General features: G+C 67.9%; 53 protein-coding genes and 1 riboswitch (2 of these 54 cut by a window edge). Of the genes, 15 read left to right on the top strand and 38 right to left on the bottom strand.

The window, feature by feature from the left end; genetic code table 11:
• Positions 1-62, bottom strand: partial view of a DUF1345 domain-containing protein gene (locus tag BTE28158_RS07085; RefSeq protein WP_059601672.1) — the beginning only. The gene continues 592 nt to the left of window position 1, outside the view; the window shows 62 of its 654 coding nt (coding positions 1-62); its start codon is at positions 60-62; its stop codon lies off the left edge, out of view.
• Positions 63-198: 136 nt separating this feature from the next.
• Between BTE28158_RS07085 and BTE28158_RS07080 the strand changes: the two genes are divergently transcribed.
• Positions 199-924 carry a metallophosphoesterase gene (locus BTE28158_RS07080; protein WP_151051380.1) on the top strand — a complete coding sequence of 242 codons (726 nt, stop codon included), beginning with the start codon at positions 199-201 and terminating at the stop codon, positions 922-924.
• A 64-nt stretch (positions 925-988) separates the two neighbouring features.
• On the opposite strand, the gene BTE28158_RS07075 is transcribed toward BTE28158_RS07080, so the two are convergent.
• A complete protein-coding gene (locus BTE28158_RS07075) occupies positions 989-1,687 on the bottom strand; it encodes an RES family NAD+ phosphorylase (protein WP_151051382.1) in 699 nt (232 codons plus the stop codon).
• A 2-nt stretch (positions 1,688-1,689) separates the two neighbouring features.
• Positions 1,690-2,109 (bottom strand): MbcA/ParS/Xre antitoxin family protein, encoded by a 420-nt coding sequence (locus BTE28158_RS07070; protein WP_059601665.1) that lies wholly within the window; start codon positions 2,107-2,109, stop codon positions 1,690-1,692.
• Between the two features lie 234 nt (positions 2,110-2,343).
• Here BTE28158_RS07070 and BTE28158_RS07065 point away from each other — a divergent pair, with 234 nt between their 5' ends.
• Positions 2,344-3,126, top strand: coding sequence for an ABC transporter substrate-binding protein (locus tag BTE28158_RS07065; RefSeq protein WP_059466532.1), 783 nt, complete (start codon positions 2,344-2,346; stop codon positions 3,124-3,126).
• A 444-nt stretch (positions 3,127-3,570) separates the two neighbouring features.
• Here BTE28158_RS07065 and BTE28158_RS07060 read toward each other — a convergent pair whose 3' ends face one another.
• The 3 genes from BTE28158_RS07060 to BTE28158_RS07050 all read right to left on the bottom strand — a co-directional run bounded on the left by BTE28158_RS07060 (position 3,571) and on the right by BTE28158_RS07050 (position 6,925).
• Complete coding sequence (locus BTE28158_RS07060; protein ID WP_151051384.1) at positions 3,571-4,044, bottom strand: hypothetical protein; 474 nt, start codon at positions 4,042-4,044, stop codon at positions 3,571-3,573.
• Positions 4,045-4,105: 61 nt separating this feature from the next.
• Complete coding sequence (locus tag BTE28158_RS07055) at positions 4,106-5,569, bottom strand: sigma-54 dependent transcriptional regulator (protein WP_124901314.1); 1,464 nt, start codon at positions 5,567-5,569, stop codon at positions 4,106-4,108.
• 438 nt (positions 5,570-6,007) lie between these two features.
• Complete coding sequence (locus BTE28158_RS07050) at positions 6,008-6,925, bottom strand: metal-dependent hydrolase (RefSeq protein ID WP_151052612.1); 918 nt, start codon at positions 6,923-6,925, stop codon at positions 6,008-6,010.
• Positions 6,926-7,506: 581 nt separating this feature from the next.
• Here BTE28158_RS07050 and BTE28158_RS07045 point away from each other — a divergent pair.
• The 3 genes from BTE28158_RS07045 to BTE28158_RS07035 all read left to right on the top strand — a co-directional run bounded on the left by BTE28158_RS07045 (position 7,507) and on the right by BTE28158_RS07035 (position 10,271).
• Positions 7,507-7,848 (top strand): FKBP-type peptidyl-prolyl cis-trans isomerase, encoded by a 342-nt coding sequence (locus BTE28158_RS07045; protein WP_059601657.1) that lies wholly within the window; start codon positions 7,507-7,509, stop codon positions 7,846-7,848.
• Positions 7,849-7,874: 26 nt separating this feature from the next.
• On the top strand, positions 7,875-8,642 hold the full coding sequence (locus BTE28158_RS07040; protein ID WP_059601655.1) for an AraC family transcriptional regulator: 768 nt from the start codon (positions 7,875-7,877) through the stop codon (positions 8,640-8,642).
• Between the two features lie 171 nt (positions 8,643-8,813).
• Positions 8,814-10,271, top strand: a complete 1,458-nt coding sequence (locus tag BTE28158_RS07035) for an MFS transporter (protein WP_151048589.1) — start codon at positions 8,814-8,816, stop codon at positions 10,269-10,271.
• A gap of 93 nt (positions 10,272-10,364) precedes the next feature.
• Here BTE28158_RS07035 and BTE28158_RS07030 read toward each other — a convergent pair whose 3' ends face one another.
• Positions 10,365-10,835, bottom strand: coding sequence for a winged helix-turn-helix transcriptional regulator (locus BTE28158_RS07030; protein WP_059532386.1), 471 nt, complete (start codon positions 10,833-10,835; stop codon positions 10,365-10,367).
• Between the two features lie 156 nt (positions 10,836-10,991).
• Between BTE28158_RS07030 and BTE28158_RS07025 the strand changes: the two genes are divergently transcribed.
• The gene (locus BTE28158_RS07025) at positions 10,992-12,224 is read left to right on the top strand and encodes an MFS transporter (protein WP_151048590.1); all 1,233 of its coding nucleotides are present in this window, start codon (positions 10,992-10,994) and stop codon (positions 12,222-12,224) included.
• Between the two features lie 152 nt (positions 12,225-12,376).
• Here BTE28158_RS07025 and BTE28158_RS07020 read toward each other — a convergent pair whose 3' ends face one another.
• From BTE28158_RS07020 to BTE28158_RS06975, 10 genes are all read right to left on the bottom strand, one after another.
• Positions 12,377-13,543, bottom strand: a complete 1,167-nt coding sequence (locus BTE28158_RS07020; protein ID WP_124621117.1) for a glycosyltransferase family 4 protein — start codon at positions 13,541-13,543, stop codon at positions 12,377-12,379.
• Positions 13,543-14,727, bottom strand: a complete 1,185-nt coding sequence (locus BTE28158_RS07015; protein WP_151048591.1) for a glycosyltransferase family 4 protein — start codon at positions 14,725-14,727, stop codon at positions 13,543-13,545. The genes BTE28158_RS07020 and BTE28158_RS07015 overlap by 1 nt, the downstream gene beginning before the upstream one ends.
• The gene (locus BTE28158_RS07010; protein WP_059531583.1) at positions 14,724-16,190 is read right to left on the bottom strand and encodes an O-antigen ligase family protein; all 1,467 of its coding nucleotides are present in this window, start codon (positions 16,188-16,190) and stop codon (positions 14,724-14,726) included. Before BTE28158_RS07010 ends, BTE28158_RS07015 begins: the two co-directional genes overlap by 4 nt.
• A gap of 10 nt (positions 16,191-16,200) precedes the next feature.
• A complete protein-coding gene (locus BTE28158_RS07005) occupies positions 16,201-17,337 on the bottom strand; it encodes a glycosyltransferase family 4 protein (protein WP_059601642.1) in 1,137 nt (378 codons plus the stop codon).
• A gap of 43 nt (positions 17,338-17,380) precedes the next feature.
• Positions 17,381-18,340, bottom strand: coding sequence for a glycosyltransferase family 2 protein (locus BTE28158_RS07000; protein ID WP_151048592.1), 960 nt, complete (start codon positions 18,338-18,340; stop codon positions 17,381-17,383).
• 62 nt (positions 18,341-18,402) lie between these two features.
• Positions 18,403-20,628 carry a polysaccharide biosynthesis tyrosine autokinase gene (locus BTE28158_RS06995; RefSeq protein ID WP_151048593.1) on the bottom strand — a complete coding sequence of 742 codons (2,226 nt, stop codon included), beginning with the start codon at positions 20,626-20,628 and terminating at the stop codon, positions 18,403-18,405.
• Positions 20,629-20,678: 50 nt separating this feature from the next.
• Positions 20,679-21,857, bottom strand: coding sequence for a polysaccharide biosynthesis/export family protein (locus BTE28158_RS06990; RefSeq protein ID WP_124621109.1), 1,179 nt, complete (start codon positions 21,855-21,857; stop codon positions 20,679-20,681).
• Positions 21,851-22,294 carry a low molecular weight protein-tyrosine-phosphatase gene (locus BTE28158_RS06985; RefSeq protein WP_059531598.1) on the bottom strand — a complete coding sequence of 148 codons (444 nt, stop codon included), beginning with the start codon at positions 22,292-22,294 and terminating at the stop codon, positions 21,851-21,853. Before BTE28158_RS06985 ends, BTE28158_RS06990 begins: the two co-directional genes overlap by 7 nt.
• A 40-nt stretch (positions 22,295-22,334) precedes the next feature.
• A complete protein-coding gene (locus BTE28158_RS06980) occupies positions 22,335-23,750 on the bottom strand; it encodes a UDP-glucose dehydrogenase family protein (RefSeq protein WP_059531601.1) in 1,416 nt (471 codons plus the stop codon).
• Positions 23,751-23,821: 71 nt separating this feature from the next.
• Positions 23,822-25,195: an undecaprenyl-phosphate glucose phosphotransferase gene (locus tag BTE28158_RS06975; protein ID WP_124621107.1), complete on the bottom strand. Its 1,374-nt coding sequence runs from the start codon at positions 25,193-25,195 to the stop codon at positions 23,822-23,824.
• Positions 25,196-25,622: 427 nt separating this feature from the next.
• Here BTE28158_RS06975 and BTE28158_RS06970 point away from each other — a divergent pair, with 427 nt between their 5' ends.
• Complete coding sequence (locus BTE28158_RS06970) at positions 25,623-27,149, top strand: mannose-1-phosphate guanylyltransferase/mannose-6-phosphate isomerase (RefSeq protein WP_151048594.1); 1,527 nt, start codon at positions 25,623-25,625, stop codon at positions 27,147-27,149.
• 121 nt (positions 27,150-27,270) lie between these two features.
• Here the strand turns inward: BTE28158_RS06970 and BTE28158_RS06965 are convergent, their stop codons facing one another.
• The 8 genes from BTE28158_RS06965 to BTE28158_RS06930 all read right to left on the bottom strand — a co-directional run bounded on the left by BTE28158_RS06965 (position 27,271) and on the right by BTE28158_RS06930 (position 34,352).
• A complete protein-coding gene (locus tag BTE28158_RS06965) occupies positions 27,271-28,212 on the bottom strand; it encodes a DUF6566 family protein (protein ID WP_151048595.1) in 942 nt (313 codons plus the stop codon).
• A 732-nt stretch (positions 28,213-28,944) separates the two neighbouring features.
• On the bottom strand, positions 28,945-29,526 hold the full coding sequence (locus BTE28158_RS06960) for a DUF3501 family protein (RefSeq protein ID WP_151048597.1): 582 nt from the start codon (positions 29,524-29,526) through the stop codon (positions 28,945-28,947).
• Positions 29,527-29,570: 44 nt separating this feature from the next.
• The gene (locus BTE28158_RS06955) at positions 29,571-30,908 is read right to left on the bottom strand and encodes a heterodisulfide reductase-related iron-sulfur binding cluster (RefSeq protein ID WP_151048598.1); all 1,338 of its coding nucleotides are present in this window, start codon (positions 30,906-30,908) and stop codon (positions 29,571-29,573) included.
• Positions 30,909-31,031: 123 nt separating this feature from the next.
• Positions 31,032-31,454 (bottom strand): rubrerythrin family protein, encoded by a 423-nt coding sequence (locus tag BTE28158_RS06950; RefSeq protein ID WP_059466550.1) that lies wholly within the window; start codon positions 31,452-31,454, stop codon positions 31,032-31,034.
• A gap of 283 nt (positions 31,455-31,737) precedes the next feature.
• Positions 31,738-33,006, bottom strand: coding sequence for an RNA polymerase sigma factor (locus BTE28158_RS06945; RefSeq protein ID WP_151048599.1), 1,269 nt, complete (start codon positions 33,004-33,006; stop codon positions 31,738-31,740).
• Positions 33,003-33,419: a VOC family protein gene (locus tag BTE28158_RS06940; RefSeq protein WP_059601629.1), complete on the bottom strand. Its 417-nt coding sequence runs from the start codon at positions 33,417-33,419 to the stop codon at positions 33,003-33,005. The genes BTE28158_RS06945 and BTE28158_RS06940 overlap by 4 nt, the downstream gene beginning before the upstream one ends.
• A gap of 35 nt (positions 33,420-33,454) precedes the next feature.
• Complete coding sequence (locus tag BTE28158_RS06935) at positions 33,455-33,874, bottom strand: YciI family protein (RefSeq protein ID WP_059466553.1); 420 nt, start codon at positions 33,872-33,874, stop codon at positions 33,455-33,457.
• Positions 33,875-33,998: 124 nt separating this feature from the next.
• Positions 33,999-34,352: a YciI family protein gene (locus BTE28158_RS06930; RefSeq protein WP_059466554.1), complete on the bottom strand. Its 354-nt coding sequence runs from the start codon at positions 34,350-34,352 to the stop codon at positions 33,999-34,001.
• A 359-nt stretch (positions 34,353-34,711) separates the two neighbouring features.
• Here BTE28158_RS06930 and BTE28158_RS06925 point away from each other — a divergent pair, with 359 nt between their 5' ends.
• From BTE28158_RS06925 to BTE28158_RS06910, 4 genes are all read left to right on the top strand, one after another.
• On the top strand, positions 34,712-35,029 hold the full coding sequence (locus BTE28158_RS06925) for a hypothetical protein (RefSeq protein WP_151048600.1): 318 nt from the start codon (positions 34,712-34,714) through the stop codon (positions 35,027-35,029).
• Positions 35,016-35,402: an ElaB/YgaM/YqjD family protein gene (locus BTE28158_RS06920; protein ID WP_059531622.1), complete on the top strand. Its 387-nt coding sequence runs from the start codon at positions 35,016-35,018 to the stop codon at positions 35,400-35,402. The genes BTE28158_RS06925 and BTE28158_RS06920 overlap by 14 nt, the downstream gene beginning before the upstream one ends.
• A 51-nt stretch (positions 35,403-35,453) precedes the next feature.
• On the top strand, positions 35,454-36,038 hold the full coding sequence (locus BTE28158_RS06915) for a BPSL1445 family SYLF domain-containing lipoprotein (protein WP_059601628.1): 585 nt from the start codon (positions 35,454-35,456) through the stop codon (positions 36,036-36,038).
• Between the two features lie 231 nt (positions 36,039-36,269).
• Positions 36,270-37,322: an AI-2E family transporter gene (locus tag BTE28158_RS06910; RefSeq protein WP_059678859.1), complete on the top strand. Its 1,053-nt coding sequence runs from the start codon at positions 36,270-36,272 to the stop codon at positions 37,320-37,322.
• 9 nt (positions 37,323-37,331) lie between these two features.
• Here BTE28158_RS06910 and BTE28158_RS06905 read toward each other — a convergent pair whose 3' ends face one another.
• From BTE28158_RS06905 to BTE28158_RS06880, 6 genes are all read right to left on the bottom strand, one after another.
• Complete coding sequence (locus BTE28158_RS06905; RefSeq protein ID WP_059601624.1) at positions 37,332-37,835, bottom strand: hypothetical protein; 504 nt, start codon at positions 37,833-37,835, stop codon at positions 37,332-37,334.
• Between the two features lie 166 nt (positions 37,836-38,001).
• A complete protein-coding gene (locus BTE28158_RS06900; protein WP_151048601.1) occupies positions 38,002-39,018 on the bottom strand; it encodes an NADP-dependent oxidoreductase in 1,017 nt (338 codons plus the stop codon).
• Positions 39,019-39,052: 34 nt separating this feature from the next.
• Positions 39,053-39,841 carry an SDR family oxidoreductase gene (locus BTE28158_RS06895; RefSeq protein ID WP_151048602.1) on the bottom strand — a complete coding sequence of 263 codons (789 nt, stop codon included), beginning with the start codon at positions 39,839-39,841 and terminating at the stop codon, positions 39,053-39,055.
• Positions 39,842-40,273: 432 nt separating this feature from the next.
• Positions 40,274-40,861, bottom strand: coding sequence for a phosphatase PAP2 family protein (locus BTE28158_RS06890; RefSeq protein WP_151048603.1), 588 nt, complete (start codon positions 40,859-40,861; stop codon positions 40,274-40,276).
• A 79-nt stretch (positions 40,862-40,940) separates the two neighbouring features.
• Positions 40,941-42,257 (bottom strand): Nramp family divalent metal transporter, encoded by a 1,317-nt coding sequence (locus BTE28158_RS06885; RefSeq protein ID WP_059601616.1) that lies wholly within the window; start codon positions 42,255-42,257, stop codon positions 40,941-40,943.
• Entirely contained in the window at positions 42,206-43,267 is a 1,062-nt protein-coding gene (locus tag BTE28158_RS06880) for a helix-turn-helix domain-containing protein (protein ID WP_124901329.1), read from the bottom strand. Before BTE28158_RS06880 ends, BTE28158_RS06885 begins: the two co-directional genes overlap by 52 nt.
• Before the next feature lie 467 nt (positions 43,268-43,734).
• On the opposite strand from BTE28158_RS06880, the gene BTE28158_RS06875 reads away from it, so the two are divergent.
• On the top strand, positions 43,735-44,655 hold the full coding sequence (locus tag BTE28158_RS06875; RefSeq protein WP_151048604.1) for a LysR family transcriptional regulator: 921 nt from the start codon (positions 43,735-43,737) through the stop codon (positions 44,653-44,655).
• Between the two features lie 118 nt (positions 44,656-44,773).
• Positions 44,774-45,175, top strand: a complete 402-nt coding sequence (locus BTE28158_RS06870) for an OsmC family protein (RefSeq protein WP_059466564.1) — start codon at positions 44,774-44,776, stop codon at positions 45,173-45,175.
• Between the two features lie 101 nt (positions 45,176-45,276).
• On the opposite strand, the gene BTE28158_RS06865 is transcribed toward BTE28158_RS06870, so the two are convergent.
• Complete coding sequence (locus tag BTE28158_RS06865; protein ID WP_151048605.1) at positions 45,277-46,158, bottom strand: Dyp-type peroxidase; 882 nt, start codon at positions 46,156-46,158, stop codon at positions 45,277-45,279.
• Positions 46,159-46,642: 484 nt separating this feature from the next.
• Between BTE28158_RS06865 and BTE28158_RS06860 the strand changes: the two genes are divergently transcribed.
• Together BTE28158_RS06860 and BTE28158_RS06855 are read left to right on the top strand one after the other, a co-directional pair.
• Complete coding sequence (locus BTE28158_RS06860; protein ID WP_151048606.1) at positions 46,643-48,505, top strand: ABC transporter ATP-binding protein; 1,863 nt, start codon at positions 46,643-46,645, stop codon at positions 48,503-48,505.
• Positions 48,506-48,621: 116 nt separating this feature from the next.
• Positions 48,622-49,335, top strand: a complete 714-nt coding sequence (locus BTE28158_RS06855; RefSeq protein WP_059601605.1) for a riboflavin synthase — start codon at positions 48,622-48,624, stop codon at positions 49,333-49,335.
• 87 nt (positions 49,336-49,422) lie between these two features.
• Here the strand turns inward: BTE28158_RS06855 and BTE28158_RS06850 are convergent, their stop codons facing one another.
• From BTE28158_RS06850 to BTE28158_RS06825, 6 genes are all read right to left on the bottom strand, one after another.
• On the bottom strand, positions 49,423-50,664 hold the full coding sequence (locus BTE28158_RS06850; RefSeq protein ID WP_151048607.1) for a voltage-gated chloride channel family protein: 1,242 nt from the start codon (positions 50,662-50,664) through the stop codon (positions 49,423-49,425).
• A 79-nt stretch (positions 50,665-50,743) separates the two neighbouring features.
• A riboswitch (Fluoride riboswitch) is annotated at positions 50,744-50,846 on the bottom strand.
• Between the two features lie 60 nt (positions 50,847-50,906).
• Positions 50,907-51,926 carry a chemotaxis response regulator protein-glutamate methylesterase gene (locus tag BTE28158_RS06845; protein WP_059601601.1) on the bottom strand — a complete coding sequence of 340 codons (1,020 nt, stop codon included), beginning with the start codon at positions 51,924-51,926 and terminating at the stop codon, positions 50,907-50,909.
• Positions 51,923-54,244, bottom strand: a complete 2,322-nt coding sequence (locus BTE28158_RS06840) for a hybrid sensor histidine kinase/response regulator (protein ID WP_174919757.1) — start codon at positions 54,242-54,244, stop codon at positions 51,923-51,925. The genes BTE28158_RS06845 and BTE28158_RS06840 overlap by 4 nt, the downstream gene beginning before the upstream one ends.
• Positions 54,241-54,945, bottom strand: coding sequence for a chemotaxis protein CheW (locus tag BTE28158_RS06835; protein WP_151052697.1), 705 nt, complete (start codon positions 54,943-54,945; stop codon positions 54,241-54,243). The genes BTE28158_RS06840 and BTE28158_RS06835 overlap by 4 nt, the downstream gene beginning before the upstream one ends.
• Positions 54,946-54,990: 45 nt before the next feature.
• Positions 54,991-56,406, bottom strand: a complete 1,416-nt coding sequence (locus tag BTE28158_RS06830) for a CheR family methyltransferase (protein ID WP_174919755.1) — start codon at positions 56,404-56,406, stop codon at positions 54,991-54,993.
• Positions 56,403-56,544 carry the end of a chemotaxis protein CheW gene (locus tag BTE28158_RS06825; protein WP_239007130.1) on the bottom strand. Its footprint extends 368 nt past the window's final position, so only the last 142 of its 510 coding nucleotides appear in the window; its start codon lies beyond the right edge, outside the window — the gene reads right to left on this strand; its stop codon occupies positions 56,403-56,405. The genes BTE28158_RS06830 and BTE28158_RS06825 overlap by 4 nt, the downstream gene beginning before the upstream one ends.

Below are 56,544 nucleotides of genomic sequence, written 5' to 3'. Positions count from 1 at the left end.
CCGGCGGCGAAGGCCGCGACCATGCGCGGCCGATTGCGTAACACCTGCGGATAAAGCGTCATCGTACGATTCCGAAAGCGGATGGAAAGGGTTCAGCCGGCGTGCGAACGGCCCGCTGCGCCGTGCCGGGCGGTACCGCCCCGATTATCGCGATTCCTGCATGACGTCGCGATGGGCGTGAGCGCCTAAGATATCGGGATGACTCCCGTCCTCTGCCATCATCCCGCGAACGCGGCCGGCCGCGACTTCGTCGTCGGCGATCTGCACGGTTGCGTGGATGTGCTGCGCGCGCTGCTGCACGACATCGGCTTCGACCCGGCTCGCGACCGGCTGTTCTCGGTCGGCGATCTCGTCGATCGCGGCCCCGCGTCCGAAACCGCGCTCGAGCTGCTGGACCGCCCGTGGTGCCACGTGGTGCGCGGCAATCACGAAGAAGTGCTGAGCCTCGTGTCGCGCGGCAAGCTGTCGCCCGACGCGTGGCGCGGAATCGGCGGCGACTGGGGCGCCGATCTTCCGCCGGAACGGCTGCACGCGCATGCGGCACGCGTCGACGCGCTACCGCTCGTGCGCGTGATCGGCGACGGCCCCGCGCGCTTCAACGTGCTGCATGCGGAATTCTTCGGTTCGGATGCCGAACTCGACACGGGCAGCTATTCGCCGGACGTGCGCGAGCGGCTGATCTGGGGGCGCGACCTCGTGCAGGGGCTCGCCGACCCGGCCCGGCAGGCCGGCCTGTCGCTGACCTGCACCGGCCACACGCCCGTGCGCGCGCCGCAGCGCATCGGCGCGCAATGGTTCATCGACACCGGCGCGTTCGCACCGTCCGGACGCCTGACGATCGTCGAGCCGCGCACGGGCGACACGTGGTCGCTCACCCAGGCCGACGCGCGCGCACGTCATGCGGGCGACCTGCCGCTGCCTTAAAGCCTGATCACGCCAATGACGGGGCTTGGGGCCGGCAGCGTTCATGGCATGCCCAACGCGCTGGCTAGCCGACCTGGTTCAGTTCGAACACCGCATCGATCGCGGAACCGTTCCAGTTGTATTCGAGATACGCCGCGTGATGGCAGTCGCGCAGCAACGTCGTGCGGAACGCCGCGAGACACTCGCCGCGCGGGTCGCGCACCGACGGATAGACGATCCCCGCGCCGCCCGCATTGCGCACCGCGCGGCCGAGCGCCTGCCCGGCGCTGTAGTCGAGCGGATCGAGCAGCCCCGGGCTGCGCTGCGGCCACGTGCGCACGTCGGCGACGTCGCCCTGCGCGTACACCGTGTACAGCCGCATCTGCTGGCGCATCGGCGCCTCCTTCGTCGCGGCCAGGAACAGCCCGCTGTGATAGCGCGTCTCGGCGATCGCCGTATCGCGCGACCGTCCGCAGTAGAACACGCCGTAGCTGCCGTCGGAAAAGCGGCTGCCCTGCGGATTCAGGTGCGTGAACGCGGCCATGATCGGCCCCCAACCCGGGCCGTAGCGACGCTCGGCCGGCGGCACGAGGTCGAGCGTGCCGACTTCGTTGCGAATGCGGTCGTTGGTCAGCGATTCGAGCGCATAGAGCGCGTCGAAATCCTCGGCGGCCGCCACGCGGTCGAACAGGTTGATGGCCGGAAAACGGGTGGGAATCACGCGATAGGCAGGTGCCCAGTCGACGACGGTCGTGGGCCAGTGTTGTACTTCTTCAATCGGCATCGTCACGCCCAGCCACCCCGCATCGCGTCGAGATATTGACGGACGGCAACCAGGTCGCCGACGTTGCCGGCGAGCATGCGGTCGAGCGCGCGCTTGCCGCCGAACGGTGCGGCGTCGTTGGGCCGCTTGACCCAGGTGTCGGCCGCGGCCGGCTGCGGCAGCAGGATCTGCAGCGCCTTGTAGATGCCGAGCAGCAGCGATAGCCGCTCGAGCGTATCGCGCGGCAGGCGGGCCGATTCAGGCGCGGCCTTCCACTTGAAGAACGTCGAGCGGCCGGGCGACCCGAGTAGCACGATCTGTTCGTCGATCGTCAGCTCCCAGTCGCGCGCGATGTTGAAGAACGCACGCAGGCCGGCCGCCGACATCCGCGCGACCGAGGCCTGCCGCGGGGCGGAATGCGAATCGAAAGCGGGCTGTGACATGATCGTTAGTCTCGAAACGAATTTACTAACAAGATTAGTCCATTTTCGCATTTTTGCAAGGGTCGCCCCCCAAGGCGTCGGCATTCCGTCCGAAGGATCGATATTTTTTGTCCATTCTGGACTGTTATTTTATTTTCTGCGTTAATGACCGTGCGGACAGCGCACCGGGACGCGGCGCGTCCCCCGCAGCAACCGTGTCGCCCAGAACCGGATAGACCACGCCAAGGAACCACCATGAAGAGACTGATTGCCGCCGTTTCGATCGCCCTGCTCGCGGTATCGGCAGGCCCCGCCGTCGCGAAGGACTGGACCACGCTGCGCTTCGGCACCGATGCCAGCTACGCGCCGTTCGAATCGAAGGCGCCCGACGGCAAGCTCGTCGGCTTCGACATCGACCTCGGCAACGAGATCTGCGCACGGCTGAAGGCGAAGTGCGTGTGGCTCGAGAACGATTTCGACGGGATGATCCCGGCGCTGAAGGCGAAGAAGTTCGACGCGGTGCTGTCGTCGATGTCGATCACGCCGCAGCGCGCGGAACAGATCGGCTTCACGACGAAGATCTACAACCAGCCGACGCGGCTCGTCGTGAAGAAGGGTTCGCCGCTGCTGCCGACGGCCGAATCGCTGAAGGGCAAGTCGATCGGCGTCGAACAGGGCACGACGCAGGAAGCGTATGCGAAGGCGTACTGGGCGAAGCAGGGTGCGAACGTCGTGTCGTACCAGAACCAGGACGGCGTGTATGCGGACCTGACGTCGGGCCGCCTCGACGCCGCGCTGCAGGACGAGGTGCAGGCCGCGATCGGGTTCCTGAAGTCGCCGCGCGGCGCGGGCTACCAGTTCGTCGGGCCCGAACTCGTCGACGAGAAGGTGCTCGGCATCGGCGCCGGCATCGGGCTGCGCAAGGAAGACACCGACCTGAAGGCGAAGATCGATCGCGCGATCCTCGACATGGTCAAGGACGGCACGTACAAGCGGCTCGCGTCGAAGTACTTCGACTTCGACATCTACGGCGGCTGAAGCGGCGCCGCGCGCGGACGGGTGCGATACCCGTCGCGCGCGGTCTGACCGCCCCTCCCCTGCTCGCCGGACGGCGACGCCTCCCTGACGTTCGCCGTCGTGCCGGTTCATCGTCCGTATCGCGCATCCGGACGCCGCACGTCATTCGCATTGCAAACGGATCACCTGCTCTGGCGACAACAGGCGCTCGACGTCGTCAATAAGCGAAGATCGGGCGCCGGGGAACCGGTGCCCGCGTGCACATCCCCATGCGGATCGGGTTGGCGAGCGAGAAAGCGCCGGCCCGGCGCGGATGACCGGGTATCAGCCGGATCCGCCTCGCACCGGGCGCGGAGAGGTGGCCTGTCGACGCATGCCGGCCGGCAGCAAGATGCGCGGTCGACCGGCGATGGGTCGAATCACTGCGGTCGCGGCCTGCCGGCCGCTGCGTGTGGCGATCGTTCGTCATTTTTCTACCCCGTATTCGATCCGTAGCTTGTACCGGCAACCGGACACAGCCGGCGCCCCGACGATCCGTCGATAACGGCCCATGCCGTTCGGAGCAGGGCTATGCTGCCCGTCCGTCCGGTCATCCCCGTGGACTGCGTCCTTGCCGGTCCTCGCATGGTTCGCTGCCGGACCGGCCGGACGCCACGTCATCGACTTTCGCACCTCAAACTCCGCAAGGAGCGGGCCAGCTTCGTTCCGGGCCGGCCGCACAAGGCTTTCATCGGACAAGCCCGCAGCCGCAACGGGCGGGACAGGCAGGACGTTGCGAAACTGAAACATGCAGGGCGCGGGCGGGCGCGCCCGTGTGGCGGCGATGCCTTGCCGGACAAGGCGCACGGACGATCCGGAATATTTTCCCGGCACGGGCGGCACGCCGCCGCGCACGTTTGCCGGGTCGATCCGGGTGGCCGCCGGCAGGAAACGTTTCACGCTCTTTACATGGCGCCGGACGCCCGCGCACGGGACGGCCGCGGACGCTTCCCGCCGTCGTTCAGCCGACTCGCTGATGGTCGGCGTCGTCGGGCGGCACGCCGTCCTTTCCGCCGTTGTTGTCGTGGTCGTTGAGCCCGTGCTCGATCATCATCCGGTAAAGCGTGACGCGCGAGATGCCGAGTTCGGCGGCGGCCTTGTTGATCCGGTGATCGTTGCGCAGCAGCGCGTTTTCGATCGCGGTGCGCTCGGCGAGCGAACGCGCCTGCTCGAGCGTCACGGGCTCCGTTTCGCCCGGGACCTCGAGCCCGAGGTCGTGCGGTGTCAGCAGCCGGCTCTCGGCCATCACGATCGCGCGGCGCACCCGGTTGATCAACTCGCGCACGTTGCCGGGCCACTCGTAGCGGCGCATCGCGTCGAGCGCGGCCGAGGTGAAGCCGCTGATCTTGCGGCCGCTGTCGGCCTTGTATTTCTGCAGCACGTAATGCGCGAGGATGTCGATGTCCTTGCCGCGCGCACGCAGCGGCGGCTCGTGAATGCGCAGCACGCAGAGCCGGTGATAGAGGTCCGCGCGAAAGCGTCCGGCTTCGACCGCGCCGTCGAGATCCACGTGCGTCGCCGAGATGATCCGTACGTCGACCGGAATCGACTCCTGGCCGCCGAGCCGCTCGATCTTCCCTTCCTGCAGGAAGCGCAGCAGGCTCGCCTGGCTTTCGATCGGCATGTCGCCGATTTCGTCGAGAAACAGCGTGCCGCCGTTCGCGGATTCGATCCGGCCTGCGCGCCGCTGGTTCGCCCCGGTGAATGCGCCGCGCTCGTAGCCGAACAGTTCCGACTGCAGCAGGTGATGCGGAATCGCGCCGCAGTTGATCGCGACGAACGGCCCCTTGCCACGCACCGAGCGCTCGTGGATCGCGAGCGCCGTCAGCTCCTTGCCGGTACCCGACTCGCCGGAGATGAACACGCTCGCGTCGGTCTTCGCGACCTTGCGGATCGTGCTGAACAGCTGCTGCATCGCTTCGCAGTTGCCGATCATCCCGTGCTCGCCGATCGACGCCGCGTACGCCGCGCCGTCGACGCGATCGAGCGCGGCCATCCCGCGCGCGTGGCCGAGCACGTGCGAAATCCATTCGTACGGCAACGGCAGCGTCACGTAATCGAAACAATAGCTGCGGATGAGTTCGCGCACGGCAACGCCGATCGTGACACCGGCCTGCGCGACGGAAATCCAGCCGATCGCCGGCTGGCTCAGGCACGCTTTCAGCGCGGGATAGTCGCGCGACGTGAAGCCCGAGAAATCGACGAGCCCGGCTGCGACATTCACGCCGGACGTCATGTTCTGCGCTGCGCCGGCCGTCTTCGCGACCGAGATGTCCCAGCCGAGCTCCCGCAGTTGCGCCAGCAACGGCTCGTCCGGCGAACGCATGATGACGAACAGCTTGCGCCCAGCCTCGGGAGCGGTAACGGACACGGGCGGCATCTCGGACGCCGCCGTCCCGCTTGCGTCGGGTGACCTTGCAACCATCGTTGTTCCCCGCTTGGCGTTGGTATCGTGCGCCGGCTCGCCGCCGCATCCGAAGGACCTCGATCGAACCGACATATTGGCCGCATTTCCGTCCGAATAAAATCCCCCCGGGCAATAATCGCGCGCCGGGCGGATCCTTTCATGAACGGTATATCGGTGCCGCCGGTGCGCGGCTAGATGGGTGATATCCCGGTGGCGAGGCGGCTGCGAAAACATGGCCGTACGGATATCGGGCGCGCGAAGCCGCGCCGGTGCGCGCGCGCGGGTGCGGCGCGCGGCGCCGGGCGCGTGGAATCGGCCCGGCGGCAGGCGCCGGCGCGGCCCCGGCGGCCGCGCCGGCACGCGCTCGCGCAACCGTTTTCCGCTTGACACCGGTCAATCGTCAGAAGAAGTGGGGATGATGCACGAACGCAACACGTGCCGCGCGGCGTGGCGGCGTCAGCGCCCCGATGCGAGCGGCGCGAGTGCGTGAGCGCGGCCGCGTCCGGCCGACGCGCCGTCGTGTTCTCCGTAGGCGGCGGCGAGCGTGTCGACGCGCGCGAGGTGGTGGCGATTGTCGTGGTCCCACGGATGGAAGCCGGGCCGGAAAAAGCTCAGCCATTCACCCGCGATGCGCGGGAACAGCCCGCGGCGCGGCCCGTACAGGAATGCAATCATGCGCAGCATGCCGCGCACACGATGCCTGATGTCGCGATCGCGCGACAGCAGCGTCACGTGCATCAGGAACACGGTCGGCCAGAACGTCAGCGTCGTCACCAGGTACACGCCGACGCGGATCAGGTAGCGGCGCAGGCCCGGTTTCATCACGGCGTTCCACACGTCGTAGGACACGGCCTTGTGCTCGGTTTCCTCGAGCGCATGCCACAGCCACATCTGCCGGTAGCCTTCGACCGAGCCGTCCAGGCGCGTCGGGTCGCGCAGGAGCCAGTCCGCGAGCATCGCCGTGTAGTGTTCGGCGGCGACCGTGTGCGCGAGCTGCACCGAATGCGGCAGCGTGCGCTTCATGAAGCCGAGCACCGTCCATACTCGCTTGTCGAGCTTGCGCGCGGGCAGGCGGTTGGCCTGCATCAGCTCGTTGTATTCGACATGCTCGCGCGTATGCATCGCCTCCTGGCCGATGAAGCCGAGCACCTGCCGCTTGAGCACCGGGTCGTCGATCCGGTCGCGATAATTGCGCACCGAATCCATGAAAAAGCGTTCGCCGGCCGGAAACAGCAGCGACAGCGCGTTGAAGAAGTGGGTCACGTGCGGGCCGAGCCCATGCCAGTCCTTCGCGCGCTCGACCGGCAGGTCGAAGCGCAAGTCGCGGCGCACTGGCATCACCTCGGCTGCAATGGCTGAAGCGGCTGACTTCATGTTCGTCGTTCTCCTGGTTTTCGGGCGGCCCGCCAGCCGTCGCGGCCTTGTCGGCGCGGGCCCGGGCAGCGCATCGCGCAACGCCGAAATCTTGACATCGATAACTGTAAAGATAGGCGCCGGCCGGCGCTGCGCGCAAGCCGCGCGGTAGACGCGCGCTTCCAAACAGCGCACGGTCGGCAGCGCGGAAAAAACGAGGTTCGAGCGGCATTCGGGCGCGCCGGGATTCGAACGCGCACGCCGGTACGCGACCGGCAGCCAGACGGCGCACGCACGCGCCGAAATCGGCACACACACCCCGCGCGACGGGCGTTTCGCGGGATCACGCGGTGCCGCCCGACGTGACGCCGAGCAGCCAGGTGGCACCGATTCATACGCGCGCCCCGTTCGCGCGGCGCAACCCCGTCGATCCGGTTCGCGAAAAATTCAAACGCGCGTTCCATTCGCGTTTCAGGCGGAATGCATGACCACCACCGCGGCCGGCGCGCGATCGGCATGCCGCGGGGCGCTTGTCGCGTAAGGCGGCCCCCTGCCCGCTCGCCTACAATAGCGGTTTTACCCAACCCCTTTCAGGAGAAGTCATGTCTGTCACCACGACCGCATCGGGCCTCAAAATCGAAGACCTGACCGAAGGCAGCGGCGCGGAAGCGCAAGCCGGCCAGACCGTCAGCGTCCACTACACGGGCTGGCTGACCGACGGTCAGAAATTCGATTCGAGCAAGGACCGCAACGACCCGTTCGCGTTCGTGCTCGGCGGCGGCATGGTCATCAAGGGCTGGGACGAAGGCGTGCAGGGCATGAAGGTCGGCGGCGTGCGTCGCCTGACGATCCCGCCGCAACTCGGCTACGGTCCGCGCGGCGCAGGCGGCGTGATCCCCCCGAACGCGACGCTCGTGTTCGAAGTCGAACTGCTCGCCGTCTGACGACGCCGTCGGCCGACGTCCTTCCGATGGAACGCATCCCGTCTCCCGCCATCGCGCTGCGCCGTTACGACACGTGCGAAGCATCCGACGTGCACGACTTTCATCAGGTCGTGATCGGCGTCGACGGCGCGATGGTGATGGCGGTGGACGGCGTCGGCCAGCGCATCGACCGGCACGCGGCGTGGCTGATTCCGGCCGGCGCGCGCCACGATTACTCGGGCCTCGGCGAGAATCGCCAGCTCGTGCTCGACTTGCCCGCCGCGTCGCTCGCGGTGCCCCAGCGGCTGTTCGGCAGCGCGCGTGCCGTGTCGATCGACCCGGCGCTCACGTCGCTCGTCGCGCAGGTCGCGGCGGCGGCCGCGCAGTTCGACGGGACGGCCGGCGACACGCAGCGCGCGCATCGCTTCCAGTGGCAGGCCGCCGCGCGTCTGTGCGACGCGCTGCTCGACGATGCCGGCCTCGCCGCGCCCGCGGCGGGCCTGGATTTCGCGCGCATCGACCGCTGGCTGCGCGCGCGGCTCGCGGAACCGCTGCGCATCGCCGATCTCGCCGCGCACTGTGGTTACGGAATGCGCCGCTTTCATCAACTGTTCGTCGACGCGTTCGGCGAAACCCCGCATCGCTACCTGCAGCGGCTGCGGCTCGACGCCGCCGTCGTGCTGCTGGCGGACGGCCGCCATCCGCTCGTCGACATCGCCGGCATGGTCGGCTTCGCCGACCAGAGCACCTTCACGCACGCTTTCAAGAAGCGCTTCGGCGTCGCGCCGGGGCGCTGGCGCGGCGAGCGGCACTGAGCGCTCACGCGCGTCGCCCGGCGTGCCGGAAAGCCGTGTCACGGCTCGCTTAGCCTCACGGCCTCCGTTCCCCTGTCGCGCTGCGGCCGGCAAGCCGGCCACATCGCGACGGTATCGACGCTTCACGCCTCCCTGAAACGTCGCCCGCCCGTCGCGTCCTACGATGGGCGCATGGATACGACCACGCGCTCCCCCGCCTTTCCGCCCGGGCTCGCCCGCATCGTCGCGACCGTCAGCATCGGCTTCGTCGTCACGCAACTCGACGTAACGATCGTCAACATCGCGCTCGCGCATCTGGCCGGCGATCTGCATCTGCCGGTCGCCGGCCTGCAGTGGGTCGTCGATGCGTATACGCTCGCGTTCGCGGTGCTGATGCTGTCGGGCGGCGCACTTGGTGACCGCTTCGGCGCGCGCCGCATGTACGTCGTCGGCCTCGTGCTGTTCGCACTCGCGTCGCTTGCGTGCGGCGCCGCCATCGCGCCCGCGATGCTGATCGCGGCCCGCGCGCTGCAAGGCGTCGGCGCCGCGGCGATGCTGCCGAATTCGCTCGCACTGCTCAACGATGCGTGCCGGCATGATCCGCCTCTGCGCGCCCGTGCCGTCGGCTGGTGGACTGCCGCGGGCTCGATCTCGATCGCGGCCGGCCCGGTCGTGGGCGGCCTGCTGATCTCAGCATGGGGCTGGCGCGGCATCTTTCTCGTGAACCTGCCGCTGTGTGCGGCGGGGCTGGCGGCCACGCTCGCATGGGTGCCCGCGCGTCACATCGGCGCTACATCGAAGCAACCGACGACGCCCGTGCGCGCCGTGCGGGCACTCGACCTGCGCGGTCAGCTCATCGCGATCGCGATGCTGACCGCGCTGACCGCCGCCGTGATCGAATGGCAACCGCTCGGCTTCACGCATCCGGTCGTCGCCGGCGGCTTCGCGCTCGCGGCGCTGGCCGGGCTCGCGTTCGTCGCGGTCGAGTCGCACACCGCGATGCCGATGCTGCCGCTGTCGCTGTTCCGCCGCCGCACGTTCAGCGCGGCTGTCCTGTTCGGCATCTGCGTGAACCTCACGTACTACGGCACCGTGTTCGTGCTTGCGCTGTACCTGCAGCGCGTGCGCGGCGAATCGGCGTGGCAGGCGGGGCTCGCGTTCCTGCCGCTCACGGGCGGCTTCCTGCTGGCGAACCTCGCGAGCGGCCGCGCGGTCGCGCGTCACGGCCCGCGCGCGCCGATGCTCGCGGGCGCGCTGGTTGCCGCGCTCGGCTACGGCGCGCTGCATTTCATCGATGCGTCGACGCCGCTGCCGCTGCTGCTCGTGCCGTTCCTGCTGATTCCGACCGGCATGGGCTTCGCGGTGCCGGCGATGACGACGGCCGTGCTCGCGTCGGTCGAGCATGAGTGCGCGGGTATCGCATCTGCGGTGCTGAACACCGCGCGACAGACCGGCGGCGCGATGGGCGTCGCCGCGTTCGGCGCGGTCGCGGGCAGCGGCGCCGCGTGGCAGACCGTCGAGGGCCTGCATGTCGAAACCGGCGTGTCGGCCGGGCTGCTGGTCGCGGCCGCGCTGCTCGCCACGCTGGTCAGGCCGGATGCGCATCGCGGTGCATCCGGTGCGCGTCGCGCGGCGTCGGCAGCCGATTGAACGGTGCGGTCGGCCGTCATCGGGCGCGTGACCGGTGCGTCGACGCCGCGAAGCGGAAACGATTGGTTCTTGCGTGCCGTGGCGAACGAACACTCACGCCCGCGTCCCGCCCCCCTCGTCGCCCACCTTCCGCACGACCGTCTCCGCCGCCTTCAGCGGCCGGCCGTCGTCGTGCCGAAGCGCGAGCTTGCGGATCGCCCGGCCCGTCTTGCGCTCGACCAGCACCGAATGCGGCTCGCCGCGCTCGAACAGGTTTGCCTCGCCCCACTGCCGCAACATCACGATCACCGGAAACAGTCCCTCGCCCTTCTTCGTCAACGCGTACTCCTGATATGCGCTGCCGTCCGACGCGGGCACGACTTCGAATACGCCAGCGTCCACCAGCATCCTGAGCCGGTCCGACAGGATGTTGCTCGCGACGCCGAGGCTCGCGCGGAAATCGCCGAACCGGCGCACGCCGTCGAACGCATCGCGCACAATCAGCAATGCCCAGCGATCGCCGACGATATCGGTCGCACGCGCCACCGGGCACGGCGAATCCGCGAGACTTTTCTGCCTGGCCATATTGCTCTCCGCTGTCGCGCCGGCGCCTTCGCGGGCCGCCGGCCGCCCGTGCGCGGGCCCATCGCCCGCCGTCACACAGGTTGCATTTTAAAACCACTTTTCCTACACTCACACTAGTTTCAAATTGCAACCACTTGAGTGAGCGTGAGACACCCCATGGAATCACCCAGTTCAGGAACGGTCGCGTCGAACGCGACGTCGCGCACCGCTCGTCCGATCGCCGTCTCGCGGGTGTCGACGGCGCGCGTCGTGCTGCTCGCCGTCTGCTGCGCGGCGAGCGTCGCGAACGTGTACTACGCACAGCCGCTGCTCGACTCGATCGCACATGACTTCGGCGTATCGCAGGCAGCGGTCGGCGGCGTCATCACCGCGACGCAACTCGGCTGCGCGCTCGCGCTGCTGTTCGTCGTGCCGCTCGGCGACCTGCTGAACCGCAAACGCCTGATCACCGTTCAACTTTTGCTGCTGACGGCGGCATGCATCGGCGTGGCCGCCTCGCCGACGCGCATCGCATTGCTGGCGGGCATGGTCGCGGTCGGGCTGCTCGGCACCGCGATGACGCAAGGGCTGATCGCCTGCTCGGCCGCGCTTGCAGGCGCCGGCGAGCGCGGCCGCGTGGTCGGCGCGGCGCAGGGCGGCGTCGTGATCGGCCTGCTTGCCGCGCGTGCGCTCGCGGGTGTCGTCACGGATGTCGCCGGCTGGCGTGCGGTTTATCTGGTGTCGGGCGCGCTCGCGATCGCGATGCTGGTCGCGCTGGCGCGGCTGTTGCCCGATGCGGACGCGCCGCGCGCGCGCATCGGCTACGCGGCGCTGCTCGGTTCGATGGTCACGCTGCTGCGCGACGAGCGCGTGCTGCGTGTGCGCGGGGCGATCGCACTGCTGCTGTTCGCGGCGTTCAGCATCTTCTGGAGCGCGCTCGTGCTGCCGCTGAGCGCGCCGCCGCATGCGATGTCGCATACGCAGATCGGCGCATTCGGTCTGGTCGGCGCGCTGGGTGCGGCAGCCGCCGCGCGCGCCGGCCGGCTCGCGGATCGCGGCCTCGGTGAAGCCGCGACCGGCACCGCGCTCGCACTGCTCGCGCTCTCGTGGCTGCCGCTCGCGTTCGCCGGTACGTCGATCGCGCTGCTGGTCGTCGGCATCGTGCTGCTCGACGTCGGTGGGCAGGCCGTCCACGTCGTGAACCAGAGCATGATCCTCGGCGCGCGGCCCGATGCGCATGCACGCCTTGTCGGGTGCTACATGCTGTTCTATTCAGTCGGCAGCGGGCTCGGCGCGATTGCGTCGACGATGATGTATGCGCACGCCGGATGGGTCGGCGTCTGCGGGCTCGGGGCGGCGGTCAGCGTGGGTGCATTCGCCGTATGGGCCGTGACGCTCCGGCGTGCATGACGCGTGTCGAAGTGTCGAACACCGAGCGCGAACCGCGGCCTGCCTCGCACGGAACGAAAAAAAACCGGCTCGCCCGGATCGAGCGGCCGGCATGCGGACCGGACGCGTGCGCGTGCGCCGGCCCGACCGTCGCGGCGGCGTGCCGCATTCGCTTACCCCGCCGCCTGGATCGCCTCTTCGTACACGCCGGCGACGCGTCGCGCGATCACCGCGTTGTCGAAATGGTCGCGCGCGTAGCGCTTGCACGCGGCCTCGTCCGGCAGCGTGATCGCGCCCGACAGCGCGCCGCCGAGCCCTTCCGCGATCGCATCCGCGCCCGTCGACGGCAGCACGAGATCGTCGGACAACCCGGCCACCGCCTCCGGCAGCCCGCCGACCGGCGTCACCAGCACCGGCGTGCCGGACGCCAGCGATTCGACCGTGATCAGCCCGAAGCCTTCGAGCGCGACCGTCGGCACGACGCTGACCGTCGCCGCGCGGTACAGCGCCGCGAGATGATGGTCGGGCACGAACCCGAGCAGCTTCACGTTGTCCTGCAGCCCCGCGTCGTCGATGCGCTGCTGCAGTTCCTCACCGATCTTGCCCTTGCCGGCGATCAGCAGCAGCACGTCCGGGTGACGGTGCTTGACGAGACCGATCGCGTCGATCAGGTCTTCCAGCCCCATGCGCCGCACGAGCCGGCGCACGGCCAGCACGATCGGCCGGTCCTGCGGCAGTTGCAGCTTGTGCCGCGCCTCGGCCGGCGTGAGCGGCGTATCGAACTGCGCGGTATCGACGCAGCCGGGAATCACGCGCACGCGCGACGGATCGATGCCGTAGCGGTTCGTCAGGATCTGGCCGAATGCCTGCGACAGCACGATCAGGCGCGACGAGCGCGTATAGACGGCCTGTTCGAGATAGCGCTTCGCGCGCTGCCCGAGCGACGCGGCGCCCTCGACCTGGCTTTCGTCGGCCCACGGCCCCTGGAAATGCGACACCTGCGGAATCCCGCGCGTCACGTCGAGGCCCGGGAACGTGTACAGCGCGAAGTGCGACGAAATCACGTCCGGACGCTCGCTGCGGATCTCGTCGCGCAACGCGCGGCGCGCGGCGAGCATGCGGCGCGCAAGCGGCTGCGACGCGGGTCCGAAGCCCTGGATCGCACCGCCCGTGTCGTCGGCGACCTTCGGCGAGCCGGCAACGAGCCCGCGCACCTCGACGCCCGCACCGGGCAGCGCGCCGACGAGCGAGTAGTACATCCGGTCGAGGCCGCCCGCGCGTTCGGGGAACCAGTGCATGCCGATCTGCAACGATTTGATCGGCCGGGAAGATTGGGACATTACGACTGCTCCTGCGTAACCGCATGCTCGACCCGCTCGAAGGCGGACGGCTGCGAGGGTTGGCCGATGCGCCGGTAGAGCGCGACATACTGGGCGCCCATGTGGGCCCAGCCGAAACGGGTCATCAGTTCGCGGGCCGCGTCGCCCATCGCGCGACAGGTGTCGCGCGACGCCGCGAGCGAGCCGATCGCCTGCGCGAGCGCGGCCGGATCGTCGGGGTCCTCCAGCACGACCCCGCAGTCGCGCGTAATGATTTCGGCGCCGCCGGCGGTGCGCGCGGTGACGACCGGCAGCCCGGCCGCCATGGCTTCCAGCAGCGACAGGCTCATCGCTTCGTAGCGCGACGGAAACACGTAGGCGTCGACCGAGCGCATCAGCGTCGGCATGTTCTTCACGAGACCGAGGAAATGCACGCGCGAATCGATGCCGAGCGCGCGCGCCTCGTCCGGATACGGGCTGCCGGGCAGATAGCCCGCCACCGCGAGATGGACGTTCGCCGGCAGCTTCGTCAGCGCCTTCAGCACGGTGCCGAGGTTCTTGCGCGGCGTGCGCAGGTCGCCGACGAACAGCAGCAGGAACGCATCGTCCGGCAGCTTGAACGCCGCGCGATCGGCCTGCGCGCCGGCGAACGCGCTGCCGTCGACGCCGTTGTAGATCACGCTGATCTTGCCGCTGTCGATGCCGAGCCCGGCGATCTCGTCGGCCACCTTCTGCGACACGGCCGTGATCGCGCGCGAACGCCGGTACGCCCAGCGCTCGAGCGCCGTATTCACGCGCGTGTAGACGTACTGGTAGGCCGACCACAGCCCCTTCGTCAGCCCGAACGGGTAATACGGGCTCTTGAACCAGCCGCCGTGCACGAAGTGCGCGGTATTCACGTCGGCCTTGATCCACGAAATGAAGCCGTTCACGTGCAGCACGTCGTACTCGCTGCGATGCGCGCGCAGCCACCACGCGCTCTTCAGCGCGAACACCTGCTGCTTGACGAGATTCGACGGCCAGAAGCCGCCGACCTTCACCGGCACCCAGCGCACGCGCGGGTCGGCAAGCAGCTCGGGCGCGACATGCGACGCGACCAGCGTGACCTCGTAGTTCTCGGCCAGCGCCGCGCGCGCGATTTCGTAATTGACGCGGCCCTGCCCGTCGTTATGTCGCACGACGTGCGTGACGATCGCGATTCTCAATGGTCGCCTCCCCGTGAACGCGCGGCGGCCAGCAGGCGCTGTGCCTTCTGCCAGTGCGCCGCGGATAGTATTGAAAAAATGGCCGTGAACAGCAGCAGGCCGCCCGTGCCGATCAGCGAGTTCGTGAACACGAGCATCGCGAACACCGACAGGCACAGGCTCAGGCATGCGCCGACGAACTTGTCCTTGCGCAGCTTGAACGCCGCGCGCAGGGTGCGGGCGAGCAGCATCACGACGCCTGACAGGTACAGCAGCGTGCCGGGCCAGCCGAGCACGAACGGCACGTTCATCACGCCGCTGTCGAAGCTGCCGTACTTGCCGAGCTCGCCGCTGTCGCTCGACAGCTTGGTGGACGCGCCGGTCGCGCCCATCCCCTCGCCGGCGACGTCGGTGAACGCCGTTTGCGCGAAGGTCGCGTAGAACTTGTTGCGGTCGTCGTAGCTGCGGTCGTCCTTCAGGTTCGTGATCGATTGCAGGCGCGCGCCGAGGCGGTCGGCCACCGGCCCGACGGTCAGCAGCGGCACGCATAGCCCGACCAGCACGACACCGCTGATCAGGATCCGCATCCGCACGCGGTTGCTCGACTGCACGAGCTGGATCGCGAGCGCGATCACCCAGCCGCCCCAGGTCGAGCGCACGAGACACAGCGCGAACGACACGAAGCCGGCGGCGCCCGCGAACCAGCGGACCTTCTGCGGCGCGGCGAACACGAACACCAGCGCGCCCATGATCGCGAACGCGAACGGCCCCGACGAGTTCATCGTGCTGAAGACGCGGACACCGTACGGCACCGGCTCGCCCTGCGAACCCATGTCCGACCCGATCATCCACAGCACGTCCCACTGCGGCATCACGAAGTACTGCACGACGCCGTACACGCCCATCACGAGCATGCCCCACATGAACGTGGACAGCAGCACGTCGCGGTACTCGGGATAGTCGCGCGAGTTGACCATGATGTGAAAGCCGATCAGCACCGGGTACACCCAGTTCGCGAGGTCGTAGGTCGCGGCCATCACGCCGCTCGACACGATCCCGACCAGATATGCATACGTCAGCCCGAACAGCATCAGCAGCACGGGAATCCCGCGCCGCTGCGCAAGCACGCGGTAATGCCTGAGCAGCCCGAACCCGGCGATCATCGTCACCGCGAGCGGCGCGACCTGGATCAGGCTCGTCGGCGTGAACGCGCCCTTCGACCAGTCGGCGAGACGTCGAACTTCGGGGCTCAGGAACCACACCCACCACATGAAGCCGACGTAGCGCGCCGGGCTCTTGAAATACAGCCAGATGCCGACCGCGATGGCCAGCACCGGAAACGCGAGCGTCAGCACCTTGCCCTGGTGAATGGCGATCAGCGCGGCGGTAAACGTCCATAGCCCCGCCTGCCCGACCCAGTGCTTCGGTTCGGGCAACCGGCTGCGGCTGCGCGACGGTGCGCGTTCGGCGGCAATCGTACTCATCGATCCGTTCTCACCGCGACGACGGGCGCGAATCCGCGAGCGGCATCGCGAGACCGGCCGCCGCCGGCGTGCGACGCCGGCGCAGCATGTCGCGCGTGATCCGCACGTGCTGTTCGGCGAACGCCTGCGTGGTCAAGTCGCGCTCGCGCAGGCACGCGGCCGCGGCACGCGCGCATTCGAGCGCGGCGGCCGGATCGGCCACGAAGCGATCGGCGGCCTGGCGCATCGCCGCTGCGTCGAACGCCGGCACGTAGGCGGCCGTATCGTGCGGGAAGTAGTCGCTGAGCCCGCCGACGTCGGACACGATCATCGGCTTGCCGACCGCCGCCGCCTCGAGCATCACCGTGATGCCAGACGCGTGGAAGTTCGGCCGCAGCGGCACGACGATCACGTCGGCCCACGCGTACAGTTCGTGCTGCTTCGCGAGGCCCGACGCCGAGCCGATCTTCACGTTCGGTGCATGCCACTCGCGCGGCACGCGGCGCCGCGTCGCGAGCCGCACGTCGTAGCGCTCGTCGCCGCCGAACGCGGCGAGGAACGTGCGCCAGTCGCGATCGCGGTCGTTGCCGATCGCGGCGATCCGCAGCGGCCGGTTCGGTTGCCACTGCTGCGGCTCGGTGAGCGGGAAGTCCTGCGTGTTCAGCCCGTAGTAGACGAACTCGGCCTCGCGCCCGAGAAAGCGGCGGCACAGCTCGGCGTTGTCGCGGGCGAGCGTCGTCAGCGCGTCGGCGCGCGCGAGCAGCTTGCGGTACAGCCAGCGGCGCGGGCCGCCGAACGTGTTCCACTTGTCGAACAGCCACACGCTCTGCGCGAGCAGCAGCGGGCGCTTGCCTTGTGCGCCGGCGAGCTTCAGGATCAGCGCGGCGGCGAGATGCTCCTGCTCGGTGTGCGTCCAGATCACGTCGGTGCCCAACAACGCCGCGCGATTGCGCCACGCATGCACGACGTCGAAGCCAAGCGCCGCCTTCAGCGCACGGCGCACGAGGCTCGCGACGCGGTTCTCGCGCCGGTCCTGCGAATAGGTCAGCCGGAATTCGTCGGATTCCGCGTGGTGATAGCCGTACAGGCAGCCGATGTTCTCGCCTTTCCGGTAAGTACGCGGATCGGCGCCGTAGAACAGGTGGACGTGAACCTTCGTGGAATTCATGCAAGCCCTCCGGGGATGGCCGCGCGTCGTGCGCGCAGCCCGTTCAAGACGTCACCGGCGGCATCGCCGCACGATGGGGGGCAAGGTCGGCGCGGCGCGCATCGCGTGCGCCGCGGCGCACCGCGCGCCAGTGCTCGCGCACACGGTCGCGCCGCGCGGTATGCAGCGACAGCAGCACGTGCGCGAAGCCCGGATAGACGCGCGTGCCGATCAGCGTCCACCACCACCAAGCGATTTCGCGCCGCACCGGCGGCAGATGCTCGCGCAGGATCAGGTGCAGGTTGTACGCGCCGTTGCTGATCGCATTCAGCGATGCCGCATCGCGCCGGTCGTCGTCGAAGCGCTCGGCCGGAAAATGATCGACCGCGATCGCCGGGTCGTAGACGAGCTTCCAGCCGTCACGCTGCACCTGCATGCTGAAACCCATGTCGTTGTGCACCTGCGCGCCGGCGCCGCGCAGCCGCGTGTCGAAGCGCAGACGTTCGATCGCGGCGCGGCGGTAGCTCATGTTCGCGCCCTTGAGCATGTCGACTTCGCGCGCGCCGCCGACGCCCAGATGATGGTTGCCGACGATCTTGCCGGACAGCGTGAGCTGGCCGACGAGCTCGCGCGACTCGTCGAGCACGCGGCCCTTCTCGTGCACCCAGTCGCGGCCGCCGACCGCACCGACGCGCGGGTCGGCCAGGAACACGGCTTCGACGCGTGCGAGCCAGTCGGCGCGCGGCGCCGCGTCGTCGTCGGTGATCGCGACGATGTCGCCGCTCGCCGAGTCGAGCCCCTTGTTCAGCGCGGCGACCTGCCCCGGCACATCCACCGCCACGATCCGCAGCGGCAGCATGCCGCCGACCGATGGATCGGCGAGGCGCTCGTGCGTGGCATCGTCCTCCGGGCGCGCGACGACGATCACCTCGTCGGGCAGCCGCTGCTGGCGCTGCAGCGCCAGCAGGCAGCGCGCGAGGTCGGCGGGACGCCTGTAGGTCGGAACGAGCACGGAAATTTTCATCGAGGGTTCTCCAGTCGGCCGGGCCGGCGCTGCGCACGCAGGCCCGGTTTCGTGCAATGCCGTCAGGCGCTCAGGTATTCGTGGACGGCCGCATAGCCGCGGCCGTAGCCGCGCGCCTTCGGCGGCACGCCGTTGAAGATCCCGCCTTCCAGATCGACGCCCGCGGTACGCAAGCGCTTGATCGCGTCGGCGATCTCGCCTTCGGTATGCATGCCCGAGCGCAGCACCAGGAAGGTCGCGCCGGCCATGCGGCCGATGATGGTCGCGTCGGTCACCGCCAGCACCGGCGGCGAGTCGATCAGCACGACGTCGTAGCGCTTGCCGAGCCCTTCGAGGTATTGCGGCAGGCGCGTCGACATCAGCAGCTCCGACGGGTTCGGCGGGCGCGTGCCGGCCGAGATGAACGACAGGCCCTGCACCGGCGTCTCGCGGATCGCCTCCTCGAGCGGCGACTGATCGCTCAGCAGTTCGGACAGGCCCGGCTGCGCGGTGAGGCCGAAGTAGCGGTCGAGCATGCCGCGACGCATGTCGGCGTCGATCAACAGCACGCGCTTGCCCGAATGCGCGAGCAGCACCGCGAGGTTGACCGTCAGGAAGCTCTTGCCGATGCCCGGCGTCGGCCCGGTCAGCACGATCACGCGGTTCTTCGCATCCATCATCGCGAACTGCATCGCGGTGCGCAGGCTGCGCATGCTTTCGACGCTCAGGTCCTTCGGACGCAGGCTCGCGAGGATCGGCCGCGCGCGGCCGCCGCCCTTCTCGGCCATGGCGTCGAGCTTCACCTGCTCGGTGCTTTGCGGCACCAGTCCGTAAAGCGGCAGGTTGAACGTGCGCTCGACGCGATCCGGATCCTCGATGCCCTGGAACAGGTTGCGGCGCAGGAACACGATGCCGGTACCGAGGATCAGCCCGAGGAATACCGCGGCCGACAGGATCAGCACCTTCTTCGGCTTGACCGGATCGCCCGGGCGCAGCGCGGAATCGACGAGGTGGATGTTGCCGCCCGTGCCGGCCTTCTGCACCGACAGCTCCTGCACGCGGTTCAGCAGCAGCACGTAGATGTCCTCGGCGACCTTCGCGTCGCGCTGGAGCTGGACGGCCTTCACTTCGGTCGCCGGCAGGCTGCGGAAGCGGTTGCTGAACTTGTCCTTCTCGCCCTGCAGTTCCGCGAGCTGCTGCTTCGCGGCGATCACCATCGGGTGCGAATCGGTGAAGCGCTGCGCGAGCGATGCGAGCTGCAGGCGCTGGGCCGCGATCTGCTGCTCGTACTGCACGCTGCCTTCGAGATAGACCTTCGCCTCGTCGCTCGCGTTGATCGAACCGGACGTGCGCTGATACTGCGTCAGCGCGGCTTCCGCCCGCTCGAGATCGGACTTCAGGCGCGGCTCCTCGCCCTTCAGGAAGTCGAGCATCTTGGTCGCTTCGGCCTGCTTCGCGATCACGTGCTGGTTCAGGTACGACTGCGCGAGCGCGTTCGCGATCGCGGCGGTCTGGTCCGGGTCCTTGCCTTCGAGCGAAATCTGCACGACGCCCGTCTGCTTGCCCTGCTCGGACACCTGGATGCCCGACTGGAAGCCGGTGATCGCGTCGAGATCGTTGTAGCGGACCACCGTGAATTGCGTGCCCGGACGCGCGACCAGCTTCTGCACCAGCAGCGTCACGCCGCCGCCCTGCTCCGATTCGCCGACACGGCCCGACAGCAGGCGGCTGCCGTTCGCGTCGACGAGCGTGTAGGTGCCGTTCGGACCGGCCGTCAGCGTCAGCTTCTTGCCTTCGAGCGCGGGCACGACGCTGATCGTGTCGATGTCGGCGACTTCGCCGCCCCATGCGTACGACCGCAGGCCGAACCAGGCGCGCGAAGGCTCGCCGGGCGTCGCGACGCGCGCGGACAGGCTGCCGAGCAGCGGAATCGTCTTCGGCACGACCGAGAAGTTCAGCTTGAACTGCTCGACGACCGGCGTGACGACGCCGCGGCTCTTGATGATCTCGATTTCCGCGTCGGTCTGCGCTTGCTGCGGGCCGCTGTTGATCGTCGCACCCGTCTGCGTCTGCGTGAGCGCCTGCGACGTGTTGTCGTTGCTCTCGACCCGCACGTGCACGTCGGCCTGATACACCGGTTTCGCGATGTAGCAGTAGAGGCCGGCGAGCGCGATGACGGTCACCGCGATGCCGAGCAGCAGCCAGATGTCGTCCATCAGCACCTGGAGCAGCTGGCCGAGGACGACGTCCTCTTCCTCGGTTTTCGCGGTCAGATCCGCGTAGGCGTGTTTTGCTTGCGTGTTCACCATTCGTTCCCGCTTGAGTGGTGCCGGGGGGCAGACGCCACCCCGGCGGGCTATCAGCGCGTGATTTGCCGCATGTAGAAGATCGTCTGGATCGTCGGCAGCACCTGCTGCAGCACACGGTTGAACTGCACCGAGCTGGCCGTGCTGACGTAGACCACATCGAGCGGCTGGAGCGGGAAGCGGCTCGACAGCATCAGCGCATCCGGCTGCGTCATGTCGAGACGGAACACTTCCGGCTTGGTCGGGTTGTCACGCATCCCGCGCATCACGTAGATCTTGCGCGGGTTCGCATCGGTGTCGAGGATGCCGCCGCCGGCCGTCAGCGCGTCGGCGATGGTCAGCCTGCCCTTGAGCATCGGCACCGTGACCGGCGTCTTGACCTCGCCCATGATGAACACGCGGCTGTCGCTGCGGTCCGGCACGTTGACGATGTCGCCCTGCTGCAGCATCACGTTCTGCTTCACTTCGCCGCGGTCGAGCACGCCGTTCGCGTCGAGCGTGTAGAGCTTGCCGTCGCGCGTCAGGCGCACGCGCTGCAGGTCGGCCTCGGCGGTCGAGCCGCCCGAGCGCGAGATCGCGTCGACGAGCGTCAGCGGCACGTCGCTCATCGCGAGCGGGCCGGGCGTCTTCACCTCGCCCGTCACCTGCACCTTCTGGCTGCGGAACGACAGCACGCGCACATCGAGCTGCGGATTCTTCACGTAGCGCGCAAGGCGCGTGGCCAGCTCGTCGCGCGTCTGCGCGATCGTCTTGCCCGCCACGTGGATGCGGCCGACGAACGGGAAGAAGATCGTGCCGTCGGCGGCCACGGTCTGGCCGTACGGATCGGCCTGGCCCGGCAGCGACGACGAATACGGCTGCTGCAGCGCGCCCGCGATCGTCTGCGTCGTGTTGCCGCCGCTCGAGAACGACTGGCCCTGCGGCGTCGTCAGCTCGGGGTGGTCCCACACGGTGACGCCGAGAATGTCCTGCGGGCCGATGCGGTAAACGTACTGCGACGGATCGGTGTAACGGCCCGGCGGCAGCGGGTGTTCGACCTGCTGCTTCTGCAGCTGATCCATCACCAGCTTCGCGTCGATGTAATGAACCGGATAGGTTTCGGCCTGACCTTGCCGGCCTTCGTCCTTCAGGTTCGACGAGTCGAGATAGTTGCCGGGCGCAGTCGCGCAGGCCGACAGGAAGGTCGTCATCGCGACGGCGAGCGCCAGCGGGCGCATGGGACGTTTCAGCATAGTTTTTGCAGCCATCCTTGAACCAGACGTTCGATCAATGAGTAGCTCTCGCGATAGTCGGCCTCGGGGCCGCCATGCGGATCCGCGATCTCGGCGTCCTCCCACTTGCCCAGCAGGTGAACCTTGCCGCGCGCGAACGGATCGACCGATTCGACGGCCTTGATCTGTTCGCGCTCGCTGACGAGAATCAGGTCGGCGTCGCGCACGATCCGGCGCGACAGCCGCCGCGACCGGTGTGTCGTCGCATCGACGCCGCGCTCGGCGAGCAGTTGCCGCATTACCGGATCGATGCCGTCGCCGTCGTTCGCACGCACGCCGGCGGAGTGGAACGTCACGCGCGGGCCGCCGCGCGACGCCGCGTGCGACTTGAACAGCAGTTCCGCCGCCGGGCTGCGGCAGACGTTCGCATGACAGACGATCAGGATGTTCCGGAACATGGCGTCTCGATTCGGGTTACGGGTAACGGCGACGCGCGGGTCACGCGTTCGCGCGCGCGGCGCCCGGCACGCGGGCGGCGACGGCCTGACGCGAGCCGGGGCGGCCGATCGGGTGGTATTCGATGCCCTGCTCGCTCATCGTCTCCGGCTCGTACAGGTTGCGGCCGTCGAAGATCACCGGCGATTTCCATTGACGGCCGAGCGCGACGAAATCCGGGCTCTTGAACGCCTTCCATTCGGTGACGATCACGAGCGCGTCGGCATCGCGCGCGGCCTGCGCCTCGTCGTCGACGAACGTGAGCCGCTCGAGCCAGCTCGGGTGATCCGCGAGATCGAGCGCGAGCACGCGGCGCGCTTCCTGCTGCGCGACCGGGTCGTACGCCGCGATGCGCGCGCCGCGCGACAGCAGCTCGGCGATCAGCTCGCGGCTCGGTGCCTCGCGCATGTCGTCGGTGTTCGGCTTGAACGCGAGCCCCCAGATGGCGAACGTGCGGCCCGTCAGGTCCTCGCCGAAGCGCGCGACGATCTTGTCGGCAAGCACGCGCTTTTGCGTCGCGTTGACCGACGACACGGCCTTCAGGATCTGCAGCGACTGGCCGTGCTCGTCGGCCGTGCGGATCAGCGCCTCGACGTCCTTCGGGAAGCACGAGCCGCCGTAGCCGCAGCCCGCATACAGGAAGTGATAGCCGATGCGCGGATCGGAACCGATCCCGCGGCGCACGGCCTCGATGTCCGCGCCGAAGCGGTCGGCCAGGTTCGCCAGTTCGTTCATGAACGAGATGCGCGTCGCGAGCATCGCGTTCGCCGCGTATTTCGTGAATTCGGCCGAGCGCACGTCCATGTACAGCGTGCGTTCGTGGTTGCGGTTGAACGGCGCGTAGAGCTTCTTCATCAGCTCGCGCGCGCGCTCGCCCGGCACGTCGTCGTCGCAGCCGATCACGATGCGGTCCGGCCGCGTGAAATCGTCGACCGCCGCGCCTTCCTTGAGGAATTCCGGATTCGACACGACGGAGAACATCGGGGCGTCGCCGCCGCGCTTCGAAAGTTCCTCGGCCACCGCCGCGCGCACGCGCTCGGCCGTGCCGACCGGCACCGTCGACTTGTCGACGATCACCTTGAAGCCCTTCATGTAGCGGCCGATGTTGCGCGCCGCCGCGAGCACGTACTGCAGGTCGGCCGAGCCGTCCTCGTCGGGCGGCGTGCCGACCGCGATGAACTGCACGTCGCCGTGCGCGACCGCGGCCTCGATGTCGGTCGAGAAGCGCAGGCGGCCGGCCGCGCGGTTGCGCGCGATGACTTCCTTGAGGCCCGGCTCGTGGATCGGCACGCCGCCGTTGTTCAGGACGTCGATCTTTGCCTGATCGACGTCGAGACAGAACACGTCGTGCCCGATGTCGGCGAGACAGGCGCCGGTGACAAGACCTACGTAACCGCTGCCGATGATAGTCAGATTCATGATGTGTCGGACCTCGTGACCAATGATTCGAAATTCGTGAAACCGGAGTGTCTGCGCGGGACGAAACCGCGTCAGTAAGCGTTGCTGCCGGTGAAGCCTTTCCAGAGCGTCAGCACGACGATCTTGATGTCGAGCCAGAACGACCAGTTCTGCATGTAGTACAGATCGAGCTTCACGCGTCCCATCATCTTCTCGATCTGGTCGGTCTCGCCGCGAAAGCCGTTGATCTGCGCCCAGCCGGTGATGCCCGGTTTGATCCGGTAGCGGAACATGTAGCCCTTCACCAGATCCTTGTAGATGTCGTCGTGCGCGAGCGCATGCGGACGCGGACCGACGACCGACATCTCGCCCTTCAGCACGTTGATGAACTGCGGCAGTTCGTCGAGGCTCGTGCGGCGCAGGAAGCGGCCGACCGGCGTCACACGCGTGTCGTTCTTGGTGGCCTGCGTGACCTGCCCCGCGACTTCCTGATGCACCTTCATCGAGCGGAACTTGTAGATCTCGAACTCGTGGCCGTCGATGCCCTTGCGCTTCTGGCGGAAGAACACCGGCCCGCGCGACGTGAGCTTGATCAGACATGCGATCAGCAGCATCACCGGCGCGAGCGCGGTAAGCGCCGCCAGTGCGAACAGCCGGTCGAACACGAACTTCGGCAGGATCCGCACGTCGGTGATCGGCGACGCCGCGAGGTTGATCGCCGGCACGCCGAGCACCTCGACCACTTCCTGGTTGAAGAACGACAGCGTGCGCACGTCCGGAATGAAACGGATGTTCACGAAGTCGTGGCGGAACACCGTCACGATCTGATGAATCCGGCGCTCCTCCGTGATCGGCAGCGTGAGCCACAGCTCGCTGATCGCGCGGCTGCGCACCAGCCACACCAGCGATTCGAACTGCCGCTCGATGCGCACGTCGTCGAGCGCGACTTCGCCCGGTACTTCGCTTTCGTCGTACACGCACACCGGGTTGAAGCCCGCTTCCGGACGCGCCCGCATCTGTGCGATCAGCCGCCGCGCCGCCGGCGTGCCGCCGACGATCGCCACTGCCTTCAGGTTGTAGCCGCCGCGGCGCAGTTGCCGGAGCACGACGTGCACGCAAGCCTTGGAGCCGGCGAGCAGCGCCATCGTCACCACCGCCCAGTAACCGAGCCACAGTCGCGACAGGTCGCCCGACTGGTGGAAGCTGAAGCTCATCAGGATGCCCGCGAGTTCGACCACCAGCCACGCGAACGCGACGCGCCCCACCAGACCGACGAGACGCTTGCCGCGCCAAGACTGGTAAATGCCGATGGCCGGAAAGAACACGACGACCAGCAGGCAGTCGAACAGCACCGTCGTGCGCTGCAGGTCGTTGAGCCAGATGCTGCCGCCGTGCAGCGCGGCGGCGATCAACGCCCCCAACACGACCATCGCAATATCGATGACTCTCGCCAGCACGCTCAACATGTCTGCTTCCTCTTTGAACAGGCGTTTGCCGAACAGCTCCTCGTGCAGCCCGTGCCGCACCTTCGATTCAAACGTTGCATGACGCTATTGAAGCGACAAGAAAATCGCTCCTCAAGCGCTCAAGTATTTCGAAAAATAATCGGAAATTCTTGCCGCGACATTTCCGAATTAAATCGGCACGTTTTCCCGAATCGATCGTGAATCGGGATTTTTTCGAGAACTTTACGGTTCCCACGAACCCTTTTCAGGACGGGGCTCCAGCCCGATTCGTCGAATTATTTTTTATTTTTTTATTTGCATCTCATGCCATCGAGGAAAAATTTTCCTGACACGTGCGCTTCGAATATCGCGCAAATCGCCCCGGTTTTATTGTCGATTTACTTCATGCTACAAACAGGCACTGACTTCAATCGAGGAGAGTGTCATCATGAATGCTCCGGCCGTGGCAGCCGATACGCGCCCTTCTTCTTCCGCCGCAACCGACGCCGCGACGCGGGTCGCGGTGCAGCCGGTGATCCTCGCAGGCGGTTCGGGCACGCGTCTGTGGCCGATGTCGCGCGAACACTATCCGAAACAGCTGATCGGCCTGCTCGGCGATCATTCGCTGCTGCAATCCACCGCGCTGAGGCTCGACGGCCTCGCGACCGGTCATCCGCTGAACGACGACGTGCTGATCGTGTGCGGCGAGGATCACCGCTTCACGACTGCCGAGCAACTGCGCCTGACCGGCAAGCGTGCATCGATCATGCTCGAGCCGCTCGGCCGCGACACCGCGCCCGCGCTGACGCTCGCCGCGCTGCGGATCGTCGCCGGCGGCGGCGATGCAGTGATGACCGTGATGCCGGCCGACCACGCGGTGGCCGACCAGCCGCGCTTTCACGCGGCCGTCGCGGCCGGCGTGCACTGCGCCGCCCAGGGCAAGATCGCGACGATGGGCATCGTGCCGGGCCGTGCCGAAACGGGCTACGGCTACATCCGCGTCGGCGCGCCGCTCGGCGACGCCGCTACCGGCAACCTCGACGTGCGCCGTCTCGACCGCTTCGTCGAGAAGCCGCATCTCGAACTCGCGCAGCAGTACGTCGCGTCCGGCGAATACTGGTGGAACAGCGGGATCTTCATCGTGCGCGCGTCGGTGTGGCTGAACGCGATCCGCCAGCTCGAACCGGAGATCCTCGCAGCCTGCGAGCAGGCCGTCGCAGGCGGCAAGGACGACGGCGACTTCTTCCGCGTCGACCGCGACGCGTTCGCCGCGTCGCCGTCGAACTCGATCGACTACGCCGTGATGGAGCGGCTCATGAACCTGCCGCAGCTGTGCGAAGGCGTCGTCGTGCCGCTCGACGCGGGTTGGTCGGACGTCGGTTCGTGGGACGCGATCTGGCAGATCCTGCCGAAAGACGAAGCCGAGAACGTCGGCCGCGGCCACGTGCTGTTCGAAAACGCCGAATCGACTTTCGCGCATTCGGAACACCGGCTCATCGCGTGTGTCGGCACGCGCAATCTCGTCGTCGTCGAAACGCCGGACGCCGTGCTCGTCGCCGACAAATCCTGCGTGCAGGACGTGAAGAAGATCGTCGGGCGCATCAAGGCCGAACGCGGCGCGGAAGCGACCGATCATCGCAAGGTCCATCGCCCGTGGGGTCATTACGACTCGGTCGACATGGGCGAGCGCTTCCAGGTGAAACGCATCGTCGTGAAGCCGGGCGCACGACTGTCGCTGCAGATGCACCATCACCGCGCCGAACACTGGATCGTCGTGCGCGGCACCGCGCGCATCACGCGCGGCGACGAAACCTTCCTGCTGTCGGAAAACGAATCGACGTACATCCCGCTCGGCGTGTCGCACCGTCTCGAGAACCCGGGCAAGATGCCGCTCGAGCTGATCGAAGTGCAGTCGGGCGCGTATCTCGGCGAGGACGACATCGTCCGCTTCGACGATACCTACGGTCGCCAGTGATGCCACGCCTGCCGGGCGCGCCGTATCGACGGTGCGCCCGGCATCACCGACATGCCGAAGACAAAAAAACGCGCGGGCGTCGTGACGGACGACGACCCGCGCGTTTTCGTTCGGACGACGATCAACCTACGCGATACGCGTATTCGCGGCGTTCCGCCTGCACGGGATCGTTGCGGCTCTCGGACAACGCGCCCGCACGACGCTCGGCGATGAAGCGCTTGATGTCCGACTCGGCACGTGCCAGCTCGGACAGGCCGGCCAGCACCTCGCTTTGCGGCGCACGCACCGGTTCGTCGCTCGCCCCATGGCGATCGATCCACTGACGCGCCCAGTCGAGCGCGTACTGCTCCGCTTCCTCCGCATCGGTGAAGCGCGGGCCGATGAGGCCCGAGCGCTCGACGCGCCGGTCGTCCTGCGTGATCTCGGCCCACGCGCGGTACATCAGGTTCTGCACCGGTTGCGCGCTACCGCAGATCGTATAGCCACGGTATTCGTCGACTTGCGGCTCGGCCGCGGCGAAGCTCGCGGCGGACGGACGCCCGTGACGCAGCCCCGCGGGCTGCGCGCCCGGCACCGCGAACGATGCACCGCGCGACGCGTCGTCGGCGGCGTTCGGCATCGCGGTCAGCGTCGCGCCCTCGCCATCCCAAACGTTTGCCTGAGCGACCGGCAGTTGCCACGACTCGGGGTTCTGCCAGAACACGCCGCGCAGACGGTCGTTGTCGGGCACGGGCTCCGCGCGGCATGCCGGCGCGACCGGCACCGGCGGCGGCGGCACGTACGCGAACGTGCGCCCGCTGAACTGGGTGAGCACGTCGATCATCTGCAGCAGCGTGCCGTTCGCGAGCCACTCCTCGTAGCGGCGGCGGCACGTCGGCCCGGACGGATAGCGCCCGGGCAGTTTGGACCACGCTTCACCGGTCGTCAGGATCCAGAGAACCGCGTTGGCGACAACGCGCGGTTCGGCTCGCGGACGGCCTCGACGGTTCAGCCGAATGGGTTCATCGGCGATCAGCGTTGAAAGTCGAAACCACTCTTCATCGTTAAGCTCATCGAAGAACATAGTCGATTTCTCCACGCAGCCAGGCCGGGGCTGCGATTGTCGGCGCCGTCGTCACGCATCGCGTCACGGGGCGGCCCGGTTGCACATTATGGTTATCCGGTCGTTGTGCATGCCGGTGCGACACCGCACTTTCACGGTGCCGCCATTCACGGCAATGGCGCACAAACTACGGTCTCACTCCAATGTGGGAATTTTTGTGCACGAAGCATACCATCCTCAGGGTTTATCTCAATATGACAATGACTTAATGTTACGCACTGAAACAACCTGCCATGGATTCGCAATCCATTTACGCTTGAATTTTTTTACGCGATCGTTATGCGGGGCGCTGGGAAGCCCCGTCTGGCGGGGCTCTGCGGGGTGCGGATGCGGCCCGACCGGCAGGCCGCCCGACTTGTTCCGACCCTTGCCTGAAACAATTCCGGGAATTGCCGCCGAAAATCGGTAAATCAGGGAAAAATTCGTAACAAGATATTCGCGGATCGGTAAATCGTTCAAACTCGATTGAACTGAATTTTCCCCGTGCACAATCTTTTTATTGTTTCTCTGCGAGTAGTGAAAGCGATCGCAGGTCGATGCACATCGTTTCCCGGCATGCAAGCGTCGACGGGTCTGTTACATCCTCGGCGTAGCAGACAGCCGACAGCGGCGGGCGCGACGATCGGGCGCCGCGTTCCGGGTCGGAACGATGGGGAATCGCGCGATACGAAAAGCGGCACCCGGCCGCACGCATCAGCGCAGATCGCTGGCCAGCGACGCGGCGACGTCCGCGTCCACCCGTTGCGGCGGCATCGTGTAGGCCGGGTGATCGCAGCCGATCGACAGCGTCGCGCCGCCCTTGAGCGCCGCCCGCATCGGCTCGCCCAGTTCGAAGCGCACGAAATGCACGGCCGAGGTCTTCTCCGCGTTGTCGCGGTCCAGATCCTCGTCGGCGATCGCATAGACGTCAGGGTGCCCGTCGACCCGCAGGTACACGCGATCCTCGACGCCGATCAGCCGCGCGAGCGCCGCCCGCCGTTCGGCCTCGTGCTCGTATTCGATCTGCAGCGTTGCCTTCAGGTTGGTGCCGTCGGGCACGAGCGGCAGATAGGCTTCCAGTTCACCTTCGATGCCGGCCTCGTCGAAGATCTTCTCGATGTGCAGCATTTCCTGGATCTGGTAGCGGATCGTGGTCTCGTCCTCGAACAGCAGGCGCAGATGGTTGCCCAGCGCCACCGCGCGGCGGCGCTTGTACGCGACGAGCCGCGCGTGTTCGGTCTTGCGGATCTTCGCGTACGCTTCGAGCGTCAGCAGCGAGTCGCGGGTCAGCGTCATGGCGTGTCCTTGGATAGCGTCGATGTCTTCGTGGCGCGGCCGGTTCAGATACCGTACGCGCGGCGCAGCAGCGTCAGCGGATGCGCGAGCGGCGCGGCGGGCAAGCCTTTCTCGTCGATGCCCTGCACGATGTGATGCCCGGCGAGCGCGCAGTCCGACGACACGACATCCGGCTTCGGCTCGGCCATCGCCTTGAACACCGGCGCACCGATCCGCATCGCGTCCGCATGGAAGGCCTTTTTCACGCCGAACGTGCCCGCATGCCCCGAGCAGCGCTCGACGACGTTCACGCGCGTATCGGGCACGAGCGACAGCGTGTCGGCCGTCTTGCGGCCGATGTTCTGCACACGCGCGTGGCACGGCACGTGATACGACACGGTGCCGAGGCCCTGCTTGAAGTCGGTCTTCAGCAAACCGTCGCGATGTCGCGCGATCACGTATTCGAACGGATCCCAGAATGCATCGGCCACCGCGCGCACGGCGTCGTCGCCGGGAAACATCAGCGGCAGTTCGCTCTTGTACATCAGCACGCAGCTCGGGATGGCGCCGATCAGCGCATAGCCTTCGCGCGCATAACGCTCCAGCACCGGAATGTTCACGGCCTTCTTCGCGGCGACGCCCTCAAGGTTGCCCTGCTCGAGGAGCGGCATCCCGCAGCACGCTTCGCGCGTGACGAGCTCGTACGGGATCTCGTTGTGCGCGAGGATCGCCAGCAGGTCGTGGCCGATACCCGGCTCGTTGAAGTTCACGTAGCACGTCGCGTAGATCGCGACCTTGCCGGGCGTGCGTTCGCCGTCACGTACCGGCGGGCCGTCCGAGCGCTTCGCGGCACGCCGAAACTTGCGCGGTGCGAACTCCGGCAGCCATGCGTTGCGATCGACGCCGAGCGCCGCTTCGAGCGCGTGACGCGCGGGCGGCGTGCGATTCACCGCGTTCACCGTCTGCGTGACGATCGGAATGCCCGCGAAATGCCCGAGCGCGTCGGTGTTCGACAGCACCTTGTCGCGCAGCGGCGCCTCTCCGCGCTTGTAGCGCGCTGCCTTGCCGCGCAGCATCAGGTGCGGGAAGTCGACGTTCCATGCGTGCGGCGGCACGTACGGGCATTTCGTCATGTAGCAGAGGTCGCACAGGTAGCACTGGTCGACGACCTTGCCGAACGCGTCCTTCGGCACTTCCTCGATGTCGCCCATCGGCGTTTCGTCGACGAGATCGAACAGCGTGGGAAACGCGCCGCACAACGACACGCAGCGCCGGCACCCGGCGCAGATGTCGAACACGCGCGTCATTTCCGCATCGATCGCGGCCTGGTCGTAGAACGCTTCGGACTGCCAGTCGAGCGGATGCCGCGTCGGGGCTTCGAGACTGCCTTCCTTGTGTGGCATGGGGCGCTCCAGCGTGGCGCGCATGCGCGCGGACTCGCCGCCCGCGTGATGCGGGCAGCGATCGACGCACGGCCGGCCGCAGGATGTCCGGCCGGGCCGTGCTGCCTTGCTGCCGGACCCGCGTCAGTCGACGAGTGCGTCGAGCGCCTTCGTATAGCGGTTGGCGTGGCTGCGTTCTGCCTTCGCGAGCGTCTCGAACCAGTTCGCGATTTCGTCGAAGCCTTCGTCGCGCGCCGTCTTCGCCATGCCCGGATACATGTCGGTGTATTCGTGCGTCTCGCCGGCGATCGCCGATTCGAGGTTCAGCCGCGACGAGCCGAACGGCAGCCCCGTCGCCGGATCGCCGACTGCCTCCAGGTATTCGAGGTGGCCGTGCGCGTGGCCCGTTTCGCCTTCGGCAGTCGAGCGGAACAGCGCGGCGACGTCGTTCTGGCCTTCGACGTCGGCCTTCGAAGCGAAATACAGATAGCGCCGGTTCGCTTGCGATTCGCCCGCGAATGCGGCCTTCAGATTCTCTTCGGTCTTGCTGCCCTTGAGTTGAGCCATGTGTGCCTCCGTTCGAGCCGGCGCGGCCGCGTGCGAAGCCTGGCCGATGATGTATGTGGGGCACGAAGCGTATGCCGGACGCGCACGCTTCGTGCCTTTTAATCTAGGCGCTGGCGTTCGCATCCCCCAATAGGCTTTTTCAATCCACGCGATAGCGGAGGGCGGGAATAAGGGACAAGTTGATGGGCGCGTCGCCGGGTGGGTCGGCGTTTCGCTCGAGATTCGGCTTCCGGCCTTCCGGCGCGACGCCCGGTGCACTCGCACCGGCGTCGCTCGTCATGCGTCACGCATCCGTCGCACGCTTCAGCAGCAATTCCCTTTCGCGTTCGTTCCGGGTCAATTCCGCCGCACGACGGAACTCGACCTTCGCTTCGTCGGCGCGGCCGAGCTTCGCGAGCAGGTCGCCGCGCACGCTCGGCAGCCAGTGATAGCGGGCGAGCGCCGGATCGTCGCGCAGCACGTCGACGATTTCCAGTGCCGCGGCGGGCCCGAACGCCATCCCCACCGCCACCGCGCGGTTCAGCTCGACGACCGGCGACGGCGCGACTTCCGCAAGCGCGTCGTAGAGCGCGACGATTTGCGCCCAGTCCGTTTCCGATGCGTGCCGCGCGCGCGCATGGCACGCCGCCAGCGCGGCCTGCAGCGCGTACGGGCCACGCATGCCCCCGAGCTTCGTCGCCCGCTCGAGCGCGGCGAGGCCGCGCCGGATCAGCAGCGGATCCCAGCGGCTGCGGTCCTGGTCGAGCAGCAGCACGGGCCGCCCCTGCGCATCGGTCCGCGCGTGCATGCGCGACGCCTGCAGTTCCATCAGCGCGACGAGCCCGAGCACTTCGCTTTCATCCGGCACGAGCCCCGCCAGGACGCGGCCGAGACGCAGCGCCTCGTCGCACAGCGCCGGGCGCGTCCAGTCGTCGCCCGTGGTCGCCGCATGGCCTTCGTTGAACACCAGGTAGATCACTTCGAGCACCGACGCGAGCCGCGCGGGCCGCGCATCGGCGGCCGGTACCTCGAACGGCACGCGCGCCGCCGCGAGCGTGCGCTTCGCGCGCACGATGCGCTGCGCGATCGTCGGCTCGGGCGACAGGAACGCGCGCGCGATCTCGCTCGTGGTCAACCCGCCGAGCAGCCGCAACGTCAGCGCAACGCGCGCGTCGGTCGACAGCACCGGATGGCACGACGTGAAGATCAGCCGCAGCAGGTCGTCGCCGATATCGTCGGCGCTCGCATCGGCGAGTGCGTCCGCGATGTCGGGGACGACATGCGCTTCGAGCGCGTCCATTTCATGCCCGAGCTGGTCGCGCTTCGCCGCATGCAGCGACTCCTGCCGGACCCGGTCGAGCGCGCGCCGCTTCACGGCCGTCATCAGCCACGCGGCCGGGTTGTCGGGCACACCGTCGACGGGCCAGTGCTCGAGCGCCGCGACGAGCGTGTCCTGCGCGAGCTCCTCGGCCACGCCGACGTCGCGCACCACGCGCGCGGCGCGGGCAATGATCTTCGGCGCCTCGATCCGCCAGACCGCTTCGATCGCACGGTGAGTCGCCTCACGCATCACGACGCCTGCCCCTGGGCGGACGCATCCAGCGGCATGGCCATCAGCTCCCATGCGTGACCGTCCGGATCGTCGAATCCGTGGCCGTACATGTTCGGATACTCGCGCGGCGCTTGCGGCGCGGACCCGCCGGCCGCGAGCGCCTTCGCGACGATCGCGTCGACCTCGGCGCGGCTGTCGCACGACAGGCACGACAGCACCTGCACCTGCGTCGCCGGATCGACGATGGTCTTGCCGGTGAAGGTCTGGAAAAACGGCCGCACGAGCAGCATCGCGAAAATCGTGTCGCTGATCTTGATGCAGGCGGCCTGTTCGTTGGTATAGGCCGGCACGACCTCGAAGCCGAGTGCCTGGTAGAACGTCTTCGAGCGCGGCAGGTCGGCCACGGGCAAGTTGATGAAAACCATCTTGTGCATGACGGATGCTCCGGTGAGATTGGATTCGCGCAGAATCAGGCGTGGGTGCGGCCGACGTGGAGATCGCGAAACCGCTCGACCGCGTCGCTCGGTGTGAGGTCGTCGAGCTCGAACAACGGCCGCACCTCGATCTCGCAGTCCATTTCGGCACCGAACGGCGCGGGAAACCGGCGCGTCCATTCGAGCGCCTCGTCGCGCGAGCGCACCTGAATCAACGTGTAGCCGGCAATCAATTCCTTCGTCTCCGCGAACGGGCCGTCGACTACCGTGCCCTTGCCGCCGGTGTACCGCACGCGCCAGCCGCGCGCGCTCGGCCGCAAGCCGTTCGCATCGAGCAGCACGCCGGCCCTGGCCAGTTCCTCGTGGTAGACCGTCATCGCCTCGACCAGCCGGTTGTCCGGCAACGCATCGGATTCGCTGACGGCGTTCGCCCGGATCATGATCATGAATCGCATCGCTCACTCCTTGTCATCGGTGAAAAGGGCGTCCGCTCATCGGCGCCTTATCCGGACGACGGGCGGCAGACCGCCGGATCGACGTGCCGCGCGACGAATCAGGGTAAATACCGAGACGCAGCTGTCACAGGAAGCACGGGCCGACCGCGCGCACTTCGACCGTGCACCACTGCGCGGCCGGACACTGGCGCGCAATCTCGATCGCTTCGTCGCGCGTGTCGACGTCGACGATGAAGAAGCCGCCGACCATTTCCTTCGCCTCGGCAAACGGGCCGTCGACGAGGCGCGTCTCGCCTTCGCGCACCTGCACGCGCGTCGCGCGTTCGGAGCGCTCCAGCGACTCGACGCCGCGCAGCACGCCGCGCGCTTTCAGCGTCTCCGCGAAATCGACCATGCGCGCGTACAGCGCCTGCCCGTCTTCGAGCGTGCGTTCGGCGCGCTGGCCGGTCGGCTCGACAATCAACAGCATGTAGGACATGGAATTCTCCTGTGGGGGCCGTGCGCGCAAGCGTTCGGATCGCAGGCCGGAACGACGTGTCAGATGCGAAGCGTAGCAGCCTTGGCCGGCCCTGCCGTCATCGTTGGCCGTTCGGCACTGGCCTGATGGCCAATTCGATCACAACACGCGATGTTGCCGTCAGGATGCTTGCACGAACCCTCGAATTTTCTTCTCGTGGAGCGCGCCTTGTCACGCCTGCCGCCGCTCATGCTTGCCGCGTCGCTCGTCCTCTCCGCTGCGCGCGCTCGAATCCACTCGTCATCGACCTGGCGCTGGACGACGGTGCCGCCTGAGCCGTCGCGGGCACAAACCCTGCTCCACGAAGAAATGGACGACTAGTGCAATTGCATGGGTCTGGCAGATGCAACGGCACTATTTACCTGACGCATCGCGCGACGCCATATTTACCGGACTTTCATGTCGCGCAACGGCTCGCCACGCCGTTTCGCCCGATGCGCGAAATTTTTTCAACCACCGCCCCGCCCCGTCGCGCGGGGCTTCCCGGGAAACTTGCCGACGAATTGAAAATTTGTCTCGAAACTCAATTGGCTGATGTGAATCACATTGGTTGCTGGGATTGGTCTTATCTTCAAATTGGCTGCAAATCCGGCCAGCAAATCAAATCCAAGGAGGATAAACATCATGGCGCTCACTGACTCGATCGAACACAAGCTGGACCGCGGCCTGTCCGATATCCGTCGTACCGGCCGGCGCGTGGGACGCTCGGCGCGCTCGGCCGCCCGCGATCTGCATGCGGACGTATCGGACGATCTGCGCGGGCTGGTCGATGAACTGGAAGACCTGCTGAAGAACGACGGCGACGGCGATATCGCCGCGCTGCGCAAGCGCGTGCAGTCACGGCTCGACGAAGCGCGCAGCACGCTCGACTACGCGTCGGGCTCAGCGGCCGCCCGGCTGCGCGATTCGGCCGAGCGCGTGTCGCAAGCCGTGCACGACAACCCATGGCAGACGGCGGGCGTCGTCGCGGGCCTCGCGTTCGTCGCGGGCCTGCTGCTTGCCCGCCGTTGAACGGGGCTGGCCGCCCATCCGTTCTCAACCCGACAACGAAGGAGAAACGCCATGCAGAAGTCTCTCGCCCTGAAAGCCGCCGCCGCCGTCATGCTCGGCAGTCTCGCCCTTGCCGGTTGCACCACCACGCCCGACAAACCCGACAACGCATCGGCCAGCGCGTCGAAACGCGAGTCGATCGATGCGAGCGTGAACGCGACGCTGTCGCGCCTCTATTCGACGGTGCCGGGCTCGCGTGAGCTCGTTGCGAAATCGCGCGGCGTGCTCGTGTTCCCGAACGTGCTGCAGGCCGGCTTCATCGTCGGCGGCCAGTCCGGCAACGGTGCGCTGCGTGTCGGCGGCAGCACCGTCGGCTACTACAACACGTCGTCGCTGTCGGTGGGCCTGCAGGCCGGCGCGCAATCGAAGGCCATCGTGTTCCTGTTCATGACGCAGGATGCGCTCGACTCGTTCCGCAAGTCCGAAGGCTGGTCGGCCGGCGCCGACGCCTCCGTCGCGGTCGTGAAGGTCGGCGCGAACGGTGCGGTCGACTCCAATACGGCCACCGCTCCAGTCGAGGTGCTTATCCTGACCAACGCGGGCCTGATGGGCGACCTGTCGGTCAACGGCACCAAGATCACCCGGCTCCACATCTGACGCGTCGACACGGCCCCAGGGCCGATTTGCTTCCCGGCAACGCCGCGACTCCGGTCGCGGCGTTTTCGCGTGCGCCGCGCGCGGCGGCTATGATGGCGGCACCTTTGCGGGCATACTGCCCGTCGGGCCGCCCTGCGCGCGCTTCGCCGCGAACCCGTGACGTTCGCGAGCCGATCGCGCCCGAGGCAACGAGATTCAATCAAACCAGGCATCAATCTGCGCGAACCATCCATGGAAAGCGGACACGATCACCAAAAATTCTTCTATTTCCTGCTGTTCGCGGTCACCGTCGGACTGTGCTGGATACTCGCGCCGTTCTCCGGCGCCGTCTTCTGGGGCACCATTCTCGCGATCCTGTTCCAGCCGGTGCAGCGCTGGCTTGCCGCACGCTTCGGCAAGCGGCGCAACCTCGCCGCGCTCGTGACGATGTCGCTGATCATTCTGATCGTGATCCTGCCGCTCGTATTCGTCGCGGCGACGCTCGTGCAGGAAATCGCGTACGTGTACCAGGAGCTGAAGAGCGCGCAACCGAATTATTCGCAGTACTTCCATGACATCATTCACGCGCTGCCGACGTCGATTCAGAACCTGCTGCAGAAATACGGCCTGACCAACATCCCCGGCATCCAGAAGAAGCTGACCGACGGTGCCGCGCAGATCAGCCAGTTCGCGGCAACCCAGGCGCTCAGCATCGGCCAGAACACGTTCCAGTTCGTCGTCAGCTTCGGCGTGATGCTGTACATGGTGTTCTTCCTGCTGCGCGACGGCGGCGAGATCGGCCGCCGCGTGCGCCGCGCGATGCCGCTCGACGAAGAGCACAAGAACCTGCTGCTCGCGAAGTTCACGACGGTGGTACGCGCAACCGTGAAGGGCAACATCGCGGTCGCGCTCGTGCAGGGCGCGCTCGGCGGCCTGATTTTCTGGATCCTCGGGATCGAGGGCGTCGTGCTGTGGGGCGCGCTGATGGCGTTCCTGTCGCTGCTGCCGGCGATCGGCGCAAGCCTCGTGTGGGTGCCCGCCGCGCTCTACTTCCTCGCGATCGGCGCGATCTGGAAATGCGTGATCCTCGTCGCGTTCTGCGTCGGCGTGATCGGCCTCGTCGACAACCTGCTGCGCCCGATCCTCGTCGGCAAGGACACGAAGATGCCCGACTGGGTCGTGCTGATCTCGACGCTCGGCGGGATGGCGCTGTTCGGCATCAACGGCTTCGTGATCGGACCGCTCGTCGCCGCGCTGTTCATGGCGAGCTGGGATATTTACGCGCGAGCCGAACAGGGCGAATGACGCGACGCGTCACGGATGTCGAATCCTGATCACGACGGGCGCCACGGCGCCCGTTTCCATGTCCGGCCCCGCGACCGTCAGCACGCCGCCATACGGGCCGACACGATACGCGCGCCCCGAATCCAGCGGCACGATTCGATCGTCGCGCGCATCGCGCCATGTCGCGCGAACCTCCGCTCCCGCGGGCCGCGAAAGCGGCTGGCCATCGAGTTCCACGAGCGCCACATGCGCGCCGGGCAGGCGCCGGCCATGCGCATCGAACCGGAGTGTCGCCGCGGTCGCACTGCTTGACGCCCCGATCGACGGCGCGTCGAATCTCACGTCGTACAGATCGACGAGCGCACCGCTGAATCGCACGATGCCATTCGCGTGCACCGGCTCAGCCGCACCCGCGCCCGACATCGCGAATGCGATGCCGAACCCGGCTGCGACGCTCCGCAGTCTGGCGTCGATGCACCGCTTCGTTCGATCGCGCACCGCCGCCGGTGCTGCCTGCCCCGTCTTCGTTTGCATGTTTCGCCTCCCGTTTTGCCGTGCAAATGAAAAACGGCGGCGTGACGCGCATGTCACGCCGCCGTTTGCTGGCAATTACTTTAAGGAGAGCGGCCGGAACGATATATGGGATACGTCCTAAATTGATGCCGGACTATGCAGACTCAACCCGCGTCAGCGCGGCAGCTCATGCGTCCGGATCGACGCGCAGCACGAGCTTGCCGCGATGGTCGCCGTCGAACAGGCGATTCAGCACGTCGGGCGCATTCTCGAGCCCGTCGGCGACGGTTTCCTCGGCCTTGAGCCGGCCGTCGCGCAGCCATCCGGCGAGCGTCTGCACGGCTTCGCGGCTCTTGCGGTAGTCGAGGATCAGGAAGCCGCGCATCGTGATCCGCTTCGAGATCAGCACGCCGACGTCGTCCGCTGCGCGGCCGCTGTTGTAGTTCGAGATCACGCCGCACAGCGCCACGCGCCCGCCGATCACCATCCGCGACAGCACCGCGCGCATCACCTCGCCGCCGACGTTCTCGAAGTTCACGTGCACGCCGTCCGGCGTCGCTGCCTTGAGCTGCTGACGAAAATCGTCGGCCTTGTAGTCGACGGCCGCGTCGAAGCCGAGCGTCTCGGTCAGGTAGCGGCACTTGTCCGCGCCGCCCGCGATCCCCACCACGCGCGCGCCGTGGATCTTGCCGATCTGGCCGGCGATCGAACCGACCGAGCCGGCCGCCGCCGACACGACGAGCGTCTCGCCGGGCTGCACCGGCGCGATGTCGGTCAGCCCGTAATACGCGGTCAGGCCGCTCATCCCGCACGCGCCGAGCAGCGTCGGCAGCGGCAGGCCCGACTGCGCGGGCAGCTTCACGAGCTGCGCGGCCTGGTCGGCCGGCACGACCGCATAGTCCTGCCAGCCGACCAGCCCCTGTACGAGATCGCCTGGCGCGAAACCCGCATGGCGCGACGCGACCACGCGCCCGATGCCGAGCGCGCGCATCACTTCGCCGATCGCGACGGGCGGCAGGTATTGCGGCACGTCGCTCATCCATACGCGGTTGGTCGGATCCATCGACAGATACAGCACGCGCACGAGCAAGTCGCCGTCGGCGAGCGCCGGCACCGGTGTTTCGACGAGCGAAAAGTGTTCGCGGCCGACCCGCCCTTCCGGGCGCGTCTTCAGAAGCAGCTGGCGGTTCACGGGTGTCGACATGATGTTCTCCTCCGGTTGTTGTCGTCGATGCGCGTCAGACCGCGCACATGCCGCCGTCGATCACGAGTTCGGCGGCCGTCACGAAGCGGCTTTCGTCGGATGCCAGATAGACGGCCGCATGCGCGACGTCGTCCGGATCGCCGAGCCGGCGCAGTGGAATGCCGCGTGCGAGCTTGCGCGTCGCATCGCGTTCGCCGAGCGACTGGAACAGCGGCTCGACGATGCCCGTGCGAATGAATGCCGGGTGAATCGAGTTGCAGCGCACGTCGAGCTCGCGGCGCGCGCAGTCGATCGCGACCGACTTCGTCAGCGACGCGACCGCGGCCTTCGACGCGTTGTACGCCGTGAAATCCGGCTCGACCTTGAACGCGGCCACCGACGAGATGTTGATGATCGACGCCGGGTGGCTTGCGCCCAGGTACGGCAGCGCGTGCTTGCAGCCGAGCACGATGCTCTCGACGTTGATCGCCATCACGCGCCGCCACTCGTCGAGCTGGATCTGCGCGGGCGCCCCGATCGACCCGACACCGGCATTGTTGACGAGCACCGACACCCCGCCCATCGCTTCGTTCGCCTGCGCGAGCAGCGCCTGCCAGCGCGCCTCGTCGCGCACGTCCTGGGTGGCCGCGAACGCGACCGGCGCCGCGTGCCCCGCGTTGAGTTCATGCACGAACGCGTCGAGCACCGCCGCGTCGGCGATGTCGGTCAGGAACACGCGCGCGCCCTGCTCGACCATCCGGCGCGCGATCGCGCGGCCCAGGCCACCGGCGGCGCCAGTGATGTACGCGCACTTGCCTGCGAGGCGCGGGGAAACGACTGTCATGGAACCTGCTCCTATCGTGAATCGTCGAGGCGGACCGGTGCCGCGACGGCGGTTGCCGTGCGCCGGCCGACCGCCGCATGGTTTGCGCGAGTATAGCGAGCCGGCCGGACCGCGCCGGACAAATCGGGCAAGCCGCCGCTGCGGCCACGATCGAACGAACGCCAGCGTACGCGATTGCCGGCGATCGATGAAATGAATATTCGTAATGCCCGGTCATAGACGCAGTTCATGACCTGCGTATCGCCGGGCGACAGGACGAGCCTGTTCCGCGCGCCGGGTCACCGCGAATATCGATTCAATGAAGGCAGAACGCCGGATTTTGACAATGACGAGGAAAGAACGGGATGAGAGTTGGAGGTGCCGCCACCGCGGGTGACCACCTCACCTGACACCGTGACACCGGGGGCGCTGACGCCCCGGAAAGAACGGCCATCAGGACCCGTTGCCGGACGTGTGCATGAATGCGCAGAACTGCGGGGAATGCGTATCGATCATCTGCTGGAACGGTGCGCGATTCCCGTACGCGATGCCGGACACGAGGAGCAGGCAGACGGCTGCGATGCGCGGCGAGACCGAGCGCTTGTGCGACCGGTCGTAGATCCGCAGGAACACCAGCGCGACCAGCGCGCCGAGCAGCCAGCCGACGACGACTTCGGGAATCGTGTGCGAATGGTCGAACACGCGCGCGACGGCCGTCACCGCGCCGACGGCGAGGCCCGCCGCCACACCCGGCACCTTGCCGGCACGGAAGGCCTGCCACAGCATCGACAGCGCGACGGTCCACACGGACGTCGACAGCATCGTATGGCCGCTGATCACGCGGAAGTCGAACTGCGGAATTTCGACACCGCAGCCCGCATAGAGAATCTTGGTCGCCCCGACCAGGCTCATGCCGGCCGCGAGCAGCACGATCCAGCGCACCGCGAGCCGCCAGTCGGACAACGCGAGCCAGACCGCGCAGGTCAGCGCGACCGGCAGGGTCAGCGCGGCGTCGCCGATGTTACTGATTTCACTCCACATAACGGACGTCGAACGGCTGGCAAAACGCGCAGTTTACGCACGCGCGCCACGCGCCTGTTTCAGCCTGTGACAGGCTGTATCAAGCCGCGACACCCGTAATCAGCAGCAGGTTCGTGCCGGTGATGACGGCGAACAGCGTCCACGCGGCGACCTGCATCCTGCGGCCGATCGCATGCTCGCCCATCGTGTCGCGATCGCTCACCGAGCGGATCAGCGGCCACATCGCGAACGGCAACTGCAGGCTCAACAGCACCTGGCTCCAGACGAGCAGTTGCCCGACCGAGTTCTCGCCGAGCCACAGCACGCCGATCAGCGCGGGCATCAGCGCGAGCCCGCGCGTGATCAGCCGGCGCTGGTAGCACGGGATTTTCGTGTGCAGGAAGCCGTCCATGATCACCTGGCCGGCGATCGTGCCGGTCAGCGTCGAGCTTTGCCCCGACGCGAGCAGCGCGATGCCGAACAGCAGCGCGGCCGCGCCGCCCGCGATCGGCGTGATCAGCCGGTACGCCTGTTCGATGTCGGTCACGTCGTGCTGGCCGGTCGCATGAAACGCCGCACCCGCGACGACCAGGATCGCCGCATTGACGAGCATCGCGACGAACAGCGACACGCAGGTGTCGATCCGCACCAGCGCGAGCGTGTCGCGGATCAGGCCGCGCGCGCCGCCGACGACATGACGCGTCTGCACGACCGACGAATGCAGATACAGGTTGTGCGGCATGATCGTCGCGCCGACGATGCCGAGCGCGAGCACGATCGCGTCCTTGCGGTCATGGCCCGGATCGCCCGGCACGAGCCCCGCCGCGACCGCATGCCAGTCGGGAGGCGTGATCGCGACCTGCGCGACGAAGCAGAACGCCATCGTCGCGATCAGCCCGAGCACGATCGCCTCGATCTGCCGGACGCCCTTGCCCTGCAGCCCGAGGACGATCACCGTGTCGAGCGCGGTGAGCACGATTCCCCACGCGAGCGGCACGCCGAGCAGCAGCTTGAACGCGAGCGCGCAGCCGAGCACTTCGGCGATGTCGCACGCGATGATCGACACCTCGGCGGTCACCCACTGCACGATGCGGCCGAAGCGGCCATAGCGGTCGTAGCTGGCCTGCGCGAGATCCTTGCCCGCGACGAGGCCGAGCCGCGCGGCGAGCATCTGCAGAAAGATCGCGGCGAGGCTCGAGAACGCCACGACCCACAGCAGCGAATAGCCGAATTGCGAGCCGGCCTGAATGTCGGTGGCCCAGTTGCCGGGATCCATGTAGCCGATCGCGACCAGCAGGCCCGGGCCGAAGAAGCGCTTGAGCTTCATCCAGCGCGACGCGCCGGCGTCGATCGTGATGCTGCCCTTTACTTCCGACGGGCAGAAGGGGGCGGTGGCGGTAGTGGGGAGCAAGGGCATGGAAACCGGGGATCGTGATCGCGACACGGTGATTTTACGGTCATCCGCCCCGTTTTCTCCCGCGCATCGACACGCGCGCCCCGGCTCGCCCGCTCGCCGCCGGATTTCGCGGGCCGCGGCACGAGTTGCGGATCGGCCGCGCCGGCGCCGTTCGTCAGGATCCGCTCGCGCTCGGCGACGCGAAATTCGGTCGGCGACACCTGCAGGCGCTGGCGAAACAGCTTCGCCAGACGCTCGCCGCTGCCGAAGCCCGTGCGCCGCGCGACCTTGTCGGCCGGCAGCGTCGTGTGGATCAGCATGTGGCATGCGCGCTCGAGCCGCACGTGCTGCACGAACTCGGTCGGCGTCACGCCGATTTCCTTCTTGAAGCGCCGCAGGAAATTGCGCTCGCTCATCGCGGCCGTCTGGGCGACTTCCGCGATCGAAATGCGGTTCGCGCTCTGCGCGCGCAGCCGTTGCGCCGACATCCTGATCGACGGGCTCGCGCTCAGCTCGCGAAACGCCCACATCGACTGCGCGTAGCGCTGCTCGACCGGCCGCATCAGGTTGCTGGCGATCTCCTGCGCGGCGCTGTCGCCGAGATCGGCGCGGAACATGTCGAGCACGGCCGCGAACACGTCAGCCTCGCCTGCCTGCAGTTCGATCGTGGCCGCCGCGCCGCGCGCGCGACCGGTTCGCGCGTGACCGGCATCCGTCTGCCGCTGCGACGCCGCGAGCGTCGACAGGTCCATCGCATCGACGATCCATCGCGCATGCCGGCGGATGTCGCTCAGGCGACGCCGCAATGCATCGTTCCAGTTGATCGACGCGCGGTCGCCATGAAGATGAATGAACGCGAGTGCACGAGGGCCGTGCTCATCGCCGAGCGGATCGGCGGCGATCTGCACGCCAGACGACGACTGCAGCAACCCCCCGCTTTCCGATACGTACTTCAACTCGTAATCCGCACTGAACGCGTGCAGGCGATTCGCCAGGTTGAAGGCCTCGCCAAGGCGCGCGGCCTGCGCCAAGGAAAACCCCGTACTCAAATAGATTACGACCCACCTCTGATCTGCTGCTTCCACTGCCAAGCCCCCGGACTTTTTCGACTTCTTGTAATACCGTCGAACTGTCAGGCTTATATTTGGTTTGAACTCGTGCGACAGCGACGGCTATTTCGAAATATGAAGCGACGGCATCTTAGCCGAACGGGTCGTGTCTTTGGCATGAAATGGCAGACCGGGACAGTATGATGGCGGATTTCAACAGGCTGTCGCCGACCGCTGGTGCGGCCGCGCGCAAATGCGCATGCCGATGTGCAGGCTCGCATCGTGCGCATGATTCGCGTCGCGCATCGGATGCGCGCACGCACGTATCGGCTCGATCGTCATCGACACGCATCGAACGACATCGATCGTCGCTCTGATGCACGCACCCGCGTTCCGTTGTTCGCGCATCCCGTAGAATCGCTCCACCGTCCACCACGCCGACTTCGTCCGTGCCCGCCGATCATCGTCTCGACCTGAACCTGTTCCGCGTGCTCGATGCCGTCTACGTGCACGGCGGCATCGGCGCGGCCGCCCGTGCGCTGCACCTGACGCAGCCGGCGGTCACGCATGCGCTCAACCGTCTGCGCGCGCATTTCGACGACCCGCTGTTCGTCCGCCAGGGCAACCGCGTCGTGCCGACCGAGCGCACGCGCACGATCATCGCGGACGTGCAGCTTCACCTCGCCGGCCTGCAACGCGCCGTGCGCGCCCCGTCGGCATTCGACCCGGCGACGCTCGACCTGAGCATCGCGGTCGGCATTCGCGACGTGCTCGAATCGATCGCGCTGCCGCAGATCGTCGCCGCGTTCGCCGACGAAGCGCCGGGCCTGCGATTCGTGAGCCGCCGCATCGCGGTGCACGACATCGAACGCGAACTCGCGTCAGGCAATCTCGATCTGGTCGTCGATCGACGCGTGCAGACCGGTCCGCGCATCGCGACCGAACACCTGCTCGACGATTCGCTCGTCGTCGCGATGCGGCACGATCATCCGTTGACCGGCGGTCCGCTGCGGCGCGGCGACTATTTCGCCGCAGGGCATGTCGCGGTGTCGTCGCTCGGCGAACAGCAATCGCTCGACGTGCTGCTCGGCAACGACGGGCGCCTCCGTCACATCCAGCTCGTTTGCCAGCATTACTTCGCCGCCTGCCAGATCGCCGCGACGGGCGACCTGCTGCTGACGCTGCCGCGCACGTATGCGCTGCGCATGGCGGCGATGCTGCCGATCGCCGTGCAGCCGCTGCCGCTACGGCTCAAGCCGTTTCCGCTGCTCGCGTACTGGCACGAGTCGCGCGAAACCGACCGCGCGCACCAGTGGGTGCGCGAACGCGTCGCCATGCTCGTGCGCCGCAGTGCCGGCGTCGCCGGCTGATCCTGGCGAGCCCCGCCGACGCGCGCAGCGCCCACGATTTTCCGCGAGACGGTATGCTGGCGGCTCGTACGCCGCATCGTCGCGGCCGCCTCTTTCCCCGCTTGCCGGAGTTCTTGCCATGCCGCTCATCCATGCTGCCGCCACCCTCGCCGCCGACGCACCCGACTACGTCGTCCAGCTGCAGGCCGGCACGCACGCGCTGACCGGCGACGAAGCGCCGCGCGAAGGCGGACAGGGCCTCGGGCCGGCGCCGTTCGAGTTCGTGCTGGCCGGCCTCGCGCAATGCACGGCCGCGACGCTGCGCATGTACATGCAGCGCAAGACGTGGCCGGCCGTGCGCATCGACGTGCGCACCGAACTGCACGCCGATCGCGAAGGGCAGCAATACGTGCGCCGCGTCGTGACGCTCGACGGCCCGCTCGACGATGCGCAGCGCCAGCGGCTCGCGGAAATCTGCGAGAAGACGCCGGTGACGCTGTTCATCAAGCGCGGCACGCGCATCGAAACGACGCTGAACTGACGGGACGACGCACCGCGCCGCACACGATCGATACGCAGCAAGTAAAACGGGCGGGCCGCGCACGATGCGCGGCCCGCCCGTTTGCGGATGTCGTCCGGCGTTTACAGTCCGAGCGCGGACAGGTCCAGCTTGCCGTCCTTCACCGGCGGGCACCAGAAATACGCGCCCGTCAGCGGTCGCGTGAAACGGAACAGGCCGTCGACGATGCCGTCGTCCGCGCCGCTCATCCGGCGCATCTGCACGTCGAACGCGCGGAACGAACGGCCGAACGCGACGAAGTAGAGCCCCGCGCGGCGCGCGTCGGACCACGGCGACGAACGGCGCAGCATGAACGCCTCCGGCTCGAAGCTCTCCTGCGCGGTGCGCTTCACGTGCGCGAACGCGGGCGCATCGTCGAGTTCCTCGTTGTCCGAGCGGCGGCGACCGATGATGTGATCCATGTCGCCGGACGCAATGCGCTCCATCTGGTCGAAGTCGTGCAGCCATTGCTGAACCGCGACGAAGCTCGAACCGTCGAGACCCGCGCCCTGCCCCGTGACGATCGCCGCGGCCAGCGCGTCGTCGCCGCTCGGGTTCTCGGTACCGTCCTCATAACCCGACAGGTCGCGATCGTTCGAATAGCGGAACCCGTCGACCGCGTCCTGCAGCGCGAACGCCGGCGCAAGCGCCCGTTCGATCGTCCGCGCACGCAGCACGAGCTCGCCGCGATCGTCGCCGCGCAGCCAGACCCAGACGTCGGCAGGCGTGATCGGCAGCGTGCGGTCGTTCACCGCGAACGCCGGATATTCGGTGAGGCCCGGGACCGAACGCCCGAGGTGTGCGGCCAGCGCCTGTCCGAAGCCCGCGACCGTGTCGCGCCCGTCGACGAGCTCGCGCAAAGCTCTCAGCGCCGCTGCCACGTTGCCGTTGTTCGAAATCGTGAAAGTGAGGTATCGGGCCGCCGTGTCGATCGGAGCCAGGATGCCTTGCTGAACGTCGCTCATCGTTTCCTCAGGAATGTATCGGGGTGAATCCGCGGGGCCGCAGCGGCCGACGCGCAACGGCAAAGTGTAATCGATGCGGCCCGCCGACCCGTGCGGCACCGCACCGCGGAATCCGCACCAAAAAGGGCCGAAACCCCGAATACTAACCGTATCGACGCTGCAACGCGGCATTCGTCAGACGTTGCAGCGACTCCGGCACTGCTGATAAAATCCCTTCACGTCTTTTCGGCGTCCTTTCAACCGTTCACTTCAGGGAGGTGCAGATGTTCCGAATGCCAGCAGCCTTCCCGAACGTGGTCCCACGGCGCGGCTGATCCAGCCCGTCGTCCGCGCCGGCTCCCGAGTGCTCCGCTAACTCGACGGCCCGCGCATTTTCCGACAGTCCGTTTCGTTTCGCCCGCGTCGTCCGCGCGGCCGGACTGTTGCGTTTTCGACGTTCTCCGAACCGGAAAGTCCCGTCGCGCGATGCGCCGGGCAACGATACATGACCAGAAAAACCACCCATCAGGGCGGCCAGGCATTCCAGGCCGTCTTCGGCTTCACGTTCCGCTACTGGCGCAAGCAGCCGGTACGCATCGCGACGATCACGACCTTGGCGCTGCTCGGCGCGCTTGCCGACGTGCTCACGCCGCTGTTCGCCGGGCGCCTCGTCGATGCGCTGTCGATCGGCCTGACCGACCGCGCCGCCGCGTGGCATTCGGCCGTCGTCGCATTCGGCACGCTCGCCGCGCTCGGCATCGGCGCGACGCTGCTGCGGCAGGGCGTCTATCTGAACATCATTACGCTTACGCTGAAGATGATGAGCGAGATCGCCGCCGCGTCATTCCATCGCGTGCAGCGTTTCTCGACCGACTGGCACGCGAACAGCTTCGCGGGGTCGACCGTGCGCAAGATCACGCGCGGGATCTGGGCGCTCGACCTGTTGAACGACACCGTGCTGATCGCCCTGCTGCCGTCGGTCACGATGCTCGTCGGGGCGACGGTGCTGCTCGGCACGCACTGGCCGGTGATGGGGTTCGTCGTCGGCGCGGGTTCGCTGCTGTACATCTCGGTGACGGTCACCGTGTCGCTCGGCATCGTCGCGCCGGCAGCGCGGCTCGGCAACATGTGGGACACGCGCATGGGCGGCGCACTCGCGGACGCGGTGAGCTGCAACGCGGTCGTCAAGGCGTTCGGCGCGGAAACGCGCGAGGAAGCGCGGCTCGCGCGCGTGATCGGCAAGTGGCGCCAGCGCACGCGCCGCACGTGGGTACGCGGCACGCTCAACGGCGGGCTGCAGGGTGCGATGCTCGTCGCGATGCAGGCGGCGATGATCGGCGTGGCGCTGCGGCTGTGGGCGAACGACGAAGCGAGCGTCGGCGACATCGCGTTCTCGCTGACGATGTTCTTCATGCTTCAGGGCTACCTGCGCGACGTCGGCATGCACATCCGAAACCTGCAGCGCTCGGTCAACGACATGGAAGAGCTCGTCGCGCTCGAGCGCCAGCCGCTCGGCATCGACGATCGTCCCGGCGCGCCGGCGATCCGGATCGGGCAAGGCGAGATCCGCTTCGAGCACGTGACGTTCCGTTACGGCAACCATCCCGTGCCGCTGTACGACGACTTCTCGATGCGCATAGCGCCCGGCGAGCGGGTCGGCCTCGTCGGCCATTCCGGGTCGGGCAAGACGACGTTCATCAAGCTGATCCAGCGTCTGTACGACGTGTCGGGCGGCCGCATCACGATCGACGGCCAGGATATCGCGCAGGTGCGGCAGGACTCGCTGCGCAGCCAGATCGCGATCGTCCAGCAGGAGCCCGTGCTGTTCCACCGCACGCTGGCGGAGAACATCGCGTATGCGCGCCCCGACGCGAGCCGTGCGGAGATCGAGCGCGCCGCGCGTCTCGCCAGCGCGCACGACTTCATCGCCGCGCTGCCGGACGGCTATGACACGCTCGTCGGCGAGCGCGGGATCAAGCTGTCCGGCGGCGAACGCCAGCGCGTCGCGATCGCGCGCGCGTTCCTCGCGGATGCACCGATCCTGATCCTCGACGAAGCGACGTCGAGCCTCGACAGCGAAAGCGAGGTGCTGATCCAGCAGGCGATGGAGCGGCTGATGGTCGGCCGCACGACGCTCGTCGTCGCGCACCGGCTGTCGACGGTGCGCTCGCTCGACCGCCTGCTCGTGCTCGATCGCGGCAAGGTGATCGAGGAAGGCAACCACGACGCGCTGATCCGCATCGACGGCGGGATTTATCGCCGGTTGTTCGAGCGGCAGGCGCTGGAGCTGGCGAAGGGCCTGATCGATTCGCCGCCGCGCGCGGTCAACGGCGATGCCGGCCCGCGGGGGCAGCCGGCGGAGGCTTGATGGCGACCCGGTTGCGGCCGGACGTGCGGTGCACTGCCACCGCGCTTCCGGCCCCGACGCCACCCGCCGCGATCACTTATCATACCGGCCAGGCAATTTGCGACCAAAGGCGGATCATGTTTACAGGCATTGTTCAGGGTGTTGGCGTCATCAAGGCCATCAAGGATCACGGCGAACTGAGAACGTTCAGCATCGAATTCCCCGAGCGGTTCACCACCGACATCGAGATCGGCGCGAGCGTCTCGGTCGACGGCGTCTGCCTGACGGTGACGACCATCCACTCGCCGCTGCTGATCGACTTCGACGTGATGTTGCCGAGCCTGAGAATCACCACGCTCGCCGACCTGACGACCGGCGCCCGGGTCAACGTGGAACGGGCCGCGAAGGACGGCGCGGAAATCGGCGGGCATCCGCTGTCCGGTCACGTCGACTTCATGGGGACCATCCTGCATATCGCGTCGTCCGAACACAACCGGATGATCCGCATCGGCGTGCCGGCCGATTTCAAGCGCTATGTGTTCGCGAAGGGCTATATCGCGATCAACGGCTGCAGCCTCACCGTATCGGACGTCAATCGCGACGAAGGGTGGTTCGAAGTCTGGCTGATTCCGGAAACGCGACGCGCGACCACCTTCGACGCCAAAGGCGTCAACGACAAGGTCAATATCGAGATCGAGCGCAGCACCCAGGTCGTCGTGGATACGATCCGGGAGTCGGTCAAGGAAACGCTCGGGGAACTGACCGGTGTCGTGACGACCTTGCTCGCGGAGAAAGGCATCGACATCGAGGAACTGCTCGCGCGCAACGTCGCGAAACTGCCGAAGGCGTGACGGACGCGCCCCGTTCCCGGTGATCGGCGCGATCACCGGGTGTCCGTTTCCGTCGACATACCGAGGTCGGCCGCCCCGCCCGCGCCGTCAGTCCGCCTCCACCCGCGCCCCCTTCCCCACCGCCACCCGCTGCGATCGATAAATCCCCGCGTGTCCGGAAAACAGATAGGCGACCACGCAGGCGACGATCGCATAGACGCCGATATCCGCGCCGAACAGTTCGATCGCCATGATCGTCGACGCGACCGGCGTGTTGGCCGCGCCCGCGAACACCGCGACGAAGCCGAGCCCCGCGAGCACCGGCACCGGCAGCGCGAGCACCTGGCCGAGCGCGTTGCCGAGCGTCGCGCCGATATAGAACAGCGGCGTCACTTCGCCGCCCTTGAATCCCGACGCGAGCGTGACGACGGTAAACGCGAACTTGCCCGCGAAATCGTAAGCCGGCAGCGGCCCGTGAAACGCGGCCTCGATCGTCGGGATCCCGAGCCCGAGATACTGCGGCACCTTCAGCACGGTGGCGGCCACCGCCACGAGCGCGCCGCCGAGCACCGGCTGCAGCGGCGCGTAGCGCACGACGCGGCGAAACCATGCGCTCAGCGCATGCGTCGCGAACGCGAACAGCCGGCCGACGACGCCGAACGCGACACCCGCGACGACCGTCGCGATCAACCCCGAGGCCGACACGGCCGGCACGAACGGAATCGCATAAACGGTGTGATGCACGCCCCACGCGCGGCACACGATGTCCGCGACGATCGCCGACGCGACGCAGGTCAGCAGCGCGTCGTACCGCACGCGGCCGATCGCGAGCACCTCGAGCCCGAACACGGCGCCCGCGAGCGGCGTGCCGAATACCGACGAGAACCCGGCCGCGATGCCGCCCATCAGCAGCACGCGCCGATGCTCGCGATCGAGCCCGAACAGGTGCGTGACGCGATCGGCGAGCGCGCCGCCCATCTGCACGGCCGTGCCCTCGCGGCCCGCCGACCCGCCGAACAGGTGCGTGACGACGGTCGCGACGAGCACGAGCGGCGCCATCCGCTTCGGCACGAGCGCCTTCGGGTCGTGAATTTCGTCGATCAGCAGGTTGTTGCCGCGCGCGACCGACTGGCCGAACCGGTGGTAGACCCAGCCGGTCGCGAAACCGGCTGCCGGCAGTCCCCACAACAGCCACGGATGCGCGACACGCGTGCCGGTCGCCCACTCGAGCGCGATCAGGAACCACGCGGAAGCCGTGCCGGCCAGCGCACCAAGCAGGGCGGAGAGCGCGAGCCAGCGGCACACGTAGCGCACGGTCGCGAAAAAATCGGCAGAAGTCGAGAAAAACATGATTTCCAGATTCGACGGGACATCAAAACCTGGGCGGCAGAATACCGCATGGACGGCCTGCGACCTCCTGACAACCCAGGAACACGCAGGCATCATCAGCCGGGTCACCGGCGGTTGAGGGCCGAGCCGCGCGCGACGCGCCGGGATCGACCGCAGGGAGGCATGCCATCTCCGCAGGCGGCAATTGTACGCGACGCCGCGCGGCGCGCGCAATGCAGCCCCGCCGGGGCCGCCACGCGCCGTCAGTCGCGCGGCATGCGCGTCACGCGCGAGATCAGCTGCGGCGCGATTCGCTCGAGCGGCAGGATCGCCGATGCGGCACCGATCGCCGCGGCCGCCTTCGGCATCCCGTAGACGGCGCTCGTCGCCTCGTCCTGCGCGATCGTGTAGCAACCCTTCGCGCGCATCGCCTTCAGCCCCAGCGCCCCGTCGCGGCCCATTCCGGTCAGCAGCACGCCGAGCGCATCGCCCTGCCAGCCGTCGGCGACGCTGTTGAAGAACACGTCGATCGACGGCCGGTACGGCGTCTCGGCCGGATGCCGCGTATAGCCGAGCACGCCGCGCGGCGACATGTACAGGTGATCGTTGGTCGCCGCGAGCAGCACCTCGCCCGCCCGCGGCACACTGCCCTCCCCCGCGACACGCACGGGCAGCTGCGTATAGCCGTCGAGCCACTCCGCCATGCCGACCGCGAACGCCTGGTCGACGTGCTGCACGATCACGAGTGCAGCCGGAAAATCGGCCGGCAGCGCACGCAGCAGCGCGGTGAGCGCGGTCGGCCCGCCCGCCGACGCGCCGATCGCGACGAGCGTCGGCAAGCGGCGCGTGGGGGCCGGGCCGGGCGGCACGAGCGTCACGGTCCGGCTTTCGAGCAGCCGGCCGATCTGGTCGATCTTCGCGAGCAGCGCCTGCGGCGACGCGTCGGTCGACAGCCCGAGCGCGAGCGTCGGCGTGTCGACCGCATCGAGCGCGCCGGCACCCATCGCCTCGTAGACCGACGACGTGTTCGCGCTGACGCTGACCGTCACGATCAGGATCGCGCACGGCGCGCGCGCCATGATCTGCCGTGTCGCCTCCACGCCGTCGACCTTCGGCATCACGAGATCCATCAGCACGAGATCGGGCGGATGGGCAATGCAGAAATCCACGGCCTCGTCGCCGTCGGTCGCGACCCACAGCACGCGGTGGTCCGTGCGCAGCGCGAGCACGCGGCGCAGCGCCTCGACGGCCAGAGGCAGATCGTTGACGATGCCGATGTTCATCCGCGTGCGTCCCCGATCAGGTCGTGCACCGCATCGAGCAGCGCCTCGTCGTGGAAACTGCTCTTCGCGAGGTAGTAATCGGCGCCGGCATCGAGCCCGCGCCGGCGATCCTCGTCGCGATCCTTGTACGACACGATCATCACCGGCACGCGCTTGAGCATCGGGTCGTTCTTGATCAGCGTGACGAGTTCGATGCCGTCCATGCGCGGCATGTCGACGTCGGTGACGACGAGATCGAACGCGTCGCTGCGCACCGCGTTCCAGCCCTCCATCCCGTCGACCGCGACCGTCACGTCGTAGCCGCGCTTTTCCAGCAGCTTGCGCTCGAGCTCGCGCACCGTCAGCGAATCGTCGACGACGAGTACGCGGCGGCGGCGATCGACGAGCGCGAGTTGCGGATCACGCGTGAGCCGCGCGAGCTGCCCGCCACGCACGAGCTTGTCGACCGAGCGGATCAGGTCCTCGACGTCGACGATCAGCACCGGGTCGCCGTTCTCGAGCAGCGCGCCGGCCGCGATGTTCTGGATCTTGTGCAGGCGGCTGTCGAGCGGCTGCACGACGAGCATCCGCTCCCCGAGGAAGCGGTCGACCGCGACGCCATACAGCTCGGGTTCCCCGCCGACGACCACGACCGCCGTGCTCGTGCGGGCGACGTCGGGCTCGCCCGCGTCGAGCAACTGGTGTGCGGCGACGAGGCCTGCGCGCCGGCCGTCGAACGGGAAATGCGGCTGCCCTTCGAGTACGTCGATATCGTCGTGCGCGAGTTCGAGCGTGCGGCGCACGTGCGCAAGCGGAAACGCGTACGGCTCGCCACCGACCTCGACCAGCAGGCTGCGGATCACCGACAGCGTGAGCGGCAGCTGCAGCACGAAGCGCATGCCCGCGCCAGGCTCGTTGAAGATGCGCACCGCGCCGCGCACGCCGCGCACCATTTCCTGCACGGCGTCGAGGCCGACGCCGCGCCCCGACACGTCGGTCACCGCATCGCGCATCGAGAAGCCCGGCAGCAGCAGGAATTCGAGCAGTTCGGGATCGGACAGCCGCGCGGCCGTCTCGTCGTCGGTCAGGCGCTGGCGCACGACCGCCGCGCGCAACGCATCCATGTCCACGCCCGGCCCGTCGTCGATCACGCTGACGAGCAGCGAGCCGGCGCTGTGGCGCGCCTCCAGGGTGACGCTCGCCTCGGCCGCCTTGCCGCGCGCCCGGCGCGCGTCGGGCGATTCGACGCCGTGATCGATCGCGTTGCGCAGCAGGTGGCCGAGCGGCGCGTCGAGCAGGTCGAGGATGTCGCGATCGACCTGCGTGCCTTCGCCGACGATCGAGAAACGCACCTGCTTGCCGAGCGAGCGCGCGAGATCGCGCACGATGCGCGGATACGCGCGCGTCGCGTCGCCGAACGGCCGCATCCGGCATTGCAGCGCCTCGTCGTACAGCTGCTCGGCGATGTGCGTGCTGCGCCGCTCGAAGCGATCGAATTCGTCCATGCGCTCGGCGAGCGAGCGCTGCAGGTCGTTGAGCATGTGCCGCACTTCGTTCACCGACGCGAGCACGCCCGCGTCGAGATCGTCGGCAAACTGTTCGTACAACAGATCGAGCGACCGGGCCGCATCGCGCTGCGCGCGCTTCACGCGCAGCATCGACTCCGCGAACGGCTTGAGCCAGCGCGATTCGACGAGCGACTCGCCGGACAGGCTCAGCAGCCGGTTCAGCGTATCGGCCCGCACGCGGCGCATTGCACCCGCGCCGGCCGCGCGGCCCGCCTGGACCGGATCGGGCACGGCCGCCGACACCGCGAGCGGCGGCACCGCGGCGCCGGCCCCCACGGATTCGTTCGCGGCGCCGTCGTGCTCGCGAAGCGGCACGACGAACGGCGGTGCCGGCGGCGGCGCGAACGCCGGGGCCGAGGCCGAGACCGGCATCGCGTGCGCGCCGTCGGCACCTGTCAGCGCCAGCGCGAACGCCTCGATCTCGGTCGACGACACCGGCGCCGCCTCCGGATCGGCGACGCGCACCAGCAGGTCGACACCGGCGAGCAGTACATCGACGTGCGTGGCCGTCAGCGCGATCGTGCCGGCCTGCGCGGCGACGAAGCATTCTTCCATGCGCCCCGCGATGTCGACACCGAGCGGCACGCCGACGATGCGTGCGGCACCCTTCAGCGAATGCGCGGCGCGCATGCACGCCTCGAGCGCGACGGAGTCGGGCTCGCCCGACTCGAGCGCGAGCAGGCGTTCCGACAGCGCCTGGGTCTGCGTGCGCGTCTCCTCGCGATACAGCTCGAGCAGCGACAGGTGGCTCAGATCGTCATCGCCGCTCATCGCATGCTCCGTGTCACGGCGTCGAACAGCCGGTCGTCGTCGAGCAGGCCTACCGACTTGCCACGCCACGACAGCACGCCGCGCGACAGGCCGGCGCTCGCGCGCCCGACCGTCGCCGGCACCGGCACCCATTCGGATGCGCCGAAGCGCAGCACGCCCTCGACTTCGTCGACCGGAAACACGACCGGCTCGCCCTGATGCGCGGCGACCAGCAGCCGCGTGAAACGGCCGTCGCCACCGCCGTTGCCCCCCTTGCCCGCGTCGAGGCCGAGCAGCGCGCCGATCGAGATCGCGATGCGCAGCGTGCCGCGAATGTTGACCACGCCGCGCACGGCCGAATGCCGGCGATACGGCAGCGAATGGATCCGGCGCGTGCCGGCGATCTCGCGCAGCACACCGATCGGCAGCGCGAGCCATTCGTCGGCGACGCGAAACACCAGCGCCGCCTGGCATGTATCGTCTTTGCCGTGCGCGCGGGTCGCGTCGAACGCGCTGATCCGCTGCGTGGCGTCGGCCATCTCGGCGATGGCGAGCGGGCGTTCGAGCAGCTTCGCCGCGTGATACGCGTAGACCGGACAGTTCAGGCAGCGCAGGCAGTCGGCCAGCCGCTCGCACGAGCGGTCGCCGCGTGTGCCAATCCGGTTCCAGCAATCGTCGACGCCGATCGTCGTGTCGTCAGTGGCAACGGCGTCGCGGTTCATTCTTTCCTCGGTCATCCCGATGTCGGCTCCCAACCCGTATTCTCGTTATCCGGCCGAGCGCCGCGCACGCTCGAGCAGCCATCGCGCGCCGGCGCCGTCGCCGCCGACGTCGAGCAAGGTCGCGAGATGCGTCAGCGCTTCGTGGTGCGTCGGCCGCAGATACAGCGCCTTCCGGTAGAAGTCGCCCGCTTCCGCGACGCGTCCGCGCGCATCCGCGATCAGCCCGTTCAGGTAAAACGCGTCGGCGTGCGGCCCGGCGTGCGCGGAGAACTGCGCGAGCACGCGCTCGGCCTCGTCGAATGCGCCCGCATTGGCCAGCGCCTGCGCTTCCTCGAGCGTCGGTGCGGCGCTGTCGGCGACCGGCGCCCCCTTCGCGGGCATCTCGGCCACGTTGGCCACATGCGCCGGCGAGTCGACGCGCCAGTCGGCCCGCGGCTCGGGCGCCGTCGGGCGCTCGGCCGGCGCGAACGCGGCGCGCGACGGCGCGGCATCGCTCCACGTCGGCGGCACGACGGCCAGCAGCGGGCGCGTCGCGGCCGGCGGCACCACAGCGAAGCGCTCGCCGCGCCAGTACGGCGCGATCGCGGGCATCGGTGCCGCATAGCCGTCCGCCGCGGCACCACCGCGCGCGCGATGAAACGCGAACGCCAGCGGCACGCGCGCCGAGCGCATCCCGTGCCGCATCGCGACGCCCGTTTCGGCGGGGCCGACGAACAGCATGCCGTCGTCGGCGAGCGAGCTTTCTAGCGAATCGATCACGCGGTCCTGGGCGTCGCGGTCGAAATAGATCAGCACGTTGCGGCAGAACACGAAGTCGTAGCGGATGCCCGTGTCGAAGCCCGGCTCGACCAGGTTCGCCTGGCGAAACTGCACGCACGCGCGCACGCGCTCGTCGAGCAGCCAGCCGTCGGCGACCGGCGTGAAGTAGCGGCTGCGGAACTCGGTCGTCGTGCCGCGAAACGCATTGCGCCCGTAGCAGCCGAGCCGCGCCTGTTCGATCGCGCGCGCGCTCAGGTCGATCGCGTCGATCGTGAAGCTGGCCGGATCGAGCCCGGCGTCGAGCAGCGCCATCGCCGCCGAATACGGCTCCTCGCCGGTCGAGCACGGCGCGCTCAGCACGCGGATCACGCGCCCGGGCATCGCGGCAAGCCGCTCGGCCGCGAGCCGCGCGAGCGTCGCGAACGCCTCGCGATCGCGGAAGAACCACGTCTCCGGCACGATGAACAGTTCGATCAGCGCGCGCCGTTCGTCGGCCGACGCGTTGAGCTGCTGCCAGTAGGCGTCGAGCGCTTCCGGCGTGACGGGCGGCCGCGCCGCCGACGGCAGCCGCTCGCCGTCGCCCTGCAGCGCCTGCACGCGCTCCGTCAGCGCGCGGCTCAGGAAATCGTTGCCGAGCGAATCGGGGTCGATGCCGGTCTCGCGCAGCAGCCAGCCGCGAAATCGCGAATCGGACTCTTTCATGCGGATGCCCCTCCGTGGCCCGGCAGGTCGTCGAACAGATACAGGCGCGCCACGTCGTCGATCAGGTCGGACACCGAGACCTGCTGCACGATCCCGTCGGGCGTGTTCGCGACGCGCCCGAGCCAGCGCGTGCGCGCG

It is taken from the genome of Burkholderia diffusa, assembly GCF_902499115.1.
In the GTDB taxonomy this organism is placed as follows: domain Bacteria; phylum Pseudomonadota; class Gammaproteobacteria; order Burkholderiales; family Burkholderiaceae; genus Burkholderia; species Burkholderia diffusa.
This window is presented reverse-complemented; position numbering and strand designations above follow the sequence as displayed.

Bases quoted from the DNA above. Each gene is read 5' to 3' on its own strand.
- BTE28158_RS07080 (WP_151051380.1), top strand. From the start codon at position 199: ATGACTCCCGTCCTCTGCCATCATCCCGCGAACGCGGCCGGCCGCGAC.
- BTE28158_RS07075 (WP_151051382.1), bottom strand. From the start codon at position 1,687: ATGCCGATTGAAGAAGTACAACACTGGCCCACGACCGTCGTCGACTGG.
- BTE28158_RS07070 (WP_059601665.1), bottom strand. From the start codon at position 2,109: ATGTCACAGCCCGCTTTCGATTCGCATTCCGCCCCGCGGCAGGCCTCG.
- BTE28158_RS07065 (WP_059466532.1), top strand. From the start codon at position 2,344: ATGAAGAGACTGATTGCCGCCGTTTCGATCGCCCTGCTCGCGGTATCG.
- BTE28158_RS07055 (WP_124901314.1), bottom strand. From the start codon at position 5,569: ATGGTTGCAAGGTCACCCGACGCAAGCGGGACGGCGGCGTCCGAGATG.
- BTE28158_RS07050 (WP_151052612.1), bottom strand. From the start codon at position 6,925: ATGAAGTCAGCCGCTTCAGCCATTGCAGCCGAGGTGATGCCAGTGCGC.
- BTE28158_RS07045 (WP_059601657.1), top strand. From the start codon at position 7,507: ATGTCTGTCACCACGACCGCATCGGGCCTCAAAATCGAAGACCTGACC.
- BTE28158_RS07040 (WP_059601655.1), top strand. From the start codon at position 7,875: ATGGAACGCATCCCGTCTCCCGCCATCGCGCTGCGCCGTTACGACACG.
- BTE28158_RS07035 (WP_151048589.1), top strand. From the start codon at position 8,814: ATGGATACGACCACGCGCTCCCCCGCCTTTCCGCCCGGGCTCGCCCGC.
- BTE28158_RS07030 (WP_059532386.1), bottom strand. From the start codon at position 10,835: ATGGCCAGGCAGAAAAGTCTCGCGGATTCGCCGTGCCCGGTGGCGCGT.
- BTE28158_RS07025 (WP_151048590.1), top strand. From the start codon at position 10,992: ATGGAATCACCCAGTTCAGGAACGGTCGCGTCGAACGCGACGTCGCGC.
- BTE28158_RS07020 (WP_124621117.1), bottom strand. From the start codon at position 13,543: ATGTCCCAATCTTCCCGGCCGATCAAATCGTTGCAGATCGGCATGCAC.
- BTE28158_RS07010 (WP_059531583.1), bottom strand. From the start codon at position 16,190: ATGAGTACGATTGCCGCCGAACGCGCACCGTCGCGCAGCCGCAGCCGG.
- BTE28158_RS07005 (WP_059601642.1), bottom strand. From the start codon at position 17,337: ATGAATTCCACGAAGGTTCACGTCCACCTGTTCTACGGCGCCGATCCG.
- BTE28158_RS07000 (WP_151048592.1), bottom strand. From the start codon at position 18,340: ATGAAAATTTCCGTGCTCGTTCCGACCTACAGGCGTCCCGCCGACCTC.
- BTE28158_RS06995 (WP_151048593.1), bottom strand. From the start codon at position 20,628: ATGGTGAACACGCAAGCAAAACACGCCTACGCGGATCTGACCGCGAAA.
- BTE28158_RS06990 (WP_124621109.1), bottom strand. From the start codon at position 21,857: ATGCTGAAACGTCCCATGCGCCCGCTGGCGCTCGCCGTCGCGATGACG.
- BTE28158_RS06985 (WP_059531598.1), bottom strand. From the start codon at position 22,294: ATGTTCCGGAACATCCTGATCGTCTGTCATGCGAACGTCTGCCGCAGC.
- BTE28158_RS06980 (WP_059531601.1), bottom strand. From the start codon at position 23,750: ATGAATCTGACTATCATCGGCAGCGGTTACGTAGGTCTTGTCACCGGC.
- BTE28158_RS06975 (WP_124621107.1), bottom strand. From the start codon at position 25,195: ATGTTGAGCGTGCTGGCGAGAGTCATCGATATTGCGATGGTCGTGTTG.
- BTE28158_RS06970 (WP_151048594.1), top strand. From the start codon at position 25,623: ATGAATGCTCCGGCCGTGGCAGCCGATACGCGCCCTTCTTCTTCCGCC.
- BTE28158_RS06965 (WP_151048595.1), bottom strand. From the start codon at position 28,212: ATGTTCTTCGATGAGCTTAACGATGAAGAGTGGTTTCGACTTTCAACG.
- BTE28158_RS06960 (WP_151048597.1), bottom strand. From the start codon at position 29,526: ATGACGCTGACCCGCGACTCGCTGCTGACGCTCGAAGCGTACGCGAAG.
- BTE28158_RS06955 (WP_151048598.1), bottom strand. From the start codon at position 30,908: ATGCCACACAAGGAAGGCAGTCTCGAAGCCCCGACGCGGCATCCGCTC.
- BTE28158_RS06950 (WP_059466550.1), bottom strand. From the start codon at position 31,454: ATGGCTCAACTCAAGGGCAGCAAGACCGAAGAGAATCTGAAGGCCGCA.
- BTE28158_RS06940 (WP_059601629.1), bottom strand. From the start codon at position 33,419: ATGCACAAGATGGTTTTCATCAACTTGCCCGTGGCCGACCTGCCGCGC.
- BTE28158_RS06935 (WP_059466553.1), bottom strand. From the start codon at position 33,874: ATGCGATTCATGATCATGATCCGGGCGAACGCCGTCAGCGAATCCGAT.
- BTE28158_RS06930 (WP_059466554.1), bottom strand. From the start codon at position 34,352: ATGTCCTACATGCTGTTGATTGTCGAGCCGACCGGCCAGCGCGCCGAA.
- BTE28158_RS06920 (WP_059531622.1), top strand. From the start codon at position 35,016: ATGGCGCTCACTGACTCGATCGAACACAAGCTGGACCGCGGCCTGTCC.
- BTE28158_RS06915 (WP_059601628.1), top strand. From the start codon at position 35,454: ATGCAGAAGTCTCTCGCCCTGAAAGCCGCCGCCGCCGTCATGCTCGGC.
- BTE28158_RS06910 (WP_059678859.1), top strand. From the start codon at position 36,270: ATGGAAAGCGGACACGATCACCAAAAATTCTTCTATTTCCTGCTGTTC.
- BTE28158_RS06905 (WP_059601624.1), bottom strand. From the start codon at position 37,835: ATGCAAACGAAGACGGGGCAGGCAGCACCGGCGGCGGTGCGCGATCGA.
- BTE28158_RS06900 (WP_151048601.1), bottom strand. From the start codon at position 39,018: ATGTCGACACCCGTGAACCGCCAGCTGCTTCTGAAGACGCGCCCGGAA.
- BTE28158_RS06895 (WP_151048602.1), bottom strand. From the start codon at position 39,841: ATGACAGTCGTTTCCCCGCGCCTCGCAGGCAAGTGCGCGTACATCACT.
- BTE28158_RS06890 (WP_151048603.1), bottom strand. From the start codon at position 40,861: ATGTGGAGTGAAATCAGTAACATCGGCGACGCCGCGCTGACCCTGCCG.
- BTE28158_RS06885 (WP_059601616.1), bottom strand. From the start codon at position 42,257: ATGCCCTTGCTCCCCACTACCGCCACCGCCCCCTTCTGCCCGTCGGAA.
- BTE28158_RS06870 (WP_059466564.1), top strand. From the start codon at position 44,774: ATGCCGCTCATCCATGCTGCCGCCACCCTCGCCGCCGACGCACCCGAC.
- BTE28158_RS06865 (WP_151048605.1), bottom strand. From the start codon at position 46,158: ATGAGCGACGTTCAGCAAGGCATCCTGGCTCCGATCGACACGGCGGCC.
- BTE28158_RS06860 (WP_151048606.1), top strand. From the start codon at position 46,643: ATGACCAGAAAAACCACCCATCAGGGCGGCCAGGCATTCCAGGCCGTC.
- BTE28158_RS06855 (WP_059601605.1), top strand. From the start codon at position 48,622: ATGTTTACAGGCATTGTTCAGGGTGTTGGCGTCATCAAGGCCATCAAG.
- BTE28158_RS06850 (WP_151048607.1), bottom strand. From the start codon at position 50,664: ATGTTTTTCTCGACTTCTGCCGATTTTTTCGCGACCGTGCGCTACGTG.
- BTE28158_RS06845 (WP_059601601.1), bottom strand. From the start codon at position 51,926: ATGAACATCGGCATCGTCAACGATCTGCCTCTGGCCGTCGAGGCGCTG.
- BTE28158_RS06840 (WP_174919757.1), bottom strand. From the start codon at position 54,244: ATGAGCGGCGATGACGATCTGAGCCACCTGTCGCTGCTCGAGCTGTAT.
- BTE28158_RS06835 (WP_151052697.1), bottom strand. From the start codon at position 54,945: ATGAACCGCGACGCCGTTGCCACTGACGACACGACGATCGGCGTCGAC.
- BTE28158_RS06830 (WP_174919755.1), bottom strand. From the start codon at position 56,406: ATGAAAGAGTCCGATTCGCGATTTCGCGGCTGGCTGCTGCGCGAGACC.